The organism is Nonomuraea coxensis DSM 45129 (genome assembly GCF_019397265.1).
GTDB lineage: Bacteria > Actinomycetota > Actinomycetes > Streptosporangiales > Streptosporangiaceae > Nonomuraea > Nonomuraea coxensis.
Genome location: NZ_CP068985.1, coordinates 2,184,694 through 2,241,001, shown reverse-complemented (window position 1 = coordinate 2,241,001; position 56,308 = coordinate 2,184,694). Strand labels below are relative to the sequence as shown.

The following is a 56,308-nucleotide window of genomic DNA, read 5'->3' as shown; positions in this document are numbered from 1 at the left end:
GGGGACATCGGCATGTCAGCTCCGCAGCGTGCCGTCGGGGCCGGCCACGAGCAGCGACGGCACGCCCAGCTCGGCGGCCACGGCCCGGTCGCCGTCGCCCGGCTCGCCCTCGCTCACGAGCGCGACCGCCTCCAGGGACCGCGCGCCGCTGGAGATCGCCATGCCCACCGCCACCTGGACGGCCGAGAGTGAGAGCGCGGCCAGCTTGACGTCGGTCGCCGCGTACGTGCGCCCGGTCTCGTCACGCACCGCGGCGCCCTCGGCCGAGCCGTTGCGCGCCCGCGCCGCCCGCGCCAAGGTGATGATCTTGCTGTCTTCAGGATCGAGAGTCACGCGCTCTAGATTAGGCGCCGGCCATCTCCATGGCCGCGTCGACCACCTGCCGGGTGCGTGCCGGGTCCACGTCGTTCATGCCCGTGTGCACCACCGACACGAGCGTGTCGCCCACCCGGGAGAAGACCACGTCCAGCGCGTACGGATACCCGTGCAGCCGTCCCTGCAGGCGCGCGCCGACGGCCTCGCGCCCGGCGGCCTCCGCGGGCAGCTCGCTCAGCCACAGGTCGGTCCCCGACGAGGTACGCACCTCCCGGCACGATCTGCGGGCCCTGTCCAGCGCGTCGAGGTGGGCGCCGGCCTCACCGCCGGCGTACCGGGCGAGTCCCACCCCGGCCTGTTCCCCCAGCCCGTCGCCCTGGTAGCTGACCGCGGCCTGCGCGGTGAGCGCCTGGCCGGGCGCGTGCCCGCCGGCCGGTTCCAGCAGCTCCCTGCAACTGCGCTGCGCCGGGCCGAACGGCATCCGCCACGCCTGGTCGGGCCGGGCGGTGAAGCCGTCGGGCAGGCTGGGCTCCTTGCGGAGCGCCTCGCGCAGCTGTGCCATCGCGCGCGGGTCGATGAAGCTCTCCCCGCCACCGCCGCCGCAGCCGGCCAGCGCGCCCGCGAGCACCGTGGTGAGCACTCCGGCGAGCAGGGCCGCGGCGACGGTCCCCTGTCTTCGTCTCATGATTCCCCCTGGCGCGGAAAATTCCCTGTCAGCTCCCATGGGGATCTCCGCGACGCGCAAAAAGGGTGTCCTCATCCGGTCTGCACCGGACGAGAACACCCTTTACGCCGATCAGCGTCTCAGCCGGCAGCCCGGCCGGGACGCTGTCGTCCCCCCTGGAGTCGTCCTCCCGCCGCGAACCCCACCCGGCGTTCGGACGTCTCCCCCTTGACACCCACCGCACTGGATGTCGTGCTTCAGAGAGTGCCGGAGGGTGCTTGCAGAAAACTTGTAGATCGCTTGCGAGCAGCCCTCGCCGCCCTACTCCTGCCCCGCCGCGCTCGCCGGGACGGACTCCTCGTCCGCCTCGTGGCGGGTCAGGCGGCGTACGACGACCGTGCTGATGCGGTTGCGCCGGCCGGCCAGTGTCTCCGCGGTCAGCGACAGCCCGGCCACCTCCGCGTGGGACCCCGCGATGGGCACCCGGCCGAGGGCGTGGGCCAGCAGGCCGCCGACGGTCTCCACGTCGTCGACCTCGATCTCGGTGTCGAACAGCTCGCCCAGCTCGTCGACCGGCATCCGGGCGGTGACCCGCAGGGCGCCGTCGGGGACCCGCTCCACGCGGGGGGCCTCCTGGTCGTACTCGTCGGTGATCTCGCCGACGATCTCCTCCAGGACGTCCTCGATGGTGACCAGGCCGGCGGTGCCGCCGTACTCGTCGATGACGATGGCGATGTGGATCTGCCGGGCCTGCATCTCGCGCATGAGCTGGTCGATGGGCTTGCTCTCCGGCACGTACGCGGCCGGCCGCATGATGGTCTCGACCGGCTCCTTGCCGCCGCCCTCGCCCGACTCGTGGATCTTGCGGGCGATGTCCTTGAGGTAGGCGATGCCGACGACGTCGTCCTCGTTCTCGCCCACGACCGGGATGCGGGAGAACCCGCTGCGCAGCGCCAGCGACAGCGCCTGGCTGATCGTCTTGCCGCGCTCGATGTAGACCATGTCGGTGCGGGGCACCATGACCTCGCGCACCAGCGTGTCGCCCAGCTCGAACACCGAGTGGATCATCTCGCGCTCGTCGGGCTCGATCACCCGGCGCTCCTCGGCCAGGTCGACCAGGTCGCGCAGCTCGGCCTCCGAGGTGAACGGGCCGTCGCGGAACCCCTTGCCGGGCGTGAGCGCGTTGCCGAGCAGGATGAGCAGCTTGGGCAGCGGGCCGAAGATGCGGGTGAGCCCGTAGACGACCGGCGCTCCGGCCAGCGCGACCGGCTCGGCGTGCTGGCGGCCCAGCGTGCGGGGCATGACCCCGACCACCACGTAGCTGATCACGATCATCACGACCGCGGCCCAGACGTACGCCCAGCCCTGGTCCTCCATGACGTCGATGAACAGCAGCGTGGCGATGACGGTGGCCACCAGCTCGCAGCTCAGCCGCAGCAGCAGGAGCAGGTTGAGATAGCGCGGCGGGTCGGTCACGATGGCCTGCAGCCGCCGCGCCCCCCGCCGGCCCTCGCGGACGAACTCCTCGGCCCGGACGCGGGAGATGCGCGTCAGCGCCGTCTCCTCACTGGCGATCAGGCCACCGATGATCACGAGGGCGATGGCCAGGAGCAACCAGGGCACGTTCACCGCGGGTTGCGCACCTCCTGCCATGACTCCAGGAGCTGGGACTGGAGCCCGAACATCTCCTTGTGCTCCTCCGGCTCCGCGTGGTCGTAGCCGAGGAGGTGGAGGATGCCGTGCGTGCACAGCAGCTCCAGCTCGTCGGCGGTGGCGTGGCCGGCCTCCTCGGCCTGCCGGGCGGCCACCTGCGGGCAGAGCACGACGTCGCCGAGGAGCGCCGGGTCGGCCGGGCTCTCGGAGTCGCCGCGCGCGCCTCCGCCGGGCCGCAGCTCGTCCATCGGGAAGGCGAGCACGTCGGTCGGGCCTGGCTCGCCCATCCACTTCTCGTGCAGCTCGGCCATGGCGTCCTCGTCGATCACGACGATGGACAGCTCGGCGAGCGGGTTGATGCCCATCTCGGCGAGCACGTGCGTGGCCAGCGCGACCAGGCTCTCCTCGTCGACGCCCACGCCGGACTCGTTGTTGATCTCGATGCTCATGGCCGGCGCTTCCCTCGCTGCTGGATGGCCTTGGGCTCCTGGGCGGCCTGCGAGGCGTCGTAGCGCCCGTAGGCGTCGACGATCTCGCTCACCAGCTTGTGGCGGACGACGTCGGCGCTGGACAGGCGGGCGAAGTGGATGTCGGGGATGCCGTCGAGGATCTCCTGGACCACCCGCAGCCCGCTGACCGTGCCCGAGGGCAGGTCGACCTGCGTGACGTCGCCGGTCACCACGATCTTGGAGTTGAAGCCCAGCCGGGTGAGGAACATCTTCATCTGCTCGGCCGAGGAGTTCTGGGCCTCGTCGAGGATGATGAAGGCGTCGTTGAGCGTCCTTCCGCGCATGTAGGCGAGCGGCGCGACCTCGATCGTCCCCGCGGCCATCAGCTTGGGGATGGAGTCGGGGTCGACCATGTCGTGCAGCGCGTCGTAGAGCGGGCGCAGGTAGGGGTCGATCTTCTCGTAGAGCGTGCCGGGCAGGAAGCCGAGCCGCTCGCCCGCCTCGACCGCCGGCCGGGTCAGGATGATGCGGTTGACCCGCTTCTCCTGCAGCGCCCGGACCGCCTTGGCCATCGCCAGGTAGGTTTTGCCGGTGCCGGCGGGGCCGATGCCGAAGACGACCGTGTGCTTGTCGATCGCGTCGACGTAGCGCTTCTGGTTGACGGTCTTGGGCCTGATCGTACGGCCGCGCGAGGACAGGATGTCGAGCGACAGCACCTCGGCGGGGCGGTCGGAGGTCATGCGCAACATCGCGATGCTGCGCTCGACCGCGTCGGGGGTGAGCTCGCCGCCGCTGCGGAGCACCTCGACCAGCTCCTCGAACAGGCGCACCACGGCGCCGCTCTCGTCCGGGCTGCCGGTGACGGTGATCTCGTTGCCCCGTACGTGGATGTCGGCCCTGAAGGCGCCCTCGATGACGCGAAGCAGCTCGTCGCGGGAGCCAAGGAGGCTGACCATCGGGTATTCGTCCGGAATCAGCACCTTGGCTTGTGTGCGCGAGGGAGGTGCCGTGCGTCGGGATTCATGTAGTTCGGACATGGGCAGGCCCGCGGCCTGATGCCTCCCGGTCTCTTGCGGAGTTCTTCTCCGACCATCGTATCCGGGGCCAGGCGGATTGCTCTCGTCAATATCACCGCACCGGCCCCTCGCGCCACCACAACGGTCTAACCGGGCGGCCAGGTGAGGTCGCGGCCACCCAGCACGTGGGCGTGCGTGTGGAAGACGGTCTGCCCGGCGGCGGGGCCGGTGTTGAAGACGACGCGGTAGCCGCTCTCGGCCACCTGGTCGAGCACGGCCACGGCGTGCGCGGTCTTCAGCACCTCGTCGGTCAGCCCGTCGTCGGCCTCGGCGAGCGCCGCCGCGTCGGCGTGGTGCTCCTTCGGGATCACCAGGACGTGGGTCGGGGCCTTGGGGTCGATGTCGCGGAACGCCAGTGTCCTGCCGGTTTCGTAGACGATCTCGGCGGGAATCTCCTTGGCGACGATTTTACAGAAGAGGCAGTCCTTCACAGCAGCACCATACCGACCCGCCTCCCGTTGGCCGGTCCGTTGCGAATCGGTAATCGGCGGTGTCGTGCGCGGGAAGATCAACGCGGTTAGGGTGGGTGTGCGACACTTCAACAAAACAGACGATTCAGGGTCGGGCGAGCGCCACCTGGCGAGGACACGACTGGGTAATGCACCCTAAGGAACCGGGGAAACCTCAAGAACCGGAAGAGCGTAAACCCTCTGGGAAGCCCGCGCGTCCCACTGATGTGACCACCGAAACCCTTCTGGCCGACAGGTCGATGGGGGCGGTGCCGGTCGAGTGGGATGCCGACATGGCTGTTACCGCGCTCTACAGCGCGCACTTTCGGTCATTGGTGCGTCTCGCTGTGTTGCTGGTGCGCGACATCGCGACCGCCGAGGAGGTCGTGCAGGACGCGTTCGTCGCCATTCACGGCGCCTGGCGCAGGCTGCGCGACCCCGACAAAGCACTCGCCTACCTCCGCCAGTCCGTCGTCAACCGCTCGCGTTCCGTGCTGCGCCACCGCGCGGTCGTCGAGAAGTACGCCCCCAAGGGCCTGCCCGACGCGCCGAGCGCCGAGAACGGCGCCATCGGTGAGCTGGAACGGTCCGCCGTCATCGAGGCGTTACGGGCCCTCCCGACCAGGCAGAGAGAAGCACTGGTTCTGCGGTATTACGGTGATCTGTCCGAAGCTGAGATCGCTCACGCCATGGGCATCAGCAAGGGCGCGGTCAAGAGCCACACCGCCCGTGGCATGGCCGCGTTGCGATCCGTCCTGGAGAAAATGTCATGACCCTGCCCCCCGACGAGCACGGCGACCTCCTCCGCCGTGCGCTCCGCGCGGAGGCGGACGCGGTCGTGCCCTCGCCGGACGGTCTGGAGATCATCCGTGCCCGGATCGAGCGGCGCGGCGTCCGCAACCTGTTCTGGTGGCGGGCCGGCGCGGCGGCCGCGAGCGCCGTCCTGGTGGCGGGCACGATCGTCCTGGCGGTGCCCGAACTGCGGTCCAAGGTGATCAACGAGAGCCCGATCACGGTGGTCGACCAGGAGACGACCGGCAGGGTGCCGTCCAACTCCTCCACCACCCGCTCCCAGCAGCCGCCCCCGCCTCCGGCCAGCCAGGACGACCCGGTCGTCGTCGTCCCTGCCGAGCCCACCTCTCCGACGCCGAGCAAGCCGCCCAGGACCGCCGGGTCCACGAGCCGGCCGTCGCCGACGCCGAGCGCGGAGGCCACCGCCTGCCCGTCCGTGGACACGACCCCGGACGACTGCCCGGCCGCCTCACCGTCACCGGCCCCCACGGAGGCCGACCCGACCGTTCAGCCCTCGACCTGCCCCACCGACCAGTGCCCGGCGGACGCCATCAGCGAGAGCCCCGCCGACATCGCCACCCCGCTCCTGGAGACCGGCGGCGCCACCACCACCCCGTAAGCCCTCGGGCGATCCACCACGCCGTACCCGCTGTCGGCGGGCGGTCCACCACCACACCGTGCCGCTGTCGCCTGGCGGCTCTCCACCACGCCGTGCCGCTGTCGCCTGGCGGCTCTCCACCACACCGTGCCCGCCGTCGCCTGGCGGCTCACCACCGGCCCGTGCGCGTGAGCAGCACGGCCGCCGCGGCCACCCCCGCCGTGGACGTGCGCAGCACCGTCGGCCCGAGCAGCACCGGCACCGCTCCCGCGGCCCTGAACCGGTCGAGCTCCTCGCCCGAGACGCCGCCCTCGGGCCCGACGACCACCACGATGTCGCCCTCGACCGGCAGCGCCACCTTCGACAGCGGCTCGGCCGCCTCCTCGTGCAGCACCAGCCCCAGCGCCGCGCCGGACAGCAGCTCCGCCACCCGCGCGGTGGTGGCCGGCTCGCTCACCTCGGGCAGGTGGAAGCGGCGGGACTGCTTGCCCGCCTCGCGCGCGGTCGCACGCCAGCGGCCGAGCCCCTTCGCGACCTTGTCGCCCTTCCACTGGGCGATGCTGCGCGAGGCCGGCCAGGGGACGACGACGTCCACCCCGGCCTCGGTCATCATCTCGACGGCCAGCTCGCCCCTGTCGCCCTTGGGCAGCCCCTGCACGACGACCAGCCGTGGCCGCGGCGCCGGCACCTCGTAGCGGCGCAGCACGTCCAGCCCGAGCGCGTCCTTGGCCACCTCGCGCACCACGCACTCGGCGACCCGGCCGGCGCCGTCGGTGAGGTCCACCCGCTCGCCGGCCCGCAGGCGGCGCACCGCGGCGGCGTGGCGTCCCTCGGGACCGTCGAGCGTCAGCCCCGGACCGTCGCCCAGCTCCTGGGCGATGAACACCGGAACGCTCACGTCACCTGCCGTTGAACGCGTCGCGCAGCCGCGAGAAGAAGCCCTGCTGCCCCGGCGCGAACTTGCCCGGCGGGCGCTCCTCGCCCCGCAGCCTGGCCAGCTCGCGCAGCAGGTCCTCCTGCTGGGTGTCGAGCTTCGAAGGGGTCTCGACGTTGACGTGGATGAGCAGGTCGCCCCGGCCGGACTCGTTGAGGCGCTGCACGCCCCGCCCGAACATGGTGATGACCTGGCCGGACTGCGTGCCGGGCCGGACGTCGACCTCCTCGGTGCCGTCGAGCGTCTCGACCGCGAGGACGGTGCCGAGCGCGGCGGCCGTCATCGGGAGCTGGACGGTGCAGTGGAGGTCGTCGCCGCGCCGTTCGAAGATCTCGTGGGCCCGCTCGACGATCTCCAGGAACAGGTCTCCGGGCGGGCCGCCGCCGGGACCGACCTCGCCCTCTCCGGCGAGCTGGATGTGGGTGCCGTCCTCGACGCCCGCGGGGATGCGGACCTTGATGGTGCGGCGGGTGCGCACCCGGCCGTCGCCGGAGCACTCCTGGCAGGGGTGGCGGATGATGGTGCCGAAGCCGCCGCACTGCGGGCACGGCCGCGAGGTCATGACCTGGCCCAGGAACGAGCGGGTGACCTGGGAGATCTCGCCACGCCCGCTGCACATGTCGCAGGTGTCGGGGTGGGTGCCGGGCGAGGCGCCGGCGCCGTGGCAGACCTCGCACACCACGGCGGTGTCGACGACCAGCTCGCGGGTGGTGCCGAACGCCGTCTCGCGCAGGTCGAGCTCGACCCTGATGGTGGCGTTGCGGCCACGCCGGGCGCGCGAGCGCGGGCCGCGGGCGCCGGCGGCGGTGCCGAAGAAGGCGTCCATGATGTCGCTGAACGGGAAGCCCGCGCCGAAGCCCCCGGCGCCCGCTCCCGCGCCGGCGAAGGTGGAGTCGCCCCCCAGGTCGTACATCTGGCGCTTGTTGGGGTCGGACAGCACCTCGTAGGCCTGCGTGATCTCCTTGAACCGCTCCTGGGTGTCAGGATCGGGGTTCACGTCGGGGTGCAACTCGCGGGCGAGCCGGCGGTATGCCTTCTTGATCTCGTCCTGACTCGCGTCACGCCGCACCCCGAGGGTGGCGTAGTAGTCGCTGTTTGCCACTTATCGACCTCTTATGATGCAGCCAGGATCTGGCTGACGTAGCGAGCCACCGCGCGCACGGCGCCCATCGTCACGGGATAGTCCATCCTGGTGGGACCCAGCACACCGAGCCGGGCCAGTTGGTTGTCGCCAAGACCGTATCCGGTTGCGACCACGGATGTGCCCTGGAGGTAGGGGTTTTCCGAGCCGATCCGTACGGTGAGCGCGGACGGGGTGTCGGGGGAGGTCTCGCCGAGCAGCCGCATGAGCACGACCTGCTCCTCCAGCGCCTCCAGCACGTCGCGGAGGCCGATGGAGAAGTCGGCTCCGGCGAGGTTGGCCGCGCCCGCGAAAACGATCTTCTCGTCGTACCGCTCCACCAGGGTTTCCAGCAGCACGGACAGGATCGTGGCGGCGGCCGGGCGGTCCTCGGCGGGCAGCCGCTCCGGCAGGTCGGCGACCAGCTCGGGAACGCTGCTGAGCTGGCAGCCGTCGAGGCCGGAGTTGAGCACCGCGCGCAGGTGCGCGATGCGGGTGTCCTCCAGCGCCTCGGGCAGCTCGACGACGCGCTGCTCGACGCGGCCGGTGTTGGTGATGAGCACCAGCATGACGCGGCGCTCGCTCAGTGGCACCAGCTCGACGTGCCGGACGGTCGAACGGGTGAGCGTGGGGTATTGCACGACGGCCACCTGCCGGGTGAGCTGCGCGAGCAGCCGCACCGTGCGCATGACCACGTCGTCCAGGTCCACCGCGCCGGCCAGGAACGTCTCGATCGCCCGGCGTTCGGCGCCCGACAACGGCTTGATCTGCGAGAGCCGGTCGACGAACAGGCGGTAGCCCTTGTCCGTCGGCACCCGCCCCGCGCTCGTGTGCGGCTGGGTGATGTAGCCCTCCTCCTCCAGCGCGGCCATGTCGTTCCTGACCGTCGCCGGGGAGACCTTCAGATTGTGGCGCTCGGCCAGCGCCTTGGAGCCCACCGGTTCGTTGGTGGACACGTAGTCCTCGACAATGGCGCGGAGCACCGCCAGCTTCCGATCGTCGAGCACGTGCTCACCTCCTGCCTCTGCCCGTAGGGAAAACGCGGTGCCTAGCACTCTGTGTTCCCGAGTGCCAAGTGTACGGCTCCCGCCCACAGGGTGCGATGACACCGGCTCCCATCCTCTTGCTAGCGTCTTACAAGCGACAGGCTTCACACTTGCCGACATGTCGGACAATGCACAGCCCCCGTACGGGCCACCGCCCGGACAGGGTCCGTACCAGCCTCAGCCTCTCCCGCCTCAGCCCGGATACGGCCCGCAGCCCGGATACAGTGGCCAGCCCGGTTTCGGCGCACCTTCGCAGCCGTACGGCCCGCCGCCTCAGTACGGACAATACGGCCAACAACCACACTTCCCACCACGAATCGATTCCAAAGCCATCAAACCCAGGTTGTGGTGGGTCGGCGGCGCCTGGATCGTGGCCGTGCTCTGCGGCGTCGTCGGCATCGTGCTCTTCGTGAACGGCGTCGTCGGCGGCGTGAGCGACCTCGCGCCCACCAAGACGTTCGCCTCGGGCGAGAGCGTCACCGTCGCGGTCGACCCGGCCGACAAGCCCGCCGTCTACGTCTCCGCAGGCGGGCCGGTCAACTACACGTGCCAGATCGCCGGCGGCTCCGGCCAGGCCAAGCTGGCCAGGACCAGCGGCTCGCAGACCGTCACGGTCAACGGCGTCGTGTGGGAGCAGATCCTCGTGGTCAACGCCCCCGCCACGGGCGACTACCAGCTCACCTGCAGCAACGAGGAGTCGGCCACGGTCAGGTACGGCATCGGCAAGCCGCTGTCGTCCGCCGCCGGCGGAGTGGTCGGCGGGGTCGTCGCGCTGCTCGCGATCCCCGGCGCGGGCATCCTGCTCGCGATCATCGTCACCGTCGTCGTCCTGGTACGCCGCTCCTCGGCGCGCAAGCGTCTCGCGGCGGCCGGGTGATTTGCTACGGTCCCCCCTGTGTACGAGGGCGATGTTCTGGCGGGTGACTGGCGGCGGCCCGGCAGGGGCAAGATTCCGAAGGTGCCCGCCGAGCCGGATCTCGTCGTGGAGGACGCCGACAGCGGCTTCTGCGGCGCCGTCGTGGCCTGCGACAAGGAGGCCGTGACGCTGGAGGACCGGTTCGGCAGGCGGCGGCTGTTCCCGCTGGCGCCGGCCGCGTTCCTCCTGGAGGGAAAGCCGGTGACCCTGGTGCGCCCCGCACCGGCCGCCGCCGCCCCCGCCGGCCCCCGGCGCAGCGCGTCGGGCTCGATCGCCGTCGAGGGGCTGCGGGCCCGCGTGGCCAGGGAGAGCCGCATCTACGTCGAGGGCGTGCACGACGCCGCGCTCGTCGAGAAGATCTGGGGCCACGACCTGCGGGTCGAAGGGGTCGTGGTCGAATACCTCGAAGGCGTGGACCACCTGCCGGACATCGTCGCCGAGTTCGGCCCCGAGCCGGGGCGGCGGCTGGGGGTCCTCGTGGACCACCTCGTCCCCGGCTCCAAGGAGAGCCGCATCGCCGCTGAGATCACCTCGCCGGACGTGCTCGTGGTGGGACACCCGTTCGTCGACATCTGGCAGGCGGTCAAGCCGTCCGTGCTGCGCATCCCCGCCTGGCCCGACGTGCCGCGCGGGGTGCCGTGGAAGGAAGGCGTGATCGCCGCCCTGGGCTGGCGCGTGGAGCCGGCCGACGCCTGGCGGCGCATCCTCGGCGCCGTCTCGACCTTCACGGACCTGGAGCCGGAGCTGCTCGGCCGGGTCGAGGAACTGATCGACTTCGTTACGGAGACTGAGACATGATGAGCCAGGATCCCCACACCTCGCCGCCCGACGACGACGCGACCCGGTACGTACCGCCGTCGGCCGTCCCCCCGGGCCAGGGCAGCGGCCCCCAGCAACCGGGCTACGGCCAGCAGCCGCAGTACGGGTACGGCCAGCAACCTCCATCCCAACCGCAGTACGGATACGGCCAGCAACCCCCCTCCCAGCCCGCCTACGGGCAGCAGCCCCCACCCCCACCGCCGCCCGGCTACGGGTACGGCCAGCAGCCGGGCTACGGCTACGGGCAGCAACCCGGCTACGGTTACCCCCAGCAGCCCCCGCCCGGCTACGGTCACGCGCAGGCGCCCGGCGAGCCGTACGTGCCGGGCAGGTTCGGCCCCCGCCCCGGCAGCGACGACACCACTATGGCGATGCTGGCGCACCTCCTCGGCCTGCTCGCCTCCTGGATCGGCCCGCTGATCATCTACCTGATGAAGCGCGACCAGTCCCCCTACGTCCGCGACCAGGCGGCGGAGGCGCTGAACTTCCAGATCACGATGTTCATCGGCTATGTCGTGGCGGCCGTCCTGTCGCTGGTGTTCATCGGCGTCCTGCTGCTCCCGGTGATCTGGGTGCTGTCGCTGATCTTCCACATCCAGGCGGCCGTGGCCACGAACAAGGGCCAGCGGTACCGCTACCCGCTCTCCATCCGGATGATCACCTAGACCAGCAGGTCGCGGACGAGGGCGTCGGCCAGCAGCCGCCCCCTCAGCGTGAGCACCATCAGCCCGGCCTTGAACGGCTCGGGCTCCAGCAGCCCCCGCGCCAGCGCGTCCGCCACCACCGGGCGCGCCGCCGGCGCCACGTCGCCGAGGGGGTAGCCGGTGACCAGGCGCAGCTCCAGCATGAGGCGTTCGGCGGCGCGGTCGTCCGCGCCCAAGACCTCGCGGGAGTGGGCGGGCGAGACGCCGGCGGCCAGGCGCTGGGCGTAGGCGGCGGGGTGCTTGACGTTCCACCATCGGGTGCCGCCCACGTGGCTGTGCGCGCCGGGGCCGGCCGCCCACCAGTCGCCGCCGGTCCAGTAGAGCAGGTTGTGGCGGCAGCGGGCCTGCTCGGAGGCCGCCCAGTTGGACACCTCGTACCAGTGGAATCCGGCCTCGGCCAGCATCTCGTCGGCGATGAGGTAGCGGTCGGCGGCCACGTCGTCGTCGGGCACGGGCAGTTCGCCGCGCCGGATGCGGGCGGCGAGCCTGGTGCCCTCCTCGACGATGAGGGAGTAGGCCGACACGTGGTCGGGCCCGGCCTCGATCGCGGCGGCGAGCGAGGCCCGCCAGTCGTCGTCGGACTCGCCCGGCGTGCTGTAGATGAGGTCGAGGTTGACGTGCTCGAACCCGGCCTGCCTGGCCTCACGCACGGCGGCCGCCGGCCGTCCGGGCGTGTGCTTGCGGTCGAGCACGCGCAGCACGTGCTCGCGCGCGCTCTGCATGCCGAAGCTGATGCGGTTGAACCCGCCGTGGCGCAGCTTCTCCAGCGCCGGAGGGTCGACGGACTCGGGGTTGGCCTCCGTGGTGACCTCGGCCCCTGGCCGCAGCCCGAACTCGGAGTCGATCGCCGCGAGGACGCGCGCCAGATCCTCGGGCGGCAGCAGGGTGGGGGTGCCGCCGCCGAAGAACACGGTGTCCACCGGCAGCTCGCGCTCGCCCAGGACGCGCCGGGCGAGGCGCACCTCCTCCACGACCGTGTCGGCGTAGTCGCGCTGGGAGGCGCCCGGGCCGAGCTCGGCGGCGGTGTAGGTGTTGAAGTCGCAGTAGCCGCAGCGGGTCACGCAGAACGGCACGTGGACGTAGAAGCCGAACGGCCGCTCGCCGAGACCGCGCAGGGCGCTGTCGGGCAGCTCGCCCGTGGTGGGCGCGGGGTCGCCGTCGGGAAGGGTGGATGGCACCCTTCCAGTCTGCCGGTCGCCGGGCAGTGGTCCGTAACCGAGCCGCCTCCGGGATCGTTGACGGCCTGGTGCGGGAGCCTTACCATCACCTCAACTTACTTATAGGAAAGTTTCTTATAAGTTGAGGTCTCTCAGGAGCCGCCCGGTGCAGAAGAAGACCCTGATCACGCTCACGCTCTCGCTCTTACTGGGCCTCTCGGCGATCTCCGTGCCCGCCGAGGCCCAGACCCGCAGCGGCTTCAAGCGGGTCGCGTACTTCATCCAATGGGGTGTCTACGGCCGGAACTACCACGTCAGGGACGTGGACGTCAGCGGCGCCGCCGCCAAGCTCACCCACCTCAACTACGCCTTCGGCTTCGTCGACGCCGCGGGCTCCTGCTACTCGGCCGACCCGTGGGCCGACTGGCAGCGGCCGGTGCCGGCCGAGCAGAGCGTGGACGGCGTGGCCGACGCGCCCGGCCAGGCGCTCAACGGCAACCTCAACCAGCTCCGCAAGCTCAAGGCCAAGCACCCCGGGCTCAAGGTGCTGATCTCGCTCGGCGGCTGGACCGGGTCCAAGTACTTCTCCGACGCCGTGCTCACCCCCGGCTCGCGCGCCAGGCTGGCCCGGTCCTGCGTCGACCTGTGGCTGCGCGGCGACCTGCCGGGGCTGGAGCCGGGCGCCGGCGCCGGCGTCTTCGACGGCATCGACCTCGACTGGGAGTGGCCCGGCTCGGCCGGCGCCGAGGGCAACGTCATCCAGCCCGAGGACAAGCGGAACTTCACGCTGTTCGTCGAGGAGCTGCGCGCGCAGCTCGACGGGTACGCCCGCGACGCCGAGCTCACCGCCTTCCTGCCGGCCGCCGCCGCCAAGATCGACGCCGGGTACGAGGTGCGCCGCGTCTTCAGGCAGCTCGACTTCGCCACCGTCCAGGGCTACGACCTGCACGGCACCTGGGAGCCCAGGACCGGCCACAACGGCAACCTCCTCACCGACCGCCGCGACCCGAACCCCGTGAGGTACAGCGTCGACCAGACCGTGCGCGACTACGTCTCGCGCGGCGCGCCCGCGCGCAAGCTCGTGATCGGCGTGCCCGCCTACGGCCAGGGCTGGACCGGCGTGACCGGCGGCGGCGACGGCCTCTACCAGCCCGCCACCGGCCCCGCGCCCGGCAAGTGGGCCGCGGGCAACGAGGACTACAAGGACCTGGTGAACAAGCCCGGCAAGCGCTACCGGGACCTGCTGACCGGGGCGATGTGGCTGTACGACGGCAACGAGTTCTGGTCGTACGACGATCCGGCGGTGCTGGTGCAGAAGGCGGCGTACATCCGGCTCAAGGGGCTGGGCGGCTCGATGATGTGGTCGATCGACCAGGACGACGTCCGCGCCTCCCTGACGTCGGCGCTGTACTCGGTCCTGCGCTGACCGCCCCGGCGGGACTCAGCCGGCCGGAGCCGCCGCGGGCTCGTCCTGCCCCGCGCTCCGGACCGGCTCCCTCGGGGACCTCGCCACCCGTTCGTCCCGGCGCGGGTCGTGGCCCGGCAACGTCAGCACGCGCCGCAGCGCGTCCTCGTCCCCGTGGCGGGCCAGGAACCAGTCGGAGACCGTCACCCCGTGCTCAGGCCGCGCGACGATCCGCACGTCGTCGCCCGCCCCCACGTCCCCGGTCTCGACCACCCGCAGGTACGCCCCCGGCCGCCCCGCCTCGGTGAACCGCTTGACCCATCCCGGCTCGTCCATCCAGTTGCGGAACACCACGCACGGCGTCCGGGGCCCGGTCACCTCCAGCAGGGTGCCGCCGATCCGCCACCGCTCGCCGATGACGGCCCCGTTGACGTCCACCCCGGACGTGGTGAGGTTCTCGCCGAAACGCCCGTTCCGCAGGTCACGCCCGAGCCGCTCCTGCCACCAGTCGTAGTCCTCCCTGGCGTAGGCGTAGACCGCCTGGTCGGAGGAGCCGTGGTGCTTCAGGTCGGCGCGCTCGTCGCCCGCGAGCCCTTCGGGACGCACCGGGACGCGGTCCCCGGCGGGCTGCTTGTCGATGGCGGTCCGCCGCAGCCTCCCCGCCCACTCAGCCGCGATCGCAACGCCGACATTTACCGAGATGATGCGCACTCCCGAACGTTAACCGAGCATCCGCCCGCCGGGCGACTCCTCGCGCCGCCCGGCGGCCACCGTGACACAACGATGACACGGCGCTGACAAGGCGGGGACATGATCAGCCGACAGTGGTGGGGGCCGTCTCCCCCGCCGCTGAGGAAGGTTGATCCATCGTGGCCGAACGCGTACGCGTGGCGGTGCTGGCGGGCGGTCCGTCCGCCGAGCACGAGGTGTCGCTGCAGTCGGCGAAGGCCGTGCTCGACGCGCTGCCGAGAGAGCTGTACGAGCCCGTCCCCGTCATCATCGACCGCCAGGGCAGGTGGACGGTGGAGCTGCGGCGCGGCCTGGCGGACGTAGTCTTCCCCGTGCTGCACGGCCCGTACGGCGAGGACGGCGTGCTCCAGGGGCACCTGGAGACGCTGGGCATCCCGTACGTGGGCTGCGGCGTCCTGGCCTCGGCCGTGGCCATGGACAAGGTCGCGATGCGACGCGCGTTCCTGGCCGAGGGCATCCCCGTCACCCCGCACGTGTGGTTCACCGCGCACGAATGGCGCACCGCCACCGACCACTGGGAGCTGGTGAAGCCGCTCGACTGGCCGATGTACGTCAAACCGGCCAGCCTGGGCTCCTCCATCGGCGTCTCCCGCGTCACCACCATGGAGGAACTGCGCACGGGCGTGGAGCTGGCGCTCACCCACGGCCGGACGGTCGTCGTCGAACAGGGCGTGACCGCGCGCGAGCTCATCTGCGGCGTGCTCGGCGGCCACGACCTGCCGGACGCCTCGGTGCCCGGCGAGCTCATCGTGCCCGGCGACTGGCTCGACTACGAGGCCAAGTACCTCAGCGGGGCCGAGATCGCCACCATCCCCGCCGTCCTCCCTGAGCGCGTGGCCGAGGACGTGCGCGAGCTGGCCCTGCGCGCCTTCCGGGCCATCGGCGGCTACGGCCTGGCCCGGGTCGACTTCCTGCACGAGCACGACACGGGACGCCTGTACGTGCTGGAGATCAACACCATGCCCGGCTTCACCTCCCGGTCCGTCTACGCCAGGGCCTGGGCCGCGAGCGGCCTCCCGTACCCGGACCTGCTGCGCCGCCTCATCGACCTCGCGTTCGCCAGGAGCGCCTCATGATCCCGATGACGCTCGACGAGATCGCGCGGGCCTGCGGCGCGCGCCTGTGCGACGTCCCCGACCCTGGGGCGTCGGTGACGGCGCCCACCGCGGTCGACTCGCGCGAGGTGGTGCCCGGCGGCCTGTTCGCCGCGACGGCCGGCGCCCGCGCCGACGGTCACGACTTCGCGGGCACCGCCGTCGCGGCCGGCGCCGTCGCCGTGCTGGCCGCGCGGCCCGTCGGCGTGCCCGCCCTCGTGGTGGACGACGTCCAGCGCGCGCTCGGCCTGCTGGCCAGGCACCTGCTCGGACGGGTCAGCCCCGCCGTGATCGGCCTGACCGGCTCCGTGGGCAAGACCACCACCAAGGACCTGCTGGCCCAGGTGCTCGAACGGCACGCCGCCACGGTCGCCACCGACAGATCGTTCAACAACGAGCTCGGGCTGCCGCTCACCGTGCTGCGCGCCGACGCCGCCACGCGCTACCTGGTGCTGGAGATGGGCGCGAGCAGGAAGGGCGACCTGACATACCTGACCGGGATCGCGCCGCCCCAGGTCGGCGTGGTGCTCAACGTCGGCACCGCGCACCTGGAACGGATGGGGACCGGGCGGGCCGATGTGGCCGCGGCGAAGGGTGAGCTGGTCGAGGCGCTTCCCGCGGACGGGTTCGCGCTGCTCAACGCCGACGACCCGTACGTGCTGGGCATGGCCGGCCGTACCGAGGCCCGGATCCTGCTGTACGGCACGTCGCCGCGGGCGCCGGTGCGCGCCGAGAACGTGCGGATGGACGACCGGGCGCGGCCGGCGTTCGAGCTGGTGACGCCCGCCGGCCGCGCCCCGGTCGAACTGGACCTCATCGGCGAGCACCAGGTGAGCAACGCCCTGGCCGCGGCCGCCGTCGCCACCGCGCTCGGCCTGGACGCCGCCGAGACCGCCGACGGGCTGACCGCCGCCCGGCGGCGCTCCGGAGGCCGGCTGCAGATCGTGGAACGACCTGACGGCGTCACCGTCATCGACGACGCCTACAACGCCAACCCCGAGTCCATGCGGGCCGGGCTGCGAGCGGCCAAGGCGCTGGCCGGCTCCCGCCGTACCGTCGCCGTGCTCGGCGGGATGGGACAGCAGGCGGACGTCTCCCGCGCCCGGCACGCCGAGGTGGGCCGGCTCGTCGCCGGCCTCCGCTTCGACGTGCTGATCACGGTCGGCGCGGGCGACCCCCTCGCGACGGCGGAGGCGGCGCGGTCCTCGGACCAGGGTGTGGCCGTCCACACCGTCGAGGACGTGGCCGAGGCCGTCAAGCTGGCCGGCGCCCTTCTCGAACCGGGCGACGTGGTGTTCGTCAAAGCCTCCAGCGAGTTCGGGCTCGGCGCCTGCGCCAGGGCTCTTGCCACCACGAGCCAGTGAAACGGAGTCTCATGCGCGCCATCGGCCTCATCGGCGGGTTGAGCTGGGAGTCGACGGTGATCTACTACCAGATCATCAACCAGCGGATACGCGAGAAGCTCGGCGGCAGCCATTCCGCCAACAGCCTCATCTGGTCGGTCGACTACACGACCGTCGAGGACCTCATCTTCGCCGGCCGCTGGGACGAGGTGAGCAAGCTGCTGGCCGACGCCGGCAGGAAACTGCAGGACCTCGGCGCCGACGTCCTGCTCGTCTGCAGCAACACCTTCAGCCGGGTGAGCGACGACGTGGCGCGCGCCGCGAGCGTGCCCGTGCTGCACATCGCCGACGTCGTGGGCGAAGCCGTCCGCGACAGGGGGATGCGCAAGGTCGGCCTGCTGGGCACCCGCTTCACCATGGAGGAGCCCTTCTACCGGGACCGGCTGGCCGCCCACGGCCTCGACGTGGTCGTCCCGCCGCCCGAGCAGCGGGAGCTGGTCCACCGCGTGATCTTCGACGAGCTGGTGCGCGGGGTGCTCACGGAGTCGTCCAGGGAGGCGTACACCCGGATCATCGCCGGCCTCGCCGCCGGCGGAGCCGAGGGCGTCATCCTCGGCTGCACGGAGATCGAGCTCCTGATCACCGAGAACGACACCCCGGTTCCGCTGCTGCCGAGCGCGCGGCTGCACGCGGAGGCCGCGGCCGGCTTCGCCCTGAGCGGCTGACGCTCACGGAAGAGGCGCCACGCCCGGGTGGGGTCGCCGCGGAGGGGGCGTCCCGCCGCACTCCGGGCGGTGCTCGAAGTGCCACCACTCGTTGTCGTACAGGCGGTAGAGGGCGTAGCGGGCGCCGTGTTCCTCCAGCCACCGCGCGCCCTCGTGGGGACGGACGTCCAGCGCGATGCCCTTGACGTGACCGGATTCCGCCGGCGGCAGCACGAGCATGCGCGCCGAGGCCGCGGAGCCGGACCGGCGGACCTCCTCGTCGAACATCCGCTGCTGGACGACGGGGTCGCGATATCCCGAGGTGAGGCCGATGAGCTGGCCGTGCCGCCAGAGCGCCTCGGTGCGCGCCGCGGTGAACGCCGCCCTGGCCCCGTCGGTGAGCCCGGTCAGATCCTCGGCGGGGAAGCGCATCCCTAACGCCCAGCGGCAGGCCAGCTCACGGGCGCGGCCGGGACGGCGGACGAACGCCACGGGCAGCAGCAGCACGGCGAGCATCAGCGTGGCCGCGGCGTACAGCCGGTCCCTGGGGCTGAGGGGGATGATGCGTGGTTCGTTCATGCCGAACTACGATTGGCGTCGAATGTGCGCGCGTGGTCAGCCGGATGTCACCGTTCGTCGACGCGTCCGTCGATGGGACTGCCACCGGCGTGACCGTGACACAACCATGACACGGCGCTGACGAGGCGAGGACACGACCGGCCGACAGTGGATGGCGTTGACCGATGGGCGAATGACGGAGCGTGCGGTGAAACCCGGGGGCATGTCGCGAGTGCTGCTGATCGAGGACGACCCGGCCGTGCGGGAGGGCCTTGAGCTGGCGCTGTCCCGCCACGGGCACCGGGTCCGCGCGGTGGAGTCCGGCGAGGAAGGGCTGGACCGGCTGCGCGCCGACGTCCCCGACGTCGTCGTGCTCGACCTGATGCTGCCCGGCATCGACGGGTTCGAGGTCTGCCGCCGCATCAGGGCCTCGGGGAACGTGCCGATCATCATGCTGACCGCACGCGGCGACGACATGGACGTCGTGGCCGGGCTGGAGTCGGGCGCCGACGACTACGTGGTCAAGCCCGTCCAGCCCCGGGTGCTGGAGGCGCGCATCCGCGCGGTGCTGCGGCGGATCGGCCGCGACCAGGCGGAGCTGGAACGGCACGGGGACCTGACCGTCGACCGGGCCGGGCTGGTGGTCGTCAAACGCGGCGTGCCGGTCAGCCTCGCCCCGACCGAGCTGCGCCTGCTGCTCGTGCTCTCCAGCACGCCGGGCCGGGTGCACAGCCGCCAGCAGCTGCTGGAGTCGGTGTGGGAGCACGGATACTTCGGCGACTCGCGGCTGGTGGACGCCTGCGTGCAGCGGTTGCGCGCGAAGATCGAGGACGACTCGGCGGCGCCCGTCTACGTGCAGACGGTGCGCGGGTTCGGGTACCGGTTCGGGCCGGTGTGAGCCGCCCATGGCACCTGGACCGAGCCTGGGGCTGCGGGCCCGGCTGCTGTTCGCGTTCGCGCTGCTGTGTGTGGTCACCGCGGCGGCGGTGGCCGGCGGGAGCTACGTCCAGGCCCGCAACGACATTCTGCAGCGGACCCAGGACGCCGCGGTGCAGGCGATGACCGGCCGCCTGCAGGCGCTCTACCCGTTGCCGACCGCGACGCCGGGCCTGAAGGAGCTCGGCGAGATCGCCGCGGCCGCGGCGGACCAGTTCAGTTTCGCGGTCGCCGTGTACGGCGACCTGCACTCGCCGGTCCCCCCTTCCCAGCCTCCGCCGCCGGAGCGCGGAAGCCCGGCACCGGAGGCCCGGGTCGCGGCTCTCTCGGTGATCTCACCGGAGCTGCGGCGGGTGGTGGCCGCCGGCCGTACCGCGTGGCAGCGGGTGGCGTGGCAGGACGGGCCCTGGCTGATCGTCGGCATCCCCCTGCTGGTCACCGAACGGGGCCTGCCGCCGCGGGCGTCCGGCATCGAGGTCTACGTCGCGCGCAGCCTGCTCGCCGAGAAGCGCAGCATCGACGGGCTCGCCGCCTCCGCCTGGCTCACCGGCGGGGCGGCCCTGGCCTTGGCGGTCGTCCTGGCGTCGCTCGCCACCCGTGGCGTGCTGGGCCCGGTGCGCGAACTCGGCCGGGCGGCACGCCTGCTGGGCGAGGGCGAGCTGAGCACCAGGATCGGGGTCCGCGGCTCCGACGAGCTGGCCGACGTGGCGCGCACGTTCAACCACACCGCCGCGGAGCTGGAACGGCACGTCGAGCAGCTGCGTCAGGCGGAGGCCGACGCCCGCCGGTTCGTGGCCGACGTGTCCCACGAGCTGCGCACCCCGCTGGCCGCGCTCGCCGCCGTCGCCGACGTCCTCGACGAGGAGGCGGCCGGGCTGCCCGAGCCCGCCGGCCGGGCCGCGAGGCTGGTCAGCCAGGAGACGCTCAACCTCACCGCTCTGGTGAACGACCTGATCGAGGTCAGCAGGTTCGACTCCGGCGTCGCGGCCCTCGCGTTGAACGACGTCGACGTCGCCGAGCTGGTGCGCGCCACCCTGCGCGCCCGGGGCTGGTCGGAGCGGGTGGACAGCGAGCTGCCGTCCGGGGTGCGGGCGCGGCTGGACCCGCGCCGGGTGGACGTCATCCTCGCGAACCTGGTCGGCAACGCCCTGCGGCACGGCGAGCCACCGGTGTCGGTGCGCCTGTCCGCCGACGCGCGGTGGATCGAGCTGGAGGTCCGTGACCACGGGCCGGGGCTGGACGAAGCGGTGCTGCCGCACGTGTTCGACCGGTTCTACAAGGCCAGCGCGGCCAGGGCCAGGTCCGAGGGCAGCGGCCTCGGCCTGGCCATCGCGCGGGAGAACGCGCGCCTGCACCAGGGGGACCTCACGGTCGCCAACGCCCAGGACGGCGGCGCCGTCTTCACCCTGCGCCTGCCCCACCGCGCCTCCGACCCGGCCGGAGACCCGTGGTGAGACCCCGCCGCGCCCGAGCGCTCACCGCCCCCCGCGCTCTCGCCGCCGGCCGCCTGCTCGCCGCCCGCCGCGCTTCCACCGCCCGCGGTGTGCGCACCACCCGCCGCGTGCTCACCTTCGGCCTCGTCGCGGGCCTGGTCACGCTCGTCGTCGCCGTGGCCGGGTGCGGCGTGCGGCCCAGTGACGTGATCCCCGCCGGTGACCCGCCGAGCGGACCCGTCAGGCGCGCCACGACGGTCACGCTCTACCTGGTCGAGAACGGCCGGCTCAGCGCCGTGACGCGGCCCGACGGTCGCCTGTCGCCGGTGGACACGCTCGCGCTGCTGGCCGCCGGCCCCACCTCAAGGGAACAGGAGCACGGGCTCACCTCCGACGTCCCGCCCGGAGCCGGCCCCTTCTCGCTGACCGCCGAACCGGCCGGGGGCCTGGTGGTGGCCCTGTCCACTCCCGCGGGCGAGCTGTCGGCACTCGCCGTGGACCAGATCGTCTGCACGGCCGCCGCCACGACGTCGGACAGCCCCGCCCAGGAGGTCACCATCCTCGGCGGCGGAGCGAGCGTCGGCCCCCGGACCTGCCCGTCCTCCGTTCAGGACGCCCCGGACGGGCCGAGCCCGTCACCTTCTACCCCCTCGCCCCGCCCGAGTTGAGCCGCGACTCGTCGTCGAACCCGGCGAGCTGTAACAAGGTCTCCAGCGCCGCCTGCCGCGTCTCCTCGACCGAGCCGCCCCGCTCGCCGAAACACTCGGCCGCCACGTCGAGCAGGGCCGTGACCACCGCGGCGTCGGGATAGGGCACGTCGACCAGCACGGTGCCGTCCGCCGCCTCCTCGCCCGCCGCCGCCGGATCGAGATGCCGGCTCAGCAGCCGCCTGGCCTCCTCCGCCACAGCGACCCCCAGCACCGCGGCACGCTCGAAACGCTCAGAAGCAATCACACCGACCTCCAGTCGCACAGGTGTTCGGAACAGAAGGTAGACGACGGCACCGACAGAATCGCCTGTGCGCACGGGGATCTGGCTAGGCTCGAACGGTGGACGAGCCGATCATCAGTGTCGAGAACCTCACGGTCGTACTCGGCGGCAACCCTGTGCTGCGCGAGCTCACGCTGACCGTGTCCCCCGGTGAGATCGTCGCGGTCGTGGGCCCCAACGGCTCCGGCAAGTCGACGTTGCTCCGCACCCTCGCCGGGCTCCAGCCGGCCTCGGGCGGCGAGGTGCGCGTGTTCGGCGCGCCGCCCGTGGACGACGCGGCGTTCTGGCGCGGGGTGGCGCACCTCGGCGACGAGCCCGCCTGGTACCCGGGGCTGACGGCGGGCGAGCACCTGGAGCTGATGGCGGCCGTGCATCCGCGTCCCCGGATGGACGTCGGGACGGCGCTGGAGGAGTTCGCCCTGGTGGAGCGGGCGGACGCGGTGCCGCTCAACCTCTCCACAGGGCAGCGGCAGCGGCTCGCGCTGGCCGCCACGCTGCTCAGGCCGAGCGCGCTGCTGCTGCTCGACGAGCCGGAACGCGGCCTGGACCGCGGGTTCCGCGGGCGCCTGGCGGAGCTGCTGGCGGCGTACCGCGACGAGGGCGGCACGGTGGTCATGGCCACGCACGACTCCGGCCTGGCCGCGCACGGCCGACTGGTCTCGCCTGCCGGGATGGCGGCATGAGCTGGGGTGGCGGTGTGAGCGGAGGTGGCGGTGTGAGCGCGGGTGAGGGCGTGGATCGGGTTCAGGGCGGCGTGCGGGCCGTGCGCGGGTTCCTGCGGGAGCGGAGCCGGACGCGGTCGACGCCGATCGACCGGTACGTCACCGCCTTCTGCCTGCTGATGTTCGCCGCCGTCGCCGGTCAGCCGGTGTCGGAGGTGCTGACCGGGCTGGCCGGGCCGGCCGGAGCCGTCGAGCCGGCCCGCGTGGGGGCGGGGGTGGCGCTGCTGGCGCTCGGGCTGGCCGGGTTCCTGGCCGTCGCGCGGGCCGCCGGGCCGGTGCTGATGACGGCGCCGGACGCGTCCTGGCTGCTGCTGTCGCCGCTGGACCGGCGGCAGGTGCTCGGGCGTACCGGGCGGGCGCTGCTGATGGTCGCCGTGGCGGCGGGGCTGGTGCTCGGGCTGGGGCTGGTGGCCGCGCTGGGCGCGCCCGACCAGCTCGCCTGGCGGGTGCTCGGCGCGCTGGTGCTCGGGGTGTCGGCGAGCGTGGGGGCGATGGCGCTGGCGGTGCTGGCGCGGGCGTCCCAGTCGTGGCAGGCGTGGCTCGTCGTGGCGTTGGCCGTGCTGCTGGTGGTGGCCGTGGTGGCGGTCAGCGGCCAGGCCCGTGGGGTGCTCGCCGTCGCCTCCGCCGCTCCCCTGACCGCCGTGGCCGTGGCCGCCACGCTCGCGGCGGCGGGCTCGGCACTGCTGGCGCGGCAGGCGTGGCGGGCGTTCGGCCGGATCCCGGCTCGGGAGATCGCCGCCGCCTCCACGCGGGGCGGGCACGTCGCGGACGCGGCCACGGGGATCGATCCCGGGGCGCTCACCTGGATCGTCGAGGACAACCACTGGCGGGGCAGGAGGCTCAGGTCGCGGAGGTGGCCGGGGCTGCCGGCGGCGCTCGCGACCGCCTGGCAGGACTGGCCGGGGCTGCCGGCGGCGTTCGCGACCGCCTGGCAGGACTGGCGGCGGCTGGCGCGGCGGCCTGGACGGCTCGCGTTCACCCTGGCCACCGCCGGGCTGCCGGCCCTCCTGGCGCAGGCGGGCGGCGCGCCCGGGATGCTCGGGGCGGTCGTGCTGGCGGGCGGGCTGGCGGTGGCGGCCTCCGCCGCGACCGGGGCACGCCGCGACGCCGCCAATCCGGCCCTGGCCCGGCTCCTCGGCATCGGCCACCGACCGGCGCTGGCGGCCCGTGCGGCACTCCCCGCCCTGCTCGCGGCCCTGTGGACGTCGGCCGCCCTCGCGGGCCTCGCCCTGACGAGCGCCGCACCCTCCCAGCCCTCGGCCACGACTGCGGTCACGACCACGGCCACAGTCCCGGCTCCAGGCTCGGCTACGACCACGGTCCCGGCTGCGGCTGCGGCTGCGGCTGCGGCTGCGGAGCGGGCGACGGGCGGCGTTGCCTCTGGCGCCGACGCCCATGAGGCGGGTGCCGCAGAGCGGGGCCTGAGCCTTGCCGAGGTGGGGTTGTTCGGGGTGTTGGCGGCGCCGGCGCTGGCGGCCGGGGCGTTGCGGATGGTGCGGCGGCGGCCGGTCGATCATTCGCTGCCGGTCATCGACACGGGTGCGGGCCCGGTCCCTCTCGGTCCCGTCCTCTGGGGGGTCACCGGGATCGACCTGGCCGCCGCCGGGTGCCTGCCGGCTCTCCTCGCGCTGGCCACCGCTCCGCCGCAGCCGGGCCCGTACTTGGTGGCCCAGGCCGTGACGGGGGCGGCGGCGCTGGCGGGCTACGTGCTGCGGGCGGGCAAGGCGACGTAGACGTAGCTGGGCACGCCCCCGTACGGGATCGCGCGGTCCCTGCGCATGCCCGCGCGTTCGGCCACCCGGAGCGAGCGCGCGTTGACGTCGCGGATGACCGCGACGACCGTCCCGAGCGGGCCGCCGACGCGCAGCGCCGCTCGGGCCAGCTCGACGGCGTACCCGTGGCCCCAGGCCATCGGATGGAATCGGTAGTAGAGGTTGAGCACTTCGGCGCCGTCCACCACGGCGTGGCGGAGGCCGCCGACACCGATGAGGTCCGGCGACTCGAGCGGCCGGGCGGCCCAGTAGCCGAGGCCGCGCTCGTCCCAGTCGGACAGCCACAGATCCAGCATCGCGCGGCTGGACTCCAGGTCCGGGGACGGACCTGCCGGGTTGTACACGCTCGTACGCGGATCGGAGTGAAGCTCGTGCACGGCCTCCAGGTCGTCGGCCGTGACGCGAGATAGGAGCATTCGCGCCGTTTGCACCACTTCCATAGTCTCAGCGTAGCCCCTACCATCGAAAAGCAATCGATACCGATCGAAAGGCGATCGATGGACGTTCCGAAGATCCAGAACGCGCTGCGGACCATCGCGCGCGGCCTGGAGGAGCTGGCCGGGGCGCTCGGCGACGAACAGGAGGCCGGCGAGGACGAGCGCACCGCGCGGGTCATCCGCGAGTGGGGCCGGCGCGGGCTCACGCAGAAGGAGGCGTCCGCGCTGTTCCAGCGGCACGGGTTCGCCCCGCAGACCACGGGGGGCTGGGCGCGCGGCGAGTGGGTGGAGCTCGGCGACGACGGCCTGCGCTACCTCACCGCGAAGTCGCACACGTGGCTGGAGGAACGGGCATGACCTTCTCCGTCCGCGTCGCGGTACGCGGCTACGAGCTCGACACGCAGGGCCATCTCAACAACGTCGTCTACCACCAGTACGGCGACCACGCCCGCTGGGAGTGCCTGCGCGCCGCGGGCATCGAGATCCGCGAGATGCTCGCCGCCGGCGTCGGCCCGGTCACCCTGGAGAACACCATCCGCTTCCGCCGCGAGCTGCGCGGCGGCGACGAGGTGGACGTGACGTGCGCGTTCGAGTGGGGCGAGGGGAAGACGTTCCGCATCAGGCAGGAGTTCCTGCGGGTGCGGGACAGCGCCCTGGCCGCCGAGCTGACCGGCGTCGGCGGCCTCATGGACCTGCGCGAGCGCCGCCTGCTCGACGAGCCGGGTGCGCGCTGGCGGGCCCTCGCCCGCGCGCCCGAGGTGCTGAACCTCTGAGCGGGCCCGCCGGCGGGAGGCTACTTCTTCGGCTTGTCGGAGCTGGACTCGGTGGACAGCGCGGCGACGAAGGCCTCCTGCGGCACCTCGACGCGGCCGACCATCTTCATCCGCTTCTTGCCTTCCTTCTGCTTCTCCAGCAGCTTGCGCTTACGGGAGATGTCACCGCCGTAGCACTTGGCGAGGACGTCCTTGCGGATGGCGCGGATGTTCTCGCGGGCGATGACCCGGGCGCCGATGGCGGCCTGGATCGGCACCTCGAACTGCTGCCTCGGGATCAGCTCGCGCAGCTTCTTGGCCATGTCGACGCCGTAGGTGTAGGCCTTGTCCTTGTGGACGATCGCGCTGAAGGCGTCGACCGGCTCGCCCTGGAGCAGGATGTCCACCTTGACGAGGTCGGCCTCCTGCTCACCGGCCGGCTCGTAGTCGAGCGAGGCGTAGCCGCGGGTGCGGGACTTGAGCTGGTCGAAGAAGTCGAAGATGATCTCGCCGAGGGGCAGCGTGTAGCGGATCTCGACGCGGTCCTCCGACAGGTAGTCCATGCCGAGGAGCTGGCCGCGCCGCCCCTGGCAGATCTCCATGATCGCGCCGATGAACTCGGACGGCGCCAGGATCGTGGACTTGGTGACCGGCTCGTGGACGGTCGCGATCTTGCCGCCGGCCGGGAACTCCGACGGGTTGGTGACGGTGAACTCCTTGCCGTCCTCCATGACGACCCGGTAGATCACGTTGGGCGCGGTGGAGATGAGCGACAGGCCGAACTCGCGCTCCAGCCGCTCGCGCACGATCTCCATGTGGAGCAGCCCGAGGAAGCCGACGCGGAAGCCGAACCCGAGCGCGGCGGAGGTCTCCGGCTCGTAGACCAGCGCGGCGTCGTTGAGCTGGAGCTTGTCGAGCGCCTCGCGCAGCTCGGGGTATTCGTCGCCGTCGATCGGATAGAGGCCGGAGAACACCATCGGCTTCGGGTGCTCGTAGCCGGCCAGCATGGCGCGGGCGGGCTTGCCGGCGGAGGTGACGGTGTCGCCGACCCGCGACTGACGGACGTCCTTGACGCCGGTGATGAGGTAGCCCACCTCGCCGACGCCGAGGCCGAGGTCGGCGGGCTTGGGCTCGGGCGAGATGACGCCGATCTCCAGCGTCTCGTGGGTGGCGCTGGTCGACATCATGAGGATGCGCTCGCGCTTGCCCAGGTGGCCGTCCACGACCCGGACGTAGGTGACCACGCCGCGGTAGGTGTCGTAGACGGAGTCGAAGATGAGCGCCCGCGCGGCGGCGTCGGCGTCGCCGACGGGCGCGGGGATGGTCTGCACCACGTGGTCGAGCAGCTCGCGCACGCCCTCGCCGGTCTTGCCCGAGACCCTGAGCACGTCGGACGGGTCGCAGCCGATGAGCCCGGCCAGCTCCTCGGCGAACTTCTCCGGCTGCGCGGCGGGCAGGTCGATCTTGTTGAGCACCGGGATGATGTTCAGGTCGGCGTTCATGGCCAGGTAGAGGTTGGCCAGCGTCTGCGCCTCGATGCCCTGGGCCGCGTCGACCAGCAGGATCGCGCCCTCGCACGCCTGGAGCGACCGGGAGACCTCGTAGGTGAAGTCGACGTGACCCGGCGTGTCGATCATGTTGAGCACGTGGCCGTCCCACGGCAGGCGGACCGCCTGCGACTTGATGGTGATGCCGCGCTCGCGCTCGATGTCCATCCGGTCGAGGTATTGGGCGCGCATGGAGCGGTCGTCGACCACCCCGGTGATCTGCAGCATCCGGTCGGCAAGGGTCGACTTGCCATGGTCGATGTGCGCGATGATGCAGAAGTTGCGGATCAACGCGGGGTCGGTCTGGCCAGGCTGAGTGCGCACCGAAGTCCGTTTCGACAGGGTTGAGGTCAAGCAGTCTTCCATGGTGACATGCCCGGATGATTACCCGGACCGTCATCCGCCGCGGCCTGCGCCTGCTCGCGCTGGCCTTGGTCGTCGTGGTCGCGCCGGCCGGCCTGCTCGCCGCCGCGCTCCGCGTCCAGTTTACCGGTGCCCCGGCCGCGTGGGCGAAGAGCACGGGAGACGACGCCCTGTGGCTGGGACACATGTGGGTGGACGGCCGGCGCGGGGAGGCGGACGTCGAGCGGCTGGCGCGGCGGCTGGGCGCGACGGGGATCAAGGACGTGTACGTCCATTCCGGACCTTTCGCTGAGGACGGCCGCCTCGATCCCGCCAAGTACCCTAACGCCCGAAATTTCGTCCAGTGGATGCATAAGTATCTGCCGAACGTCCGCGTCTCCGCCTGGCTCGGCCAATCCGTCGAGAACGCCCTCGACCTCGACGACCCCACGTCCCGCGACAACGTCCTGGCCGGCGTGGCCGCCGTCATGAAGCAGGGCTACGACGGCGTCCACTACAACTTCGAGCCCGTCGGCGACGGCGACACCGAGTTCCTCGACCTGCTCGACCGCACCCGGCGGCACACCGGGCTGCTGTCCACGTCGGTGCCCCAGATCGAGCCGTACCCCGGTCTGCGCCTGACCGCGCGGGCCGTGCTCGGCCACGACAAGTACTGGTCTCCGGGGTTCTTCCAGCAGGTCGCGGCCCGCGTGGACCAGGTCGCCGTCATGACGTACGACTCCGGCACCCCCGCGCGGTCCCTCTACGGCGGGCATGTCGCCCGCCAGGCGGAACTGGCCCTGGACCTGACGCCGGCGGGCACGCACCTGCTCATCGGCGCGCCCGCCTACCACGACCATGGCCTGCCCTGGCTGGACGCGGCCGAGAGCGTCGCCGCCGCCGCCGAGGGCGCCCGCCTGGCGCTGACCGGGCACGGCCCGCGCGAACGCTTCGGCCTGGCCCTGTACGTGGACTTCGCCGCCACGGAGGAGGACTGGCGGGAGTACATGACCGGCTGGATGGCCGTACACTCGTAGCAGCCCGTTCGCCCAGGCTGTTGATTTGAGGAGCCGCCTGGGTTATTGGTAATCTGTTCAACTGCGTGTGTGGCGCGCCCTCTCTCGAGCCCGCGCGCCCCATCCATCACTCAGACTTTCACCGAGGCTTCTTCGTGGCGAACATCAAGTCCCAGATCAAGCGCAACAAGCAGAACGAGAAGGCTCGTCTGCGCAACAAGGCGGTCAAGTCCTCTCTGAAGACGGCCGTCCGCAAGTTCCGCGAGGCCGCCGAGCAGGGCGACGTGGAGCAGGCCGCCGCGCTGCAGCGGGTGGCCGCCCGCCAGCTCGACAAGGCCGTCAGCAAGGGCGTCATCCACAAGAACCAGGCCGCCAACCGCAAGTCGGCCATCGCCAGGCAGGCCGCCGCTCTGGCCGCCAAGTAAGGCCACCCAAGGCCCGGCACACCGGGCCTGTCCGGACGCCGCTCCCATAGGGGGCGGCGTTCTCGTTTTCTCCATGGTTTCGTCACGGTTTCGATATCACACGGCCGTATCGGGTGAGTCACCGTTCCTGAGATCACCTTGATTGCGTCCTGGCCCCTCCCCGAAGGTGCACTCAACGGACAAGAGGGGGATCGGATGCGGGGGCCGCTGGTCGTCAAGCGCGCGTTCAGCGAGCCGCTGCTCCTGCTGGCCGCGTTCGGGGCGATCCTGCTGGCCACCACCACGCTGGTGGCGCTGACGATGTACGCCTCCTCCATCGCCGACGCGGGCGTCCGCCGGACGATGGAGACCGCCTCGTTCCGCCAGACCGCCGCCGTCATCAGCGCCCCCGTCACCGGGGAGACCTTCCCCACCTACGACCGCGCGGTCCGCGACGAGCTCACCCGCGCCTACGGCGCCGCCCCGGCGATCGGCACCAGCTTCCGCTCCGACTCCTACGTCATGCCGGGCCAGGACGGCGAGCCGCAGCCCGAGCTGATCAGGTTCGGCAGCTACGACGGGCTCGACCGGCACGCGAGGCTCGTCTCGGGAAGCTGGCCGCGTCCCGGCGGCCCGGCCGTCGAGGCGGCCCTCTCGCTGCCCGCCGCCTCGGCCGCCGGCTTCGAGGTCGGCCGCGAGTTCACCACCAAGGGCCGGCTCGACCCGCGCCCGGTCACCGTGCGGGTGGTCGGCGTCTTCCAGCTCACTGACCCCGCGGGCGAGCGCTGGGCGAACGAGCCGCTGCTCACCCGGGGCGTCGAGCGCGGCGACTTCACCACGTACGGCCCGCTGATGATCCCCCGCGAGACCTTCCTCGACCGTTTCGCCACGAGCGTCAACGCCACCTGGACCGCCGAGCCCGACCTCGGCGCGCTCACGCCGGAGCGGCTGCGCCCGCTGGCGGACGCGCTCGGCCAGGTCGGCGAGCGGCTCAAGGAGGGCGGCTGCCCGAGCTGCGTGGCGTCGGGACGGCTGCCCGAGATCCTCACCCAGCTCGACACGGCGTCCCTGGTGGCGCGCTCGACGATGCTGATCCCGGTGCTGCAGCTGCTGTTGCTGGCGGCGTACGCGCTGATGCTCACGGCCCGGCTGCTGGCCGAGCACCGGCGCATGGAGGTGGCGCTGCTGCGCTCGCGCGGCGCGGGCACCGGCCGGCTGGCCGCGCTGGCCGGTGGCGAGGCGCTGCTGGTGGCGCTGCCGTGCGCGGTCGTCGCGCCGTTCCTCGGGCCGCCGCTGCTGGCGCTGGTCGGCGAGCTGCCGTGGATCAGGTCCACGGGCGTCCGGCTCGCGCCGTCGGCCGATCTGGGCACGTTCCTGGTCTCCTCGGCGGTGGCGCTGGCCGCGGCCGTGCTGCTGGCGCTGCCGGCGCTGGCAGGAGCGCGGCGCACGTACGTGGAGGAGCAGTCGGCGCGCGGGCGCGGCGGCGGGCGTGGGCTGGTCGAGCGGGCGGGCGCGGACCTCGCGCTGCTGGTGGTGGCCGGTCTCGCGATCTGGCAGCTCCGCCGCTACGGCGCGCCGGTCACCACGACCGCGGGCGGCGGGCTCGGCATCGACCCGCTGATCATCTCCGGGCCCGCGCTGGCCCTGCTCACCGGCGGCATGCTGGGCCTGCGGCTGGTGCCGCGGGTGTCGCGGCTCGCGGCCCGGCTCACCTCGCGGCGGCGGACGCTGGCCCCCGCGCTGGGAGCCTGGCAGGTGAGCAGGCGGCCGCTCACGTACGCGGGGCCCGCGCTGCTGCTCACCATGGCGATCGCCATCGGCGTGGTCTCGCTGGCCACCGCGGCGACCTGGCGGACCTCCCAGCTCGACCAAGCCCGCCACCAGGCGGGGGCGGACCTGCGGCTGTCCGGGCCGCCGGACGGGCCGGAGCTGGGCGCGCTCGGGCGCGGCACGGCGTTCGCGGCACTGCCCGGCGTCACCGCCCACTCCCCCGCCTTCCGCGGGCAGAGCGAGGTCAGCGGCGAGAGCGCGCTGCTGCTCGGCCTCGACGCGGCCCGGCTCGGCGAGCTGTTCCACCTGCGGGCCGACCTGTCCGAGCAGAGCGTGGCCCGGTTGTCCCGCGCCCTCGCCGGGCAGCGGGCGGGCGGGCTGGCGCTGCCCGGCGAGCCCGCCACGCTGACCGTGCGGGCCGAGGCGGACGCCGCGCTGCCGGCCAGGCTGGTGCTCTCCGACGCGCTCGGCGTGTGGCGGGACCTGCCGCTCGGCCCGCTGCGCGCCGGCGGCAACCAGGTGGAGCTCGACCTGCGCGAGCTGGCCGGGCGGTCAGGGAAGATCAGCTACCCGCTGACGCTGCGCGGCCTGATCGCGGGCGCGTCCCGCGAGGAGGCCACGGTGAAGGTGACCGGGATCAGCGCGGACGGCCGCGAGGTGCCCGCCGCCGCGCTGTCGGTGGCCGCGACCGACCGGCCGGCCGCCGCGGCCTACGGCCCGGGCGCCGCGCCGGGGCCGCTGCCGGTGGTGCTCACCGCCGACCTCGCCGCCTCGCTCAAGCTGGACGTCGGGCAGACCGGGCCGGCCAGCATCGACCGGCGGGTGCTCCAGGTCACGGTGGTGGGCGTGGTGGACAGCATGCCGACGGCCGCGGCCGGGCAGAAGGCGCTGCTGGCCGACTGGGGGACGTTGCAGGCGTACGAGCTGGGCGCGGCGCAGCCGCCGAGACCGGCCACCGAGTGGTGGCTGGCCGCCGCCGACCCCGCGCCCGCCCGCGCTGTGCTGCGCGAGCAGCCCGGCTGGGACGTCAGCGTCGTCGACGAGCGCGAGCTCGCGGCGCGGCTGCGCGACGACCCGCTCGCGAGCGGGCTGCAGGGGGCGCTGATGCTGGGCTTCGGCGCGGCCCTCGTGTTCGCCGCGCTCGGCTTCCTGGTGAACGCGGCCGTCGCGGCGCGCGAGCGGAGGGCCGAGTTCGCCGTGTTGCGGGCGCTCGGCACCAGCTCGCGGCAGATGTTCGGGCTGCTGGCCGTGGAGCAGGCGTTCGTCGTCGGGCTGTCGCTGGCCGCCGGCACGGGGCTCGCCGTGGCCGTCGGAGCGCTGGTGGTGCCGCACATCGTGCTGACCGGGCAGGCCTCGGCCGTCACGCCCGGCGTGCTGCTGGAGATCCCGTGGGGCGCCACGGGCCTGATGCTGGCGCTGGTGGCGGCGGTGCTGTTCGCCATCGTCGCCGGGCTGGCGCGGCGCCTGCGGCGCGGGCAGATCCTGGAGGACCGGTGAGGATCCCGCTGCTGGCCCGGGCGCACGCGGGCGCGCTCGTCGTGCTCTTCGTGCTGACCGCGCTCGCCTGCCTGCTGGTGTCGGGGCTGCCCCGGGCCACGCAGGCGGCCTTCGACCGGGCGCTGCAACGCGCGCTGACCACCGCGCCCGCGGTGCGTACGGACCTGACGGTGGCGGGCGAGTCCCGCTCGCCCCGCGAGGACCTGCACGAGCCCGCCGCGTTCGCCGAGCGCGAGCGGCGCTGGCGGGCGCTGCTGCCCGCCGCGCTGCGGCCCCTGGTCGCCCCCGCCGGGCACATGAGCGCCAAGACCAGCCTCACGCCCGTCACCGGGACCGGCGGGAACACCTACATCAACCTGGGCTGGCTGTCCGACGCCGACCGGCGGGTGGACTGGGTGGCGGGCCGCGCGCCCGGCGCGCCCTCCACCACGCGCTTCCAGGGGAAGCCGATCCCCCTGTTCGAGGTGGGCGTCGTCGAAGAGGCCCTGGATCAGATGAACCTGCGCGTCGGCGACACCCGCACGCTCGGCGAGAGCGACTACGCCGCCGTGCGGATCGTCGGCGTCTTCCGCGCCAAGGACCCCGCCGACCGCTACTGGACCCACAACACCGACATCCTGCACGTCACGAAGCTGCAGCCGCCCGGCAAGCTGGACTTCGAGTTCCACACCACGACCCTCATCTCGGACGCCGCGCTCACCGCGCTGAGCGGCGAGTCCCGCAACCTGACCTACCGCTGGGTGCTGCCGCTGAACGGGCGGACCGCGAGCGCGCTCGCCGTGCCCGGCATCGAGGCGGGCGTCACCGAGTTCGAACGCGTGCTGAGCCTCCAGGCCACGGCGTCCACCCCCTACCGGCTGGAGACCGGGCTGCCCAAGACGCTCGGCGACTTCACGGCGGCGCTGGCCACCGCGCAGACCGTCATGTACCTGGTGCTCGCCGGGCTGCTCGCGGTCGCGCTCGGCGTGATCGTGCTCGGCGTGCGGCTGCTCACCGACCGTCTGGACCGGGCGCTCGCGCTCGCCCGCGCCCGTGGCGGCTCGCTGCGGCAGGTGGCGGGAACGGGCGCGGCGCTCACCGCGACGGCGGTCGTCCCCGCCGCGCTCGCCGGGTACGCCCTCGCCTTCCTCGTCCCCGGCCCCGTGCTGCCGCTCGCGCATCTCGGACCGGCGTTCGTGCTGGTCGCGGGCGTGGGATTCGGGGCGGCGCGGGTGGCGCTCGCCCACCGGACGCCGCTGCACGAGCGGCGCGACGACGTGGCGGCCGCCCGGCCCTCCGCGCGGCGGATCACGGTGGAGGCGCTGGTCGTGGTGCTCGCGCTGGCGGGGGCGTACCTGCTGCGGGCGCGCGGGCTGTCGGCGGAGGCAGGGCTGGACCCGTTCCTGCTGCTGGTGCCGATCGCGCTGACGCTGGCGGCGGCGCTGGTCACGGTGCGGTGCTACCCGTACCCGCTGCGGCTGCTCGTCCGGCTCGCCGCGCGCGGGAGGTCGGCGGTGCCGTTCCTGGGGCTGACCCGGGCGGCGCGGGCCCGCGCGGCCGGCGGGCTGCCGGTGCTGATCCTGCTGCCCGCGCTCGCCGTGTCGGTGTTCGCGGCGGTGATCTCGGACGGCATCACCGGGACCCAGCGGCTGGCGTCCTGGCAGCAGGTGGGCGCGCCCATCACGATCACCTCGACGATCGAGATCCCGGCCGCGACGATCGACCGGATCCGCGCGACGCCGGGCGTCGAACAGGTCGTGACCGCCCAGACCGCGCGGGTGCAGCTCGGCTACTCCAGCGAGCGCGCCGAAGCCATCGCCGTGGACGTCGCCCAGTGGCGGCGGCTGCTCGCCGGCGCGCCCATCGGCCTGCCCGAGCTGCCCGCGGGACCGTCCGCGCTGGTCTCGCCCGAGCTGCGGGACCGCGGGACGCTCGACGTCGGCTGGCAGACGCGGATCAAGGCCAAGGTGGCGGGCGCGATCGACGCGGTGCCCGGCTTCGCGTCCAGCGGGAAGTTCGTCGTCCTGCCGCTGAACGTGCTGACCCGGCCGGCCGTCAACCTGCTGCTGATCAAGGGCGACGTCGCGCCGGCCGAGCTGGCCCGGCTGGTCCCGTCGGCCACCGTCGCGTCCCGGGCGGAGGCGCTGGCCGCCATCCAGGACGATCCGCTCACCGGCGCGGTCCTGACGACGCTGGTCGTGGTGACCGGGGCGCTGGCGCTCTACGCGCTCCTGGCGGTGATCCTGTCGCTGGTCGTGGGGGCCGCCGACCGGGCGAGGGCGGTGGCGTTCCTGCGTACGCTCGGGCTCTCGGACCGGCAGGCTCAGCGGCTCACCATGCTGGAGGTGCTGCCGATGGTGCTGGTGACGGCGCTCGTCGGGTTCGGGCTGGGGCTGGCGCTGCCGGCCGCGCTCGGCCCCGGCGTCGACCTGTCCGCGTACGCCGGGGACCTGCCCGTCGGCGGCTACTCCCCCGACCTGCTCACGCCGGGCGCGCTGGCGGCCGGGCTGGCCCTGGTCGCGGTGCTCGGCGCGTACGCGCACACCGCGCTCGACCGGCGGCGCGGCCTCGGCGCCGCGCTGCGCGCCGGAGACCTCTCATGAACGTGCCCCCGTCCCCCGCAGGAGGAGTCGCGATGAATCCCACCCTGTCCGAGCTGGAGGCCAAGGCCACGCGCGGGAAGGCGGTCTTCGGCGGCGACGCGCACATCGTCTGCGACAACCTCGTCCGCATCTACAAGACCGAAGGCGTCGAGGTCGTCGCGTTGCAGGGCCTCGACCTGGTGATCGACGAGGGCGAGCTGGTCGCCATCGTCGGCGCGTCGGGATCGGGCAAGTCGACGCTGCTCAACGTGCTGTCCGGGCTCGACGTCCCGACCGCCGGGGTGGCCCGGGTGGCGGGCATGGACCTGCTGTCCATGACGCCCAAGGACCGGCTGCGCTACCGGCGGTCGGTGGTCGGGTTCATCTGGCAGCAGACGGCCCGCAACCTGCTGCCCTATCTGAACGCCCGGGAGAACGTCGAGCTGCCGATGAAGCTCGCCGGAGTGCCGCGCAAGGACCGCGTCCGGGCCATGGAGCTGCTGGAGCTGCTCGGCGTGGCCTCCTGCGCCGGCCGCAGGATCCCCGAGATGTCCGGCGGCGAGCAGCAGCGGGTGGCCATCGCCGTCGCCCTGGCCAACTCCCCGCAGCTCATCCTCGCCGACGAGCCGACCGGCGAGCTCGACAGCGAGACCTCGGAGCAGGTGTTCGAGGCGCTGCGCACCGCGAACCGGCAGCTCGGCGTGACCGTCGTCATCGTCACCCACGACCCGATGGTGGCCGGGCAGGTGGACCGCACGATCGGCATCCGCGACGGGCGTACCAGCAGTGAGACGCTGCGCCGCGAGGGCGCCGAGGGCGAGATCGTCGCCGAGGAGTACGCCGTGCTCGACCGCGTGGGCCGGCTGCAGCTCCCCCGCGACTTCATGAACGCGCTGAACATGGAGCGCCGGGTGCGGCTCGAACTGGAGAGCGACCACATCGGCGTGTGGCCCGCACGGGAGGAGCCCTCGGATGAGCGATGAACCGTTGGTCGTGGTGGAAGGGCTGCGCAAGGTCTACCGCAGCGGCCCCAAGGAGGTCGTGGCGCTGCGGGAGGTGTCGTTCGTGGTGCGCCCGGGGGAGCTGGTCGCCGTACGCGGGCGCTCCGGCTCCGGCAAGACGACCCTGCTCAACCAGATCGGCGGCCTGGACCGGCCGGACGCGGGCCGGGTGCTGGTGTCCGGCCAGGATGTCACGTCGATGTCCGAGGACGCGCTGCTGGAGCTGCGCCGGGACGTGGTCGGGTTCGTGTTCCAGTCGTTCGGGCTGATCCCCGTCCTGTCGGCGGCGGAGAACGTCGGGGTGCCGATGCGGCTGGCCCGGATGCCCGTCGAGGAGCGCGAGGCCCGCGTCCGGATGCTGCTCGCCCTGGTGGGGCTGGAGCAGCACGCCAACCAGCGGCCGTTCGAGCTGTCCGGCGGCCAGCGGCAGCGGGTGGCGATCGCCCGGTCCCTGGCGAACCGGCCCCGCCTTCTCGTGGCCGACGAGCCGACGGGGCAGCTCGACTCGCAGACGGGGCGGCAGATCATGGAGCTGCTGCGGGCGCTCGTCCGCAGCGAGGGCGTCACGGCGCTGGTCGCCACGCACGATCCCAGCCTGATCACGCTCGCCGACCGCGTCCTGGAGATCAGCGACGGCGTCGTCCACGAGGCCGATCTGGCCGCACCGGCCGGTTGATCGGGGCTTACGTCCGAAAGTTCACGGCTCGTCTACTCTTTACATAGGGTTCTGGTGGTTTGCCGGTTTACGCTCGCCGACATGCATGCAAAGCCCCGGGTCCCGGCGATCCTCTTAGCGGCCGGCGCCCTCGCCGCCACGTTCGCCGCCCTGCCCGCGACCTCCGCGTCCGCGGCTCCCGCGAACGTGGTCATCAGCCAGGTCTACGGCGGAGGCGGCAACTCCGGCGCCCCCTTCACCAACGACTACGTGGAGCTGTTCAACCGGAGCGACGCCCCCGTACCGCTGGACGGCTGGTCGGTCCAGTACACCAGCGCCACCGGCACCGGGAACTTCGCCGCCAACACGGCCGCGCTCTCCGGCACCCTCGCCCCCGGCCGGTACCACCTGGTGCAGCTCGCGGCGGGCAGCACCCCGAGCGGCACGCTCCCCCAGCCCGACGGCACCGGCTCGATCAACATGAGCGGCAGCGCCGGCAAGGTCGCGCTGGTCCGCTCCGCCGCCGGCCTGGCCTGCAACGGCTCCTCGGCGCCCTGCTCGGAGGAGCAGCTCACGCTGCTCGCCGACCTCGTCGGCTACGGCAGCGCCAACTTCTCCGAAGGCGCCCCGGCCCCCGCGCTCACCAACGCGACCGCCGCCTTCCGCAGGAGCGGCGGATGCGCCGACACCGACGACAACGGCTCCGACTTCGAGGCCGCGGCCCCGGCGCCGCGCAACTCCGCCACCGCCCCGGCCCCCTGCGGCGCCGACCCGTCCCCTTCCCCCACTCCCACGGCCACCCCGACGGCCACCCCCACGGTGACGCCCACGGTGACGCCCACGGTGACGCCCACTCCCCCTGACACCTGCGACACCCCGGCCACGCACACGGTCTCCCAGGTGCAGGGCAGCGGCGAGACCAGCCCCCTCGCCGGGCAGAACGTCCGGGTGGAAGGCGTCGTCACCGGCTCCTTCCAGGGCTCCGGCGGCCTCGGCGGCTTCACCCTGCAGTCCCTCACCCCGGACGCCGACCCGGCGACCTCCGAGGGCCTGTTCGCCTTCACGTCCACGCCCGTCAAGGCCGGCGACCGGGTGCTCGTCTCCGGCAAGGCCGTCGAGTTCAACGGCCTCACCGAGCTCTCGCCCGTCACCTCCGTGAACGTCTGCGGCGCCGGCACCGTCAAGCCCCTCAAGGTGAAGCTGCCGCTCCACAAGGACGTCACCTTCGAACGGTACGAAAACATGCTCGTGACCTTCCCCGACGACCTCGCCGCCTCCGAGATCTACAACCTCGGCCGGTTCGGCGAGATCACCCTCGCCGAGGACGAACGGCTGTGGCAGCCGACCGACCGCAAGGGCGTGGACCCCGAGAAGGACGCGCGGCGCACGATCCTGCTGGACGACGGCTCCAACGCGCAGAACCCGGCGACGTTGCCGTACCACACCGAGGGCGCGGCGAGCGTGCGGCTCGGCGACGAGGTCGAGGACCTGACCGGCGTCATCACCTACGGCTTCGGCGTCTACCGCGTCCAGCCGACCCGGCCCGTCGTCTTCACCGCCGAGAACCCGCGTCCCGCCCGCCCCGAGAAGGTCGGCGGCGACGTACGGGTGGCCAGCCTCAACACCCTCAACTGGTTCACCACGCTCGGCTCCCGAGGCGCGACCAACGCCGCCGAGCGGGACCGCCAGCTCGCCAAGCTGGTCGCCGCCATCACCACGCTCGACCCGGACGTGGCCGGCCTGATGGAGGTCGAGCGCAACGGCGACGTGGCGCTCAACGCCCTGGTCGACGCCCTCAACGCCAAGGCCGGCGCGGGCACGTACAAGGGCATCTCCCACCCGAACCCGGGCACCGACCTCATCCAGACCGCGCTGATCTACAAGCCGGGCAAGGTGACCCCGATCGGCCCGGCGCGCTCCTCGGCCGACCCGATCTTCAACCGGCCGCCGCTGGCGCAGACCTTCGGGGCGGCCGACGGCAAGGGCAAGACGTTCACCGTGCTGGTGAACCACTTCAAGTCCAAGGGCTGCACCGACGGCGACGAGACCGCCAGCGGCGACGACGCCGACCAGGGCGACGGGCAGAGCTGCTACAACGCCAAGCGCGTCAAGCAGGCGAAGGCGGTGCTGGCCCTGATCGACGGCCTGCAACTGCCGAACGCGCTCGTCCTCGGCGACCTCAACGCCTACGGCGAGGAGGACCCGATCCACGTCCTCGAGGACGCCGGGCTCACCAGCCTGAGCAAGAAGCACGTCAAGAAGGACGACCGCTACAGCTACGTCTTCGAGGGCCTGTCCGGCGAGCTCGACCACGTGATGGCCGACAAGGGGGCGCGCAAGCTGGTGACCGGCGCCACGATCTGGCACATCAACGCCGACGAGGGCCGGTTCATGGACTACAACACCGAGTTCAACCCGCCCTACCTGTACGCCCCCGACCCGTTCCGCTCCTCCGACCACGACCCGCTCCTGGTGGGCCTACGCCTCTGACCAGAGGACCGGATTCCCACCCCTTTGCGCCGGCTACCCCCGTCGGCGCAAAGGGGCTCCCCCCGCCGCAGAAACAGAAGCAGACGCAGACGCAGACGCAGACGCAGACGCAGACGCAGACGCAGCGACGATCATCTGCCGGCGTGGATGGCCACAATCACCTGCCGGTGCGGCTCGCCACAATCACCTGCACCGTGTGCTCCAGCGCGTACGCCGGATCCGCTCCCCCGCCCTTCACCTGCTCATCCGCGTCGGCCACCGCCTGAATGGCCCTCGACAACCCTTCCGGCCCCCACCCGTTGAGCTGCCGCTTGACCCGGTCCACCTTCCACGGCGGCATGCCGAGCTGACCGGCGAGCTGCGCCCCCCGGGCGTTGCGCGGCGCCCCGGCGACCTTGGCCAGCGAACGCAGCCCGTTCGCCAGCGCGCTCACCAGCAGCACCGGCGCCACTCCGGTGCCGAGCGCCCACCGAAGCTGCTCCAGCGCCTCCGCCAGCCGCCCCTCGATGGCCGAGTCGGCCACGTTGAACCCGCTGACCTCCGCCCGCCCCTTGTGGTAGCGCGCCACGGACGCGATGCCGATCGTCCTGTCGTCCGTGTCGAACGCCAACTGGCTGCACGCGGCCGCCAGCTCCCGCAGGTCGTTGCCCACCGCGTCGAGCAGCGCCTGCGCCGCGTCCGGAGCGATCCCGCGCCCGGCCCGCTTGAACTCCCCCTTGATGAAGTCGAGCCGCTCACCCGCCTTGGTGACCTTGCTGACCGTGATCACCGCCGCCTTGGCCTTCTTGACCCCGTCGACCAGCGCCTTCCCCTTGACCCCGCCGGGGTGGGCCAGCACGAGCACGGTGTCGTCGGACGGCTGCTTGGCGTACGTCACGATCTCCGTGATCACGTCCTTGGGCAGATCCTGCGCGTTCCGGATCACCACCACCGACCGATCGCCGAACAACGACGGCGAGGTCAGTTGGGTCAGCTCCCCCGTCGTCACCTTGCCGCCGACGAGGTCGTGCACCTCGACACCAGGATCGACGGCCCGAGCCGCCGCGACGACGCCACTCACCTCCCGCTCGGCCAGCAGTTCCTCATCGCCGAGGACCAGGGTCACAGGTGCTGGATCGGTTGACGCCATGCCTGGCAGCATGCCATGCACCACCGGCAACCGGGTACTCGAACCTCACACCCAGCGCCTGGACGCACGCCGCACGGGTGAAGGCGGGTCAGAAGCCACGCCGTCTGCGCAAGGCGTGACCGCGCCTCAACTCCTCCCCAGGCGGCCTTCCTCCATGGTCACCTGGGCGCGGATCGTACACCTCCGACGCCCTGGGATCGCCGCGCGCCACGACCGCCAGGCCGCCGTCGCGCTCCACCACGGCGAGGTCGCCCGATCGGTCGGTCCGGTAGGGCGTGGCGCCGATGCGCCGCAGCAGGGCGAGCGTGGACGGCGCGGGGTGGCCGTAGTCGTTGTCGGCTCCCACGCTGATCAGCGCCGCCCGTGCCCCCAGCGAGGCGAGGAAGTCCGGTGACTGACGATTGGACCCGTGGTGGGGCGTCTTGAGGATGTCGGCCCGGAGGGGATGCCGGCGTAACAGCTCGTCCTGGGCCTCGGTCTCCAGATCGCCGCCGAAGAGCATCGACCCCGCCCGCCAGCGCACCCACAGCACCACGCTCGCGTTGTTGATCGTGCTTCCCTCCCCCTGGCCGTGCATCGGGCCTCCGCCGGCCTCGGGAGCGACGACGCTCACCTCCGACGGCCCGAACCGCCAGGTGGTTCCCGGCGCCGCCGCCCATTCGGGGATGCGGCGGCGCGCCAGGTCGGCCGAGATGCGGGCGCTCGCCTGCGGATTCGTACGCCGGGAGCTGATGACCACCGCGCCCACTCGCCGATTCCTCAAGGCCCCTGGCAGGCCGTCGACATGATCGGCATGCGGATGCGTGAGCACGAGCAGCGGTATGTCGTTGATCCTGGCTATTCGCAGGCATTTGTCCATGACGATCGGATCCGGGCCGGTGTCCACCACCACGCCCTGCCCGGCTCCGGCCGCGACGATCATGCCGTCGCCCTGGCCCACGTCGCACATGATCATGAGCCATCGGTCCGGCGGCCATGACCCCACGAGCGGGCGCGCGACCAGCACCGCCACCAGCGCCGCCCCCGCCACCGTCAACGCCGCCACCCGCCAGGCCCGACGGCGAAGGACGATCACCACCACGGCCGCCGTGACAGCCAGCAGTCCGAGCCCCGCGAGCCCGCTCGGCCACGGCACCGTGGCGAGCGGCAGGTCGACCGCCCAACCGGCGACCGTGATGATCCAGCCGACGGCGTACCCGGCCGGGACGACCAGCAGCGCGCCGACGTCCGGCCAGAGCGGCGCGACGAGCGCCGCCCCGAACCCCAGCAACGTCGCCGGCGCCACGGCCGGGGCGACGAGCAGGTTCGCGAGCAACGCCACGGGCGTCACCTGACCCGACATCAGCACGAGGACAGGCGTCACGGCCACCTGCGCCGCCGCCGGCACGGCCACCGCCTCCGCCAGCCAGCGCGGCAGCAGAAGACGGCGGCCCCGTGGTCGCGAGCCTTCCGGAGGACGGCGCTCGCCGTCGCCCTCCTTGTTCGTGGTGGTCCGTGACCAGCGGTCGCGCCAGCGTGGCGCGAGGAGCAGGATCCCGGCGGTGGCCGCCACCGACAGGGCGAAGCCGTAGGAGCGGGCCAGTTCGGGAGCGAACAGCGTCAGCAGCAGAACGGTCGCCGAGAGCGCCGCGAACCCGTCCTTGGCGCGGCCCGTGGCGAGGGCGACGCAGGCGGCCAGACCCATGAGGAGCGCTCGCAGGACGCTCGGCGAGGGACGAGCCACCACCGCGAAGCAGAGCATGGCGAGGGCGGCCAAGACGGCTCTCACGGGGAGGGAGAGGCGGAGCAGGCGGGACAGCGCGAGCGTCGCGCCGGCGACGATCGCGAGGTTGGCGCCGCTCACCGCGTTCAGGTGGTTCAGGCCCGTCTCCTTGAGGTCGGCCGACACCTGGGGGTCCATGCGGGAGACGTCGCCCACCACGAGGCCGGGCAGGAGCCCGCGCTGGCCCGGAGGCAACACGTCAGCGGCGGTACGCAGGCCCGCCCGCAGACTCCCGGCCACGGTCTGGAGGGGCGAAGGGGCCGTCAGTACGCGCGGTGGCCCGCGTACGAGGAGGATCGCCGCCTGCAGGTCGCCCGGGTTGGCTCTGGCGAGGCGGCCGGTGACCTCCACCTGCTGGCTGGGCAGCAGGGCGCCCCACTCGCGGCCGCCGACGAAGACGACGACGGGGACGTCGACCGACTGGTTGCGGGTCGTTGCGCCGGGAGGCGACTGGATGGTCTTCAGCGTGGCCGGGACGACGTACCTGTCCTGGCTGAAGTGCCGCGGACCTTGATGGTGCTGAGGTCTGCGTCTCGGGTCGTCGGTGATCGCGATCCGGGCGGTGACGGTCGCGTTCCTGGCCGCCAGATCGGCTACCGGCCCCGTGGTGAGGGCGTGTATCCGCAGGGCGACCGAGGCCGAGGACGCGGCGGCGGCGATCAGCGAGGCTATGACGATGTTCCGCCACGGGTGCTGCTCGCTGGTGGTGTGTGTCCGAGCCCGGTCCGCTCGGAGTTGCCGGGGTGCGGTGACGGACGAGGGGCCGTGAGCAGAGAAGGGGGCGCGGTCGGCGTAAGGATCTTCAGACCACGCGCGGATGGGCTGCTGAGTGGTGAGAGGCGTGGAGCGGCGAGGCATCGGGCGGGCTTGTTGGCGGGTGGTCGTGCATGCGGCGTCCTGACTTCCCCGACGCATGCGGGGGCGGATGGCCGGGCGGGTGTGCCAGACAGTTACGCCGGCGGCCACGGTTATGACGGCGGCGACGAGCGTGCCAACCGCGGCCGAGCAGCTCACGAGGACCAAGGCGCTGCCCCACGCGGCCAGGGCGGGCAGCATGAGGGGCCAGGAGGGCTTCTGCTCGCTGTTCGGCCCGTGCTCGCCGCTGGAGGCGTCTGGTGAGTCCTCTCGTGACGTACGCGCTGATGAGCGCGTGCAGGGCGGAGGTGGTCCAGTCGCGGGCATGTCAGACACGCACCTTGGGCTTGATTTCCGCGTACTTGCGTACGCCTATGCCGGAGACCTCGCGTAGTTGCTCGACGCTGGTGAAGCCTCCGTGAGCGGTGCGGAACTCAGCGATACGGGCGGCGAGCACTTCGCCGACGCCTGGGAGTTCTTCGAGTTGATCGGTGGTCGCCGCGTTCAGGTCGAGGATGGGGTCTGCTGGGCTCGCACCGGGGGCGGCAGCGGATGCTCCTGGGGCTCCTACGACGATCTGCTCGCCATCGATCAGGCGTCTGGCGAGATTGAGGGAGCCCGTGGCGGCGGTACGGGTAGGACCGCCGGCGGCTGTCACCGCATCGGCCACTCGGGTGCCTGCGGGGAGGAGGTAGACGCCTGGTTTGCGGACCTTGCCGGTGACGTGGACGGTCAGTTTGGTGGCGGCGGCGGTGGGTGTTGCAGAGGTGGCCGGGCGGGGAGGCGGCAGTGGTTGCGGGGTTGGCTGTGACTGCCAGACGAAGTAGACCGCGACAGCTACCGCGAGGGCTCCGATGGCGAGCAGCACTCGGAGGCCCGGCCTCCCCGGATCGAGAGACGGGGCCCTGGAGGCCAGGGCGGCACGAAACGCCTGGAAGGAAGGAGGGATGGGGGCGGGACCGGTGCCGGTGCCGGTGCCGGTGCCGGTGCTGGGATGGCGCGGCGATGAGGTGAGGCGTTGGTTGCCGCTGTCGGACAGGGGAAAGGCGCGAGGGTCGGCGTCGTCGGCGATGAGCGGGAATCCGGCGATGTCCGGATTGGGGTCATGGTCGTGGTCGTAAGGGCTCGAGGGGTCAAGATCGGAGTAGAAGGTGCCATCGTCGTATGCGGCGAAGGCGGCGCCGTCAGGGGTGGTGTCCACGGCGGGGACGTCTTGAGGGCGGTGGATGGGGAGTGGTGAGTTGGTTGGGTGAAGAGGCGCGTTATCGCGCTGGGGGCGGGTGCGGGGTGTGCGGTCCTTGGCGAGCTGCTGGCCTTGGGTGGTGAGGTTGTGCAGGTCGTGGCGCATCCTGTCGCCGGGTGTGCTGCGGTAGGGGAAAAGGCGGCGGGGGCGGCGTCGAGGGTTGGTGATCGACCGTAGCCGGGATTCGGCTATGGCCCGTTCTGCGGTCGGATCGGGGGTTCGCACGGCAGAGACGGTAGGGCTGTGCCGGGCGAGGCGAAGGGCCGAACCGCGTTCTGGGGATAGCGGTGACGACGGAGGCACCGGCCTGTGGATAGAAGGCTGCGTGGCGGGTCACGAGGGCCCGCCGGGTCCACAAGGTCCGGTGCCGCTTCGGCGGGCGCTTCTGGAGCGGGCGCAGTTGGCACGGGCCCGGTGAGCACAGGCCCAGCTAACGCAGGCCGGTGACCACAGACCATCGGCGCAGGCCCAGTCAACTCAGGCCCGCTGAACGCATGCCTGGTGAGCACAGGCTCAGTTGGCGGGGCCCGGTGGGAGCGGGCCCGGTGGGAGCGGGCCAGGCGGGAGCGGGCCCGGCAGGAGCGGGCCCGGCAGGAGCGGGCCCGGCAGGAGCGGGCCCGGCAGGAGCGGGCCCGGCAGGAGCGGGCCCGGCAGGAGTGGGTGTTCAGGGGGTGTGGGGGGTGATGGTGAGGCCGAGCATGCCGGGGCCGACGTGCACGCCGATCACTGGCCCGACCTCGACCACCTGGAGGTCGGCGAGGGCGGGGAGGCGCTTGCGGAGGCGTTCTGCCAGGGCTTCGGCTCGGGGGCGGGCGGCCAGGTGCTGGACCGCCAGGTCCACAGGCCCGTCACCGGCGGCTTGCACCGCCAGATCCTCCAGGCGGGCGATGGCGCGTGTGGCGGTGCGGACCTTCTCCAGGAGAGAGATCTGGCCGTCCACGATGTGGAGGAGAGGCTTGATCATGAGGGCGGAGCCGAGGAGGCGGGCGGCGGCGCCGATGCGGCCGCTGCGGCGCAGGTTGTCCAGGGTGTCGACGTAGAAGTACGTTCGCGTGGACGTGGCGCACCGGCGGGCGGCCGAGGTCACCGTCTCCAATGACGTGTCCGCGGCGGTGGCGGCGCGTGCGGCGGCCAGGACCGCGTAGCCGAGGCCCATTCCTATGGAACGGCTGTCGATCACCTCGACCGGGATGGCGGCGTCGCGGGCTGCCACGCGCGCAGAGTCGACGGTGCCCGACATTTCGGCTGATAAGTGGATTGAGACGACTGCGGTTGCGCCGGACTCGGCGAGCGTGGCGTAGCAGGCGGCGAAGCGGGCGGGCGAGGGACGAGAGGTGGAGGCCGAGACCGAGACCGAGACGGAAGCGGAAGCGGAAGCGGAGCCCACGGACGAGGCTGAGCCCAAGGGTGAGGTGGGGGTGGGGTCGTCGTAGGGGGTGCCGCTGACGATCATCGTGATCGGGACCACCGTCACCCCGTCCACCTCACCAGCCAGGCAAGCGGTCGAGTCGGTCACGACGGCGATGCGGGGCACAGACGGCATACCCCGAGACTAACTACTGAACGGGCGTCCCACCCCGCCACACGCGGCGCGGCTTGAGGCCGAAGGACCAGGCGAAGGCGCCCTCGTGGTCGGCGTCCCACTGGACGATGTCGGCCAGACGGCCGGGGGCGAGGACGCCGCGGTCGGGCGCGCCGAGCACGGTCGCGCCGCCCAGCGTGGCGGCCCGCAGCGCGTCGTTGACGCTCATCCCGAACGCCGACACCGCCATGGCGATGACCAGCGACATCGAGGTGATGCCACAGTAGCCGGGGTTGTGGTCGCTGCCGAGCGCGATCTGCACGCCGTGCTTGATCATCTGGCGGACCGGCGGGAGGTGGCCGCGCTGGAGGGCGGTGGCCGGACAGACGACGGCGGGCACGCCGTAGCGGGACATGATGGCGATGTCCTCGTCGGACATGTGGTGCAGCCCGTCGGCGGAGGCGCAGCCGAGCTCGGCGGCGAGCTGGACGGCGCCGCGGCGGGCGAAGAGGCCGGCGTGGATGCGCGGCAGCAGGCCGACGTTGCGGCCGGAGGCGAGGACCCAGCGGGATTCCTCGGTGGTGAAGTGGCCCTCGTCGCAGTAGACGTCGACGCTGTCGGCGCCGGCCGCGGCCGCGTCGGCGCACCAGGCGCCCACGGCCTCGACGTATTCGCGCTGGCGGCCGAAGTACTCGGGAGGCACGACGTGCGCCGCGAGGAACGTGACGTGCACGCGCGGCATCATCGGCTCCTTCTCCAGCTCGCGCAGGAGCCGCACGTCGGCGAGCTCGCCGTCGCGGGTGAGGTGGTAGCCGGTCTTGGCCTCGACGGTGGTGGTGCCGCTGAGCAGCCAGCCGCGCAGCCGCTCGCGTACGCCGTTGCACAGCGTCCAGGGGTCGGTGCCGCGGGTCACGGTGACGGTCGAGCCGACGCCGCCGCCCGCCGCGGTGATGGAGGCGGCGCTGGAGCCGCCGGTGCGGATGGCCAGCTCGGCGTAGCGGTTGCCGGCGTAAACCGGGTGGGTGTGGGCGTCGATGAGGCCGGGCGTGACCAGCGCGCCGCCGAGGTTCTCGACGTGGTCGACGTCGACGATGTCGTCGACGACCCCGGGCACGCTCTGCGGCAGGTCGGGCGCCCGCCCGACCCACGCGATGCGGTCGTTGTGCACGAGGATGGCCGCGTTGCTGAGGACCTCGTTGCCGGTCCAGAGGCGGCCGATGTTGGTCAGGAGTCGAACGGTCACCGCATCACCGCCCTGCGCGAGCCCCCGCGCGAGCGCATGGCCCAGCGCACGGCCTGTGCCGCGCCCACTGAGTCCGCTCCGGGTCCGGACGACATGGGGGGTCTCCTGCTCTCATCCGCGTTTGTTGTGCGGTGACCGTATCGCCGGAGTCATGATCCGGCGATTTCAGTTCAGTTACGTTATTTCACATATCGGGCCGGTGTACAGGGTTATTCGGAAGAAAGACCAGACATCCCAACCGTCACCCAGCCCCACCTCGTTCACGCGGCCCCCGCTGACGACTTTGACACCTTCAGTCATCATCCGAAACCCAGAAGCCGAACCTCAGCCAAGACAGCAGACCCACGTTAGGTCTGGCCAATCGTAGCAATACCAAGGCTTCGGGGACCACTGCCGCTTTTGGGCAAGTCTGCACGCTTTGCGGCAAGACCTCCCCAGCCTCGCCGTGACGTGCCCGACAACCGGACCGCCCCACCGTACCGCAGCACGGCGGGGGCGTCCCCGGGTAATCGTGAAAGTGCTTCTACGAAACGCGCTCGACCGGCTTGCCCACCCGCTCCAGCTCCTGGAACAGGCTGGGCAGCACGCGGGCGTGCAGGACCGTGCCGTCCTCGACGTGGTCCACGGAGAGCACCTCGCCCTCCTTGTGGGCCCGCGAGATCAGGTCGCCCCGCTCGTACGGCACCAGCAGGTGCACCTCGTGGTCGAGCCGCGGCAGCTCCCGCTCGATGAGCTCCATGAGCTCGGGGATGCCCTTGCCGGTGCGCGCCGAGACCACGATGCTGTGCCGCTCGCGCCGCGTGATGCGGTCGAGGGCCTCCTGGTCGGCCGCGTCGGCCTTGTTGACCACGACGATCTCGGGGATGCCGGACACGCCCTCGATGTCGGCCAGCACCTCGCGCACGGCGGCGAGCTGCCCCTCGGGGTCGGGGTGCGAGCCGTCGACCACGTGCAGGATCAGGTCGGCGTCGGCGACCTCCTCCAGCGTGGAGCGGAACGCCTCGACGAGCTGGTGCGGCAGGTGGCGGACGAAGCCGACGGTGTCGGCGATCGTGAACAGCCTGCCTTCCGGCGTGCGCGCGCGGCGCACGGTCGGGTCGAGGGTGGCGAACAGCGCGTCCTCCACCAGCACGCCCGCGCCGGTGACGCGGTTGAGCAGCGAGGACTTGCCGGCGTTGGTGTAGCCGGCGATGGCCACGGCAGGGACCTCGCGCTGCTGGCGCGCGTGACGCTTGGTGTCGCGCGCGGTGGACATGCCGCCGATCTGCCGGCGGAGCTTGGCCATCCGCTCGCGGATGCGGCGGCGGTCCAGCTCGATCTTGGTCTCACCGGGGCCGCGGCCGCCGATGCCGACGCCGCCGGCCGCCCGGCCGCCGACCTGGCGGGACAGGTTGCCGCCCCAGCCGCGCAGGCGCGGCAGCAGGTATTGGAGCTGCGCCAGCTCGACCTGGGCCTTGCCCTCGCGGCTCTTGGCGTGCTGGGCGAAGATGTCGAGGATCAGCGCCGTGCGGTCGATGACCTTGACCTTGACGGTCTCCTCGAGCTGGCGGAGCTGGCCAGGGGTCAGCTCACCGTCGCAGATCACGGTGTCGGCGCCGGTCGCCTCCACGATGTCGCGCAGCTCAAGGGCCTTGCCCGAGCCGATGTAGGTCGCGGGGTCGGGCTTCTGGCGCCGCTGGACGAGGCCGTCGAGCACCTGGGAACCGGCCGTCTCAGCGAGGAGCTTGAGCTCCAGCAGGGAGTTCTCGGCGTCCTCGGCGGTGCCGGAGGTCCAGACGCCGACGAGAACGACCCGCTCAAGCCGCAGCTGCCGGTACTCGACCTCGGAGACGTCCTGGAGCTCGGTGGAGAGGCCCGCCACGCGCCGCAGCGCCTGACGCTCCTCGAGGTCGAATTCCCCGGTGTCGAAGCCTGTGGTCTCGAACTCGTCGAGTGCGGTGTTTTTGTGCATTCGTGTCATCTCTATGAGGGAACGTCTGGACACCTCGATGTCTTCCCCGATGGTGACATGACATCCCCCGGGTAAGCACCTGGTTATCCCGCTGACACGCTGACGTTGCCGGAGCCGGCCCTGAGGGAGATCTTGTTCGGGGAGGAGCGGTCGTTCTTGACCGAGACCTTCACGTCGCCCGAGCCCACGTCGGTCGACACGTCGTAGGCGCCGTCCGGGACGAACAGCGAGATGTCCCCCGAACCGGTCTTGAGCTGAGCGCTGGTGGGGGCGGTGGCGTACTTGAGCTCGACGTTGCCCGAGCCGGCGTCGGCCACGACGGTCTTGCCGGTCAGGTCGGCGGCGTCCACGTCGCCGGAACCCACGTGGACCTTCACGTCCCCGCTCAGGGCGCGCAGCGTGATGTCGCCGGAGCCGCTGTCGAGGTCGACGGCGAGCCCCTTGGGGATCTCGATCTTGTAGTCGACGCCGCAGCTCCCCAGGTTCGACGGGCAGGTGTAGGAGAGGGCCAGCGCGCCGCCCTCGACCTTGTGCTCGGGCTTGGGCTTGGAGTCGCCGCGCCAGCGCAGGGTCTCGGTGACACGGACGGACGTGCCGCCGGACTCGGTGATCACGGCGTCGCCGGAGCCGTTGTCCAGCCGCAGCTCGGTGACCTTGTCGGTGACCTCGTAGGACGCGGTGTCCTCCTTGGAGGGGCCGGCGATGGCGCCCAGGCCGCAGCCGGTCAGCAGCGCGGCGCCGGCCAGCAGGCCGCCCGCGATCGCGATCGTTCTCATGCATCGATCTTCGCCCGGCGAGTCGCCCCGGCCCATCGGGGATGCCCCCTAAGGCGCCCCGAGTGACCCCCGGTCTTTGACCCGGGAGGCGGGGCAGAGTAGCGTCACTTCCACAATCCAGAATCATTTTTCCATAGAGTGGAAAAGAGGTCCTATGGAGATCACCGGCCCGAGGCTCGACCGGTTCGACGAGATCCTCACCCCGCAGGCGCTCGACTTCGTCGCGGCGCTGCACCGCGAGTTCGACTCCCGGCGGCTGGAGCTGCTGGAGGCCCGGCAGGCACGCCAGGCGGAGCTGTCGGCGGGCGGCACCCTCGACTTCCTGGCCGAGACGAAGGAGATCAGGGAGGGCGACTGGCAGGTCGCGCCCCCGGCTCCCGGCCTGGAGGACCGGCGGGTCGAGATCACCGGCCCGGTCGACAAGAAGATGACCATCAACGCGCTCAACTCCGGCGCGAAGGTGTGGCTGGCCGACTTCGAGGACGCCAACTCCCCGCTCTGGGAGAACTGCGTGGCCGGCCAGCTCAACCTGCGCGACGCGCTCGACCGCGCGATCGACTTCGAGACCGGCGGCAAGTCGTACGCGCTGCGCCCCGACGACGAGCTGGCCACGATCGTGGTCCGGCCGCGAGGCTGGCACCTGGACGAGAAGCACGCGGTCGTCGACGGGCGGCCGGTGTCGGCCTCGCTGTTCGACTTCGGCCTCTACTTCTTCCACTGCGCGCAGCGGCAGCTCGACAAGGGCAAGGGCCCGTACTTCTACCTGCCGAAGATGGAGTCGCACCTGGAGGCGCGGCTCTGGAACGACGTCTTCACCCGCGCCCAGGAGCTGCTCGGCATCCCGCACGGCACCATCAGGGCCACCGTGCTCATCGAGACCTACCCGGCCGCGTTCGAGATGGAGGAGATCCTGTACGAGCTGCGCGAGCACTCGGCGGGGCTCAACGCGGGCCGCTGGGACTACCTGTTCAGCGTGATCAAGAAGTTCCGCACCCGCGGGCGGGAGTTCCTGCTGCCGGAGCGGAACGCGGTGACGATGACGGCGCCGTTCATGCGCGCGTACACGGAGCTGCTGGTGCGCACCTGCCACAAGCGCGGCGCGCACGCGATCGGCGGGATGGCGGCGTTCATCCCCTCGCGCCGCGACCCCAAGGTCAACGCGGTGGCGCTGGAGAAGGTGCGGGCGGACAAGACGCGCGAGTCCGGCGACGGGTTCGACGGCTCGTGGGTGGCGCACCCGGACCTGGTGCCGATCTGCGGCGAGGTCTTCGACGGGGTGCTCGGCGCCCGGCCCAACCAGCTCGACCGGCTGCGCGAGGACGTCGCCGTCACGGCCGCCGACCTGCTGTCGGTCTCCGAGACGCCGGGCGACATCACCGAGGCGGGGCTGCGCAACAACGTGGACGTCGCGCTGCGCTACCTGGCCGCGTGGATGGGCGGCTCGGGCGCGGTGGCCATCCACAACCTCATGGAGGACGCCGCCACGGCCGAGATCTCGCGCTCGCAGATCTGGCAGTGGATCCACAACGACATCACGCTGGCCGACACGGGCGAGCGGGTGACGAAGGAGCTCGTCGAGCGGATCATCGCGGAGGAGCTGGAGAAGGCGGCCAAGGAGCCGGGATACGATGAGAAGCTGTTCGGCGAGGCCACGGCGCTGTTCAAGGAGGTGGCGCTCGACGACGACTTCGCCGAGTTCCTGACTCTTCCCGCCTATGCCCGGATGCCGTAGAAAAGCCTGATGGAGACACTGACGGCGGCGTTGCTCTCGGTGCTGCCCCGCGATTCGGTGATCACCGATCCGGTGCGCCTGCGCACGTACGAGTGCGACGGCCTCACCTACCACCGGGCGACCCCCGGCGTGGTCGTGCTGCCGGCCACGGCCGAGCAGGTCGCCCGGGTGGTACGGCTCTGCAACGACTTCGGCGTGCCGTTCGTGGCGCGGGGGGCGGGCACCGGCCTGTCGGGCGGCGCGCTCCCCCGCGAGGACGGCGTGCTCATCGTGACCTCGAAGATGCGCGCGATCCTGGAGATCGACCTGCCCGGCAGGCGGGCGGTGGTGGAGCCGGGCGTGACGAACCTCGCCATCACCGAGGCCGTGCGCGAGCAGGGCTACTACTACGCGCCCGACCCCTCCAGCCAGCAGGTCTGCTCGATCGGCGGCAACGTGGCGGAGAACTCGGGCGGCGCCCACTGCCTCAAGTACGGCTTCACCGTCAACCACGTGGAGGCGTGCGAGATCGTCACGCCCGACGGCGACCTGGTCACGCTGGACCGGATGGACCCGGGCTACGACCTGCTGGGCGCGTTCGTCGGCTCCGAGGGCACGCTCGGCATCGCCACCAAGGTCACGGTGCGGCTCAGCAGGACGCCGGAGGCCGTCACGACGGTGCTGGCCGCGTACGAGAGCATCGAGCAGGGCGGCCAGGCGGTCTCGGCGATCATCGGCGCGGGCATCGTGCCGGCCGCGATCGAGATGATGGACGCGCTCGCGATCGAGGCGGCCGAGGCCGCGGTGGCCTGCTCCTACCCGGCGGGCGCCGGGGCCGTGCTGATCGTGGAGCTGGACGGGCCCGCGGCGGAGGTGGAGCGGCAGTTCGCGCAGCTCAGGGAGATCTGCGCGGGCGCGTTCGAGCTGCGCGTGGCGGCGGACACGGCCGAGCGGGCGGCGATCTGGAAGGGCCGCAAGTCGGCGTTCGCGGCGGTGGGCCGCATCAGCCCGGCCTACATCGTCCAGGACGGCGTGGTGCCGCGTACGGCGCTGCCCGGCGTGCTGGCCGCCATCGACCGGATCTCGGCCGAGCACGGCATCAGGGTGGCGAACGTCTTCCACGCCGGCGACGGCAACCTGCATCCGCTGGTGCTGTTCGACGACGCCGAGCCGGGCGCGGGCGAGCGGGCCGAGGTGGTGTCGGGCGCGATCCTCGACCTGTGCGTCGAGCACGGCGGCTCGATCACCGGCGAGCACGGCGTCGGCGTGGACAAGGCGCGCTACATGCCACGGATGTTCAGCGAGACCGATCTCGACACCATGCAGCTCGTCCGGTGCGCGTTCGACCCTGATGGCCTGGCCAATCCGGGCAAGGTGTTCCCCACGCCGCGCCTGTGCGGCGAGGTGCCCGGCGTGCGCAAGGGCGTTCATCCGCTGGTCGAGTCGGGGAAGGCGGAGCAGTTTTGATCGAGGGTGTGACGGTCAGGCAGGCGGACGCCGGGGACGCCGTCGGCGGCGTGCTCCCCCGGTGGGTCGCGCTGCCGGAGAGCGTCGAGGAGGTCGCGGCGGTGCTGCGGGCCTGCGCCGGGCGGGACCTCGCGGTGGTGCCCGCGGGCGGCGGCACGAAGCTGCACTGGGGGCCGCCCCCTGAGCGCTGCGACGTCCTGCTCGACCTGTGCTGTCTGAACGAGATCCTGGAGCACGCGGCGGGCGACCTGGTGGTCCGCGCGCAGGCGGGGGTGACGATGGGAGCCCTGGCCGCCGCGCTCGCCGGCGAGGGCCAGGAGCTGGCCGTGGACGTGCCCTTCCCCGAGGGCGCGACGGTGGGCGGCACGCTCGCCACAGCGACCGCCGGCCCGCGCGCCTTCCGCTACGGCACCCCGCGCGACCTGCTCATCGGCGTCACGGTGGTGCTGCCGGACGGCACGGTCGCCCGCTCGGGCGGCAAGGTCGTCAAGAACGTCGCGGGCTACGACCTCGGCAAGCTCTTCACCGGCTCCTACGGCACGCTCGGCGTCATCGCCGAGGCCACGTTCCGGCTGCACCCGCTGCCCGCGGCGCGGCGCTGGGTGCGCGCCGAGGTGGACGCCGCGGACCTGCCGGCGATCGCGGCCGCGCTGGCCGCCTCACAGGCCGAGCCGAGCGCGGCCGAGGTGGACCGGCCGGAGCCGGGCGCCCGTCCGGTGCTCGCGGTGCTGGCCGAGGGCGCGGCGGCCGAGAGCCGCGCGGCGGAGCTGCGAGAGCTGGTGGGCGGCGGTGAGATCTCCGACGCGCCCCCGCCGTGGTGGGGGCTGATCTCCGGGGACGAGGTGCTGGTCGAGGTGCGGTTCCCGGCCACGGGCCTGGCGGCCGTGCTGGAGGCGGCCGAGCGGTCCGGTCTGGCGCTGCGCGGGTCGGTGCTGTCCGGGCGGGTGCTGCTGGAGTCCCCGGGACGTGACGCGGATGAGCCGGCGCTCGCCGGGACGGTCGCCGAGCTGCGGCGGCGGGTGGAGGCCGCGGGCGGCCGGGTGAACGTGCTGGCCGCGCCGCACACCGGGCTCGACCGGTGGGGGCGGGTGAGCGCGCTGCCGCTGATGCGGCGCGTCAAGGAACGGTTCGATCCCGGGCGCAGGATGTCTCCCGGCCGGTTCGTGGGAGGGATCTGAGCATGGACCCCAAGCTGATCAACGACTGCGTGCACTGCGGGTTCTGCCTGCCGACGTGCCCGACGTACGTGCTGTGGGGCGAGGAGATGGACTCCCCGCGCGGGCGCATCCACCTGATGAAGCAGCACGTCGAGGGCACGCCGGTGACGCCCGAGATGGCCGGGCACTTCGACGCCTGCCTCGGCTGCATGGCCTGCGTGACCGCCTGCCCGTCGGGCGTGCGCTACGACCGGCTGATCGAGCTGACCCGGGTGGAGGTGGAGCGGCGGCACGAGCGCGACCCCCGGGAGCGGGCGGTGCGCGGCATCGTGTTCAGCCTGTTCCCCTATCCGCGCCGGCTGCGGCTGACGCGGCCGGTGACGCCCCTCGCCCGGCGGATGGCCGGCTACGTCGGCCGGGCCGACGCGAGCCTCGGCGCGATGGCCGCACTCGCGCCCCGCGTCGAGCGGCGGGAACGGCTGCCGCGCGTGGTGCGGGCCAGGGGCGAGCGCCGTGCCGTGGTCGGCATGCTGCTCGGCTGCGTGCAGCGCGAGTTCTTCCCGCAGGTCAACGCGGCCACCGCGCGGGTGCTCTCGATGGAGGGCTGCGACGTGGTGATCCCGCCCCGCCAGGGCTGCTGCGGCGCGCTCAGCGTGCACGCCGGGCGCGAGGAGCAGGCCAGGCGGCTGGCGCGGCGCACGGTGCGGACCTTCGAGCGGGCCGGCGTGAGCACGGTCGTGGTCAACTCCGCCGGCTGTGGCTCCTCGATGAAGGAGTACGGCGAGCTGCTGGGCGAGGAGCCGGGGTTCCAGGTGCGCGACCTGTCGGAGTTCCTGGCCGAGCTGGGGCCGGTCGCCGAGCGGCATCCGCTGCCGCTCACCGTCGCCTACCACGACGCCTGCCACCTGGCCCACGCCCAGGGCGTACGGTCGCAGCCCCGCGAACTGCTGGCCGGCATCCCCGGGCTGGAGGTGCGCGAGATCCCCGACGCGGCGATCTGCTGCGGCTCGGCGGGCACGTACAACATCTTCCGGCCCGAGGCCGCCCGCGACCTCGGCGACCGCAAGGCGAAGGCGGTCGGCTCGACCGGCGCGGAGCTGCTGGTGTCGGCCAACCCGGGGTGCACGATGCAGATCGCGGCGGCCATGCGGCGGGCCGGCGACGACATCCGGGTGGCGCACACGGCCGAGGTGCTCGACGCCTCGCTGCGCGGGGTGCGCCTGTGAGCGTCCAGTCGGTGGAGCGGGCGCTCGACGTGCTGGAGGCGCTGGCCGAGCACGGGGGCGAGGCGGGGCTGTCGGAGATCGCGGCGCGGACGGGGCTGCCGTACGGCACGATCCACCGGCTGCTGCAGACCCTGCTCGCCCGCGGCTACGTACGCCAGGAGGCCGACCGTCGCTACGCGCTCGGGGGCGGGCTGGTGCGGCTCGGCGGGGTCGCGGAGGGCATGGTGGGGGTGCGGGCGCAGCCGTACCTGGAGAAGATGGTGGAGCTGTCCGGCGAGACGGCGAACCTGGCCGTGCTCGAAGGCGACTTCATCGTCTACGTGGCGCAGGCGTCCTCGCCGCGCAGGCTGCGGATGTTCGCCGAGGTGGGGCGGCGGGTGCTGCCGCACAGCACGGCCGTGGGCAAGGTGCTGCTGGCGGGGCGGCCGCCGGCGGAGGCGGTCGCGGTGTTCGAGCGCACCGGCATGCCCCGCCGCACCCCCAACACCATCACCGAGATCGACGCCATGCTCGCCGAGCTGGCCGCGGTGCGGGAGCGCGGCTACGCCATGGACCTCGGCGAGGAGGAGCTGGGCGTGCACTGCATGGCGGTGCCCGTGCGCGACGGGGCTCGGGTGGTGGCGGCGATGTCGGTGTCGGGGCCGGCCGAGCGGATCGACGCGCTGGACCGGACCGAGCTGGCCGAGGGGCTGGGGAAGATCGCTCTCGACTTCGGCAGGGAGTTCGGCCCGCACTCCTAGTAATCTGTTGCGCCATGAGCAACAGCACGACGGTCCAGTCGGTCGACCGGGCCATCGCGATCCTGGAGATCCTCGCCCGCGAGGGCGCCACCCGGGTGACCGACCTCGCGGCGGAGCTCGACGTGCACAAGTCCACCGCGTTCCGGCTGCTCGCGGCGCTGGAGCAGGGCGGGCTGGTGGAGCAGAGCGGCGACCGCGGCCGCTACCGGCTCGGCTTCGGGGTGATCAGGCTGGCGGGCGCGGCCACCGCCCAGCTCGACCTGGCCCGCGAGAGCCGGCCCGTGTGCCTGCGCCTGGCCGAGACGGTCGGCGAGACCGTCAACGTCGCGGTGGCGCAGGACGGCGCCACCGTCAACATCAGCCAGGTGCGCGGCCCCGCCGCGATCAGCGGCCACAACTGGGTGGGCCAGCGCACCCCCTCCCACGCCACCTCCAGCGGCAAGGTGCTGCTCGCCTTCGGCGCGCTGCGGCTGCCCGACGGCGAGCTGGAGCGCTTCACCCCGCGCACGATCACCTCACCGGACGCGCTCGGGCTGGCGGAGATCAGGGAGCGCGGCTGGGCGGTCACCGTGGAGGAGCTGGAGGTCGGGCTCAACGCCGTGGCCGCGCCGGTGCGCGGCGCCGACGGGAGCGTGGTGGCCGCGGTCAGCGCGTC

The 56,308-nt window shown here is 72.6% G+C and carries 52 protein-coding genes and 1 pseudogene (2 of these 53 running past the window's edge); 30 read left to right on the top strand and 23 right to left on the bottom strand.

What is annotated here, in order from left to right:
• The 7 genes from Nocox_RS10790 to Nocox_RS10760 all read right to left on the bottom strand — a co-directional run.
• Positions 1 to 14, bottom strand: partial view of an NUDIX domain-containing protein gene (locus tag Nocox_RS10790; RefSeq protein ID WP_020541842.1) — the beginning only. 466 nt of this gene lie to the left of the window's left edge; only the first 14 of its 480 coding nucleotides appear in the window; its start codon is at positions 12 to 14; its stop codon lies beyond the left edge, outside the window.
• Between the two features lies 1 nt (position 15).
• On the bottom strand, positions 16 to 333 hold the full coding sequence (locus Nocox_RS10785) for a cytidine/deoxycytidylate deaminase family protein (protein WP_020541841.1): 318 nt from the start codon (positions 331 to 333) through the stop codon (positions 16 to 18).
• Between the two features lie 10 nt (positions 334 to 343).
• Positions 344 to 1,000: a hypothetical protein gene (locus Nocox_RS10780; RefSeq protein ID WP_157382897.1), complete on the bottom strand. Its 657-nt coding sequence runs from the start codon at positions 998 to 1,000 to the stop codon at positions 344 to 346.
• Positions 1,001 to 1,300: 300 nt separating this feature from the next.
• Positions 1,301 to 2,632 carry a hemolysin family protein gene (locus Nocox_RS10775; protein ID WP_033408407.1) on the bottom strand — a complete coding sequence of 444 codons (1,332 nt, stop codon included), beginning with the start codon at positions 2,630 to 2,632 and terminating at the stop codon, positions 1,301 to 1,303.
• The gene (ybeY, locus tag Nocox_RS10770) at positions 2,605 to 3,081 is read right to left on the bottom strand and encodes an rRNA maturation RNase YbeY (RefSeq protein WP_020541838.1); all 477 of its coding nucleotides are present in this window, start codon (positions 3,079 to 3,081) and stop codon (positions 2,605 to 2,607) included. The genes Nocox_RS10775 and ybeY overlap by 28 nt, the downstream gene beginning before the upstream one ends.
• Entirely contained in the window at positions 3,078 to 4,118 is a 1,041-nt protein-coding gene (locus Nocox_RS10765; protein ID WP_026214054.1) for a PhoH family protein, read from the bottom strand. The genes ybeY and Nocox_RS10765 overlap by 4 nt, the downstream gene beginning before the upstream one ends.
• 125 nt (positions 4,119 to 4,243) lie before the next feature.
• Entirely contained in the window at positions 4,244 to 4,588 is a 345-nt protein-coding gene (locus tag Nocox_RS10760) for a histidine triad nucleotide-binding protein (RefSeq protein ID WP_020541836.1), read from the bottom strand.
• Positions 4,589 to 4,866: 278 nt separating this feature from the next.
• On the opposite strand from Nocox_RS10760, the gene Nocox_RS10755 reads away from it, so the two are divergent.
• A complete protein-coding gene (locus Nocox_RS10755) occupies positions 4,867 to 5,379 on the top strand; it encodes a SigE family RNA polymerase sigma factor (protein ID WP_033408433.1) in 513 nt (170 codons plus the stop codon).
• The gene (locus Nocox_RS10750; RefSeq protein ID WP_020541834.1) at positions 5,376 to 6,017 is read left to right on the top strand and encodes a hypothetical protein; all 642 of its coding nucleotides are present in this window, start codon (positions 5,376 to 5,378) and stop codon (positions 6,015 to 6,017) included. Before Nocox_RS10755 ends, Nocox_RS10750 begins: the two co-directional genes overlap by 4 nt.
• 148 nt (positions 6,018 to 6,165) lie before the next feature.
• Here the strand turns inward: Nocox_RS10750 and Nocox_RS10745 are convergent, their stop codons facing one another.
• The 3 genes from Nocox_RS10745 to hrcA are packed head-to-tail and all read right to left on the bottom strand — an operon-like array spanning position 6,166 to position 9,057.
• Positions 6,166 to 6,894, bottom strand: coding sequence for a 16S rRNA (uracil(1498)-N(3))-methyltransferase (locus tag Nocox_RS10745; RefSeq protein ID WP_026214053.1), 729 nt, complete (start codon positions 6,892 to 6,894; stop codon positions 6,166 to 6,168).
• Position 6,895: 1 nt separating this feature from the next.
• A complete protein-coding gene (gene dnaJ, locus Nocox_RS10740; RefSeq protein WP_020541832.1) occupies positions 6,896 to 8,032 on the bottom strand; it encodes a molecular chaperone DnaJ in 1,137 nt (378 codons plus the stop codon).
• 11 nt (positions 8,033 to 8,043) lie between these two features.
• Entirely contained in the window at positions 8,044 to 9,057 is a 1,014-nt protein-coding gene (gene hrcA / locus Nocox_RS10735; RefSeq protein WP_020541831.1) for a heat-inducible transcriptional repressor HrcA, read from the bottom strand.
• Between the two features lie 382 nt (positions 9,058 to 9,439).
• Between hrcA and Nocox_RS10730 the strand changes: the two genes are divergently transcribed.
• The 3 genes from Nocox_RS10730 to Nocox_RS10720 are packed head-to-tail and all read left to right on the top strand — an operon-like array spanning position 9,440 to position 11,496.
• Positions 9,440 to 9,973: a hypothetical protein gene (locus Nocox_RS10730; protein WP_020541830.1), complete on the top strand. Its 534-nt coding sequence runs from the start codon at positions 9,440 to 9,442 to the stop codon at positions 9,971 to 9,973.
• A gap of 18 nt (positions 9,974 to 9,991) precedes the next feature.
• Positions 9,992 to 10,810, top strand: a complete 819-nt coding sequence (locus Nocox_RS10725; RefSeq protein WP_020541829.1) for a DUF3097 domain-containing protein — start codon at positions 9,992 to 9,994, stop codon at positions 10,808 to 10,810.
• The gene (locus tag Nocox_RS10720; RefSeq protein ID WP_246649766.1) at positions 10,807 to 11,496 is read left to right on the top strand and encodes a DUF4870 domain-containing protein; all 690 of its coding nucleotides are present in this window, start codon (positions 10,807 to 10,809) and stop codon (positions 11,494 to 11,496) included. The genes Nocox_RS10725 and Nocox_RS10720 overlap by 4 nt, the downstream gene beginning before the upstream one ends.
• Here Nocox_RS10720 and hemW read toward each other — a convergent pair.
• A complete protein-coding gene (gene hemW / locus Nocox_RS10715; RefSeq protein ID WP_020541827.1) occupies positions 11,493 to 12,713 on the bottom strand; it encodes a radical SAM family heme chaperone HemW in 1,221 nt (406 codons plus the stop codon). The genes Nocox_RS10720 and hemW overlap by 4 nt on opposite strands.
• Before the next feature lie 145 nt (positions 12,714 to 12,858).
• On the opposite strand from hemW, the gene Nocox_RS10710 reads away from it, so the two are divergent.
• Positions 12,859 to 14,118: a glycoside hydrolase family 18 protein gene (locus tag Nocox_RS10710; protein WP_020541826.1), complete on the top strand. Its 1,260-nt coding sequence runs from the start codon at positions 12,859 to 12,861 to the stop codon at positions 14,116 to 14,118.
• A 15-nt stretch (positions 14,119 to 14,133) separates the two neighbouring features.
• On the opposite strand, the gene Nocox_RS10705 is transcribed toward Nocox_RS10710, so the two are convergent.
• Complete coding sequence (locus Nocox_RS10705; RefSeq protein WP_020541825.1) at positions 14,134 to 14,808, bottom strand: MOSC domain-containing protein; 675 nt, start codon at positions 14,806 to 14,808, stop codon at positions 14,134 to 14,136.
• A gap of 158 nt (positions 14,809 to 14,966) precedes the next feature.
• Here Nocox_RS10705 and Nocox_RS10700 point away from each other — a divergent pair, with 158 nt between their 5' ends.
• Genes Nocox_RS10700 through Nocox_RS10690 form a run of 3 tightly spaced genes read left to right on the top strand, consistent with a single transcriptional unit; the run spans position 14,967 to position 18,009 of the window.
• Positions 14,967 to 15,923: a D-alanine--D-alanine ligase family protein gene (locus tag Nocox_RS10700; protein WP_020541824.1), complete on the top strand. Its 957-nt coding sequence runs from the start codon at positions 14,967 to 14,969 to the stop codon at positions 15,921 to 15,923.
• Positions 15,920 to 17,305, top strand: a complete 1,386-nt coding sequence (locus Nocox_RS10695; protein WP_020541823.1) for a UDP-N-acetylmuramoyl-tripeptide--D-alanyl-D-alanine ligase — start codon at positions 15,920 to 15,922, stop codon at positions 17,303 to 17,305. Before Nocox_RS10700 ends, Nocox_RS10695 begins: the two co-directional genes overlap by 4 nt.
• Before the next feature lie 11 nt (positions 17,306 to 17,316).
• Positions 17,317 to 18,009, top strand: a complete 693-nt coding sequence (locus Nocox_RS10690; protein WP_020541822.1) for an aspartate/glutamate racemase family protein — start codon at positions 17,317 to 17,319, stop codon at positions 18,007 to 18,009.
• A 3-nt stretch (positions 18,010 to 18,012) separates the two neighbouring features.
• Here Nocox_RS10690 and vanY-N read toward each other — a convergent pair whose 3' ends face one another.
• The gene (vanY-N, locus tag Nocox_RS10685; protein ID WP_020541821.1) at positions 18,013 to 18,567 is read right to left on the bottom strand and encodes a D,D-peptidase/D,D-carboxypeptidase VanY-N; all 555 of its coding nucleotides are present in this window, start codon (positions 18,565 to 18,567) and stop codon (positions 18,013 to 18,015) included.
• Between the two features lie 202 nt (positions 18,568 to 18,769).
• Between vanY-N and Nocox_RS10680 the strand changes: the two genes are divergently transcribed.
• From Nocox_RS10680 to Nocox_RS10670, 3 genes are read left to right on the top strand one after another with little or no spacing between them, the layout of a single operon-like run.
• The gene (locus tag Nocox_RS10680; RefSeq protein WP_084685418.1) at positions 18,770 to 19,444 is read left to right on the top strand and encodes a response regulator transcription factor; all 675 of its coding nucleotides are present in this window, start codon (positions 18,770 to 18,772) and stop codon (positions 19,442 to 19,444) included.
• A 7-nt stretch (positions 19,445 to 19,451) separates the two neighbouring features.
• On the top strand, positions 19,452 to 20,936 hold the full coding sequence (locus tag Nocox_RS10675; protein ID WP_020541819.1) for an ATP-binding protein: 1,485 nt from the start codon (positions 19,452 to 19,454) through the stop codon (positions 20,934 to 20,936).
• Positions 20,933 to 21,583, top strand: a complete 651-nt coding sequence (locus Nocox_RS10670; RefSeq protein ID WP_211212562.1) for a GerMN domain-containing protein — start codon at positions 20,933 to 20,935, stop codon at positions 21,581 to 21,583. Before Nocox_RS10675 ends, Nocox_RS10670 begins: the two co-directional genes overlap by 4 nt.
• Here the strand turns inward: Nocox_RS10670 and Nocox_RS10665 are convergent.
• On the bottom strand, positions 21,558 to 21,836 hold the full coding sequence (locus Nocox_RS10665) for a hypothetical protein (RefSeq protein WP_020541817.1): 279 nt from the start codon (positions 21,834 to 21,836) through the stop codon (positions 21,558 to 21,560). The two genes, Nocox_RS10670 and Nocox_RS10665, sit on opposite strands and share 26 nt — an antisense overlap.
• Before the next feature lie 200 nt (positions 21,837 to 22,036).
• Here Nocox_RS10665 and Nocox_RS10660 point away from each other — a divergent pair.
• A pseudogene (locus Nocox_RS10660) lies at positions 22,037 to 22,588 on the top strand (ABC transporter ATP-binding protein); the annotation flags it as partial.
• 50 nt (positions 22,589 to 22,638) lie between these two features.
• Complete coding sequence (locus tag Nocox_RS10655) at positions 22,639 to 24,360, top strand: DUF6297 family protein (protein ID WP_157382896.1); 1,722 nt, start codon at positions 22,639 to 22,641, stop codon at positions 24,358 to 24,360.
• On the opposite strand, the gene Nocox_RS10650 is transcribed toward Nocox_RS10655, so the two are convergent.
• Complete coding sequence (locus Nocox_RS10650; protein ID WP_020541814.1) at positions 24,330 to 24,815, bottom strand: GNAT family N-acetyltransferase; 486 nt, start codon at positions 24,813 to 24,815, stop codon at positions 24,330 to 24,332. The two genes, Nocox_RS10655 and Nocox_RS10650, sit on opposite strands and share 31 nt — an antisense overlap.
• 81 nt (positions 24,816 to 24,896) lie before the next feature.
• Between Nocox_RS10650 and Nocox_RS10645 the strand changes: the two genes are divergently transcribed.
• Positions 24,897 to 25,193: a hypothetical protein gene (locus Nocox_RS10645; protein ID WP_020541813.1), complete on the top strand. Its 297-nt coding sequence runs from the start codon at positions 24,897 to 24,899 to the stop codon at positions 25,191 to 25,193.
• On the top strand, positions 25,190 to 25,609 hold the full coding sequence (locus Nocox_RS10640) for an acyl-CoA thioesterase (RefSeq protein WP_020541812.1): 420 nt from the start codon (positions 25,190 to 25,192) through the stop codon (positions 25,607 to 25,609). Before Nocox_RS10645 ends, Nocox_RS10640 begins: the two co-directional genes overlap by 4 nt.
• Positions 25,610 to 25,629: 20 nt before the next feature.
• Here Nocox_RS10640 and lepA read toward each other — a convergent pair whose 3' ends face one another.
• Entirely contained in the window at positions 25,630 to 27,501 is a 1,872-nt protein-coding gene (gene lepA, locus Nocox_RS10635; protein WP_051112490.1) for a translation elongation factor 4, read from the bottom strand.
• Between the two features lie 14 nt (positions 27,502 to 27,515).
• Here lepA and Nocox_RS10630 point away from each other — a divergent pair, with 14 nt between their 5' ends.
• From Nocox_RS10630 to Nocox_RS10600, 7 genes are all read left to right on the top strand, one after another.
• The gene (locus Nocox_RS10630; RefSeq protein WP_020541810.1) at positions 27,516 to 28,514 is read left to right on the top strand and encodes a glycoside hydrolase family 18 protein; all 999 of its coding nucleotides are present in this window, start codon (positions 27,516 to 27,518) and stop codon (positions 28,512 to 28,514) included.
• A 134-nt stretch (positions 28,515 to 28,648) separates the two neighbouring features.
• Positions 28,649 to 28,918: a 30S ribosomal protein S20 gene (rpsT, locus tag Nocox_RS10625; protein ID WP_020541809.1), complete on the top strand. Its 270-nt coding sequence runs from the start codon at positions 28,649 to 28,651 to the stop codon at positions 28,916 to 28,918.
• A gap of 195 nt (positions 28,919 to 29,113) precedes the next feature.
• Positions 29,114 to 32,164: an FtsX-like permease family protein gene (locus Nocox_RS10620; RefSeq protein WP_020541808.1), complete on the top strand. Its 3,051-nt coding sequence runs from the start codon at positions 29,114 to 29,116 to the stop codon at positions 32,162 to 32,164.
• The gene (locus Nocox_RS10615) at positions 32,161 to 34,746 is read left to right on the top strand and encodes an FtsX-like permease family protein (protein WP_020541807.1); all 2,586 of its coding nucleotides are present in this window, start codon (positions 32,161 to 32,163) and stop codon (positions 34,744 to 34,746) included. The genes Nocox_RS10620 and Nocox_RS10615 overlap by 4 nt, the downstream gene beginning before the upstream one ends.
• A gap of 32 nt (positions 34,747 to 34,778) precedes the next feature.
• Entirely contained in the window at positions 34,779 to 35,708 is a 930-nt protein-coding gene (locus tag Nocox_RS10610; RefSeq protein WP_020541806.1) for an ABC transporter ATP-binding protein, read from the top strand.
• On the top strand, positions 35,698 to 36,402 hold the full coding sequence (locus Nocox_RS10605; RefSeq protein WP_051112489.1) for an ABC transporter ATP-binding protein: 705 nt from the start codon (positions 35,698 to 35,700) through the stop codon (positions 36,400 to 36,402). The genes Nocox_RS10610 and Nocox_RS10605 overlap by 11 nt, the downstream gene beginning before the upstream one ends.
• Before the next feature lie 81 nt (positions 36,403 to 36,483).
• Positions 36,484 to 38,871, top strand: a complete 2,388-nt coding sequence (locus Nocox_RS10600; protein WP_020541804.1) for an ExeM/NucH family extracellular endonuclease — start codon at positions 36,484 to 36,486, stop codon at positions 38,869 to 38,871.
• Between the two features lie 157 nt (positions 38,872 to 39,028).
• Here Nocox_RS10600 and holA read toward each other — a convergent pair whose 3' ends face one another.
• From holA to Nocox_RS10585, 3 genes are all read right to left on the bottom strand, one after another.
• Positions 39,029 to 40,000, bottom strand: a complete 972-nt coding sequence (gene holA / locus Nocox_RS10595) for a DNA polymerase III subunit delta (RefSeq protein WP_026214049.1) — start codon at positions 39,998 to 40,000, stop codon at positions 39,029 to 39,031.
• 88 nt (positions 40,001 to 40,088) lie between these two features.
• Complete coding sequence (locus tag Nocox_RS10590) at positions 40,089 to 42,620, bottom strand: ComEC/Rec2 family competence protein (protein ID WP_157382894.1); 2,532 nt, start codon at positions 42,618 to 42,620, stop codon at positions 40,089 to 40,091.
• A gap of 325 nt (positions 42,621 to 42,945) precedes the next feature.
• Entirely contained in the window at positions 42,946 to 44,085 is a 1,140-nt protein-coding gene (locus Nocox_RS10585) for a ComEA family DNA-binding protein (RefSeq protein WP_246649765.1), read from the bottom strand.
• A gap of 276 nt (positions 44,086 to 44,361) precedes the next feature.
• Between Nocox_RS10585 and Nocox_RS10580 the strand changes: the two genes are divergently transcribed.
• Positions 44,362 to 44,544: a hypothetical protein gene (locus Nocox_RS10580; RefSeq protein ID WP_219495597.1), complete on the top strand. Its 183-nt coding sequence runs from the start codon at positions 44,362 to 44,364 to the stop codon at positions 44,542 to 44,544.
• Here the strand turns inward: Nocox_RS10580 and Nocox_RS10575 are convergent.
• The 4 genes from Nocox_RS10575 to Nocox_RS10560 all read right to left on the bottom strand — a co-directional run bounded on the left by Nocox_RS10575 (position 44,525) and on the right by Nocox_RS10560 (position 49,352).
• Positions 44,525 to 45,403, bottom strand: coding sequence for a DegV family protein (locus Nocox_RS10575; protein WP_020541797.1), 879 nt, complete (start codon positions 45,401 to 45,403; stop codon positions 44,525 to 44,527). The two genes, Nocox_RS10580 and Nocox_RS10575, sit on opposite strands and share 20 nt — an antisense overlap.
• A gap of 13 nt (positions 45,404 to 45,416) precedes the next feature.
• The gene (gene hutI, locus Nocox_RS10570; protein WP_020541796.1) at positions 45,417 to 46,625 is read right to left on the bottom strand and encodes an imidazolonepropionase; all 1,209 of its coding nucleotides are present in this window, start codon (positions 46,623 to 46,625) and stop codon (positions 45,417 to 45,419) included.
• Positions 46,626 to 47,148: 523 nt separating this feature from the next.
• On the bottom strand, positions 47,149 to 48,576 hold the full coding sequence (hflX, locus tag Nocox_RS10565) for a GTPase HflX (protein ID WP_020541795.1): 1,428 nt from the start codon (positions 48,574 to 48,576) through the stop codon (positions 47,149 to 47,151).
• Between the two features lie 83 nt (positions 48,577 to 48,659).
• Positions 48,660 to 49,352, bottom strand: coding sequence for a DUF4097 family beta strand repeat-containing protein (locus Nocox_RS10560; RefSeq protein WP_020541794.1), 693 nt, complete (start codon positions 49,350 to 49,352; stop codon positions 48,660 to 48,662).
• A gap of 154 nt (positions 49,353 to 49,506) precedes the next feature.
• Here Nocox_RS10560 and aceB point away from each other — a divergent pair, with 154 nt between their 5' ends.
• The 6 genes in view from aceB to Nocox_RS10530 are tightly spaced (at most 14 nt apart) and all read left to right on the top strand, a layout consistent with a single transcriptional unit that may run on beyond the window.
• Positions 49,507 to 51,084: a malate synthase A gene (aceB, locus tag Nocox_RS10555; protein ID WP_020541793.1), complete on the top strand. Its 1,578-nt coding sequence runs from the start codon at positions 49,507 to 49,509 to the stop codon at positions 51,082 to 51,084.
• A 9-nt stretch (positions 51,085 to 51,093) separates the two neighbouring features.
• Positions 51,094 to 52,530, top strand: coding sequence for an FAD-linked oxidase C-terminal domain-containing protein (locus Nocox_RS10550; protein WP_020541792.1), 1,437 nt, complete (start codon positions 51,094 to 51,096; stop codon positions 52,528 to 52,530).
• Between the two features lie 8 nt (positions 52,531 to 52,538).
• Positions 52,539 to 53,708, top strand: coding sequence for an FAD-binding oxidoreductase (locus Nocox_RS10545; protein ID WP_157382892.1), 1,170 nt, complete (start codon positions 52,539 to 52,541; stop codon positions 53,706 to 53,708).
• 2 nt (positions 53,709 to 53,710) lie between these two features.
• A complete protein-coding gene (locus Nocox_RS10540; protein ID WP_020541790.1) occupies positions 53,711 to 54,913 on the top strand; it encodes a (Fe-S)-binding protein in 1,203 nt (400 codons plus the stop codon).
• Positions 54,910 to 55,653: an IclR family transcriptional regulator gene (locus tag Nocox_RS10535; protein WP_157382891.1), complete on the top strand. Its 744-nt coding sequence runs from the start codon at positions 54,910 to 54,912 to the stop codon at positions 55,651 to 55,653. The genes Nocox_RS10540 and Nocox_RS10535 overlap by 4 nt, the downstream gene beginning before the upstream one ends.
• Before the next feature lie 14 nt (positions 55,654 to 55,667).
• Positions 55,668 to 56,308, top strand: the 5' portion of a protein-coding gene (locus Nocox_RS10530) for an IclR family transcriptional regulator (RefSeq protein ID WP_020541788.1). 103 nt of this gene lie beyond the right edge of the window; 641 of the gene's 744 nt are visible here — the first part of the coding sequence; the start codon lies at positions 55,668 to 55,670; its stop codon lies off the right edge, out of view.

Excerpts from the sequence above, each read along its gene's own strand:
- Nocox_RS10780 (WP_157382897.1), bottom strand. The coding sequence starts at position 1,000 with ATGAGACGAAGACAGGGGACCGTCGCCGCGGCCCTGCTCGCCGGAGTG.
- Nocox_RS10775 (WP_033408407.1), bottom strand. The coding sequence starts at position 2,632 with ATGGCAGGAGGTGCGCAACCCGCGGTGAACGTGCCCTGGTTGCTCCTG.
- ybeY (WP_020541838.1), bottom strand. The coding sequence starts at position 3,081 with ATGAGCATCGAGATCAACAACGAGTCCGGCGTGGGCGTCGACGAGGAG.
- Nocox_RS10765 (WP_026214054.1), bottom strand. The coding sequence starts at position 4,118 with ATGTCCGAACTACATGAATCCCGACGCACGGCACCTCCCTCGCGCACA.
- Nocox_RS10755 (WP_033408433.1), top strand. The coding sequence starts at position 4,867 with ATGGGGGCGGTGCCGGTCGAGTGGGATGCCGACATGGCTGTTACCGCG.
- Nocox_RS10750 (WP_020541834.1), top strand. The coding sequence starts at position 5,376 with ATGACCCTGCCCCCCGACGAGCACGGCGACCTCCTCCGCCGTGCGCTC.
- Nocox_RS10720 (WP_246649766.1), top strand. The coding sequence starts at position 10,807 with ATGATGAGCCAGGATCCCCACACCTCGCCGCCCGACGACGACGCGACC.
- Nocox_RS10695 (WP_020541823.1), top strand. The coding sequence starts at position 15,920 with ATGATCCCGATGACGCTCGACGAGATCGCGCGGGCCTGCGGCGCGCGC.
- Nocox_RS10690 (WP_020541822.1), top strand. The coding sequence starts at position 17,317 with ATGCGCGCCATCGGCCTCATCGGCGGGTTGAGCTGGGAGTCGACGGTG.
- vanY-N (WP_020541821.1), bottom strand. The coding sequence starts at position 18,567 with ATGAACGAACCACGCATCATCCCCCTCAGCCCCAGGGACCGGCTGTAC.
- Nocox_RS10680 (WP_084685418.1), top strand. The coding sequence starts at position 18,770 with ATGTCGCGAGTGCTGCTGATCGAGGACGACCCGGCCGTGCGGGAGGGC.
- Nocox_RS10675 (WP_020541819.1), top strand. The coding sequence starts at position 19,452 with ATGGCACCTGGACCGAGCCTGGGGCTGCGGGCCCGGCTGCTGTTCGCG.
- Nocox_RS10650 (WP_020541814.1), bottom strand. The coding sequence starts at position 24,815 with ATGCTCCTATCTCGCGTCACGGCCGACGACCTGGAGGCCGTGCACGAG.
- Nocox_RS10645 (WP_020541813.1), top strand. The coding sequence starts at position 24,897 with ATGGACGTTCCGAAGATCCAGAACGCGCTGCGGACCATCGCGCGCGGC.
- Nocox_RS10640 (WP_020541812.1), top strand. The coding sequence starts at position 25,190 with ATGACCTTCTCCGTCCGCGTCGCGGTACGCGGCTACGAGCTCGACACG.
- lepA (WP_051112490.1), bottom strand. The coding sequence starts at position 27,501 with ATGGAAGACTGCTTGACCTCAACCCTGTCGAAACGGACTTCGGTGCGC.
- Nocox_RS10630 (WP_020541810.1), top strand. The coding sequence starts at position 27,516 with ATGATTACCCGGACCGTCATCCGCCGCGGCCTGCGCCTGCTCGCGCTG.
- Nocox_RS10620 (WP_020541808.1), top strand. The coding sequence starts at position 29,114 with ATGCGGGGGCCGCTGGTCGTCAAGCGCGCGTTCAGCGAGCCGCTGCTC.
- Nocox_RS10610 (WP_020541806.1), top strand. The coding sequence starts at position 34,779 with ATGAATCCCACCCTGTCCGAGCTGGAGGCCAAGGCCACGCGCGGGAAG.
- Nocox_RS10605 (WP_051112489.1), top strand. The coding sequence starts at position 35,698 with ATGAGCGATGAACCGTTGGTCGTGGTGGAAGGGCTGCGCAAGGTCTAC.
- Nocox_RS10600 (WP_020541804.1), top strand. The coding sequence starts at position 36,484 with ATGCATGCAAAGCCCCGGGTCCCGGCGATCCTCTTAGCGGCCGGCGCC.
- holA (WP_026214049.1), bottom strand. The coding sequence starts at position 40,000 with ATGGCGTCAACCGATCCAGCACCTGTGACCCTGGTCCTCGGCGATGAG.
- Nocox_RS10590 (WP_157382894.1), bottom strand. The coding sequence starts at position 42,620 with ATGCCTCGCCGCTCCACGCCTCTCACCACTCAGCAGCCCATCCGCGCG.
- Nocox_RS10575 (WP_020541797.1), bottom strand. The coding sequence starts at position 45,403 with ATGCCGTCTGTGCCCCGCATCGCCGTCGTGACCGACTCGACCGCTTGC.
- hflX (WP_020541795.1), bottom strand. The coding sequence starts at position 48,576 with ATGCACAAAAACACCGCACTCGACGAGTTCGAGACCACAGGCTTCGAC.
- Nocox_RS10560 (WP_020541794.1), bottom strand. The coding sequence starts at position 49,352 with ATGAGAACGATCGCGATCGCGGGCGGCCTGCTGGCCGGCGCCGCGCTG.
- aceB (WP_020541793.1), top strand. The coding sequence starts at position 49,507 with ATGGAGATCACCGGCCCGAGGCTCGACCGGTTCGACGAGATCCTCACC.
- Nocox_RS10550 (WP_020541792.1), top strand. The coding sequence starts at position 51,094 with ATGGAGACACTGACGGCGGCGTTGCTCTCGGTGCTGCCCCGCGATTCG.
- Nocox_RS10540 (WP_020541790.1), top strand. The coding sequence starts at position 53,711 with ATGGACCCCAAGCTGATCAACGACTGCGTGCACTGCGGGTTCTGCCTG.